A 56,516-nucleotide genomic window follows, 5' to 3' on the forward strand; every position below is an offset into this window, starting at 1 on the left:
CACGTCATTTAGCCAATGTCGATGCCGTACTGGCCATGTATCATGATCAAGGCTTGGCAGTGTTAAAATACGCGGGCTTTGGCAAGGCCGCTAATATTACGCTGGGCCTGCCCCTGGTGCGTACCTCAGTAGATCATGGCACAGCGCTTACCCTCGCGGGCAAAGGCGTTGCCGATCCCGGCAGCCTACAGGTGGCCCTATCATTGGCGCGACGGCTCGCCGATCAGCGTACCACCTCGCTTCGTTAAACCTGCGCGTGCCAACGATGGATTAGTTCAGGCCTTTTGCCCAACGACCGACCCCCAAGGAATCGTGTTAGATGTCTCACGCGCCCCAGCAACATCGCGCTCGCAAACGTTTTGGTCAGAATTTTCTCCGTGACCTCGGGATTATTTCGCGCATCGTGCGTGCCATTGGCCCGCGTGAAGGCGACCGCCTGATTGAAATTGGCCCTGGCCAAGGTGCGCTCACCGAGCCGCTGTTAGAAGCCGCCGGTGCGCTGGAGGTTGTCGAGCTTGACCGTGACTTGATTCCCGGCCTGCGCGTGCAGTTTTTTAACTATCCCGATTTTGTTATCCATGAAGGCGACGCGCTTAAATTTGATTTTACCAAGCTGAGGGGCGAGGGGCCTGCGCTACGCGTAGTGGGCAATCTGCCCTACAATATCTCAACGCCGCTGATTGTACATTTGCTGACCATGGGCGATGCCATCGCCGATATGCATTTTATGCTGCAAAAAGAAGTCGTGGAGCGGTTGGCGGCCGAGCCAGGCGGCCCTGACTGGGGGCGCTTATCGGTGATGGCGCAGTATTACTGCCAAGTTGAGCAGCTGTTTATTGTCCCGCCTGAGGCCTTTGTACCACGTCCTAATGTGGATTCGGCCATCGTGCGCCTCACGCCCCACGCAGTATTGCCGCATACCGCGGATGACCCTGCGCTGCTTTTTGATCTGGTTAAGCTAGCCTTTGGTCAGCGACGCAAAACCCTGCGCAATAACCTAAAAGGGCGAGTCAGTGCTGAGATTTTACAAGATCTGGGCATTGACCCGGTGCGTCGTCCACAAACGCTGACGGTGGCCGAGTTCGTGACGATTGCCAACCGTGTGGCGGCAGATGAAGGGAGCAAAACACTGTGAGCGAGCTTGCGATTGACGTCACGGTGACACCCGAGTATCGCACCGAGGAATCCAGCGAGGCAGAGTCGCGTTATGTGTTCAGTTATACCATCAACGTGCGCAATAACAGCCCGCATAGCGTTCAACTGATGGCTCGCTACTGGAAAATCACTCAGGGCGGGGGTGAGTATCAGGAAGTGCGCGGCAAGGGTGTGGTGGGGCAACAGCCGTTGATCGGCCCAGGCCAGCAGTTTCGCTACACCAGTCGTGCCATGTTGCAAACGCCGGTAGGTGTCATGGAGGGGGTTTATACCTTGCTCGATACGTCGACCCAGCGGGTCTTTGAAGTGGCGATCCCGCCGTTCAGATTGGCAGTACCGCATCAGCTCCACTAGGCCGGTTGCCTTAGACGCCCTTCGTCAGTTTGCTTTCTAAATGGTCGCAGAGGCGCAGCGCCAATTGCACCAGTGTTAACGTCGGGTTGGCGTGACCAGCACTCGCGAAAACACTGGAGCCCGCCACGTAAACGTTTTCCTGGGCAAAGAGTCGACAGTCGGGGTTAACGATACCTTCCTCGGCTTCAAGGCTCATCCGCGTGCCGCCCATATGATGACGTCCGGCGAGTTCGCCCTCGGTGGGCAGTTGCACCGGCGTCTCAGCTAGCCATTCAGCCATCTGTAGCCTTCCCACATCGTGATCGCGTAGATACTCTCCCAACAGTTGCAGGCTTTCACGAATAGTGCGGCGATCCAGATCTGACTGCCGCCATACCAGCCGACTGCGTGGAACGCCAAGCTCGTCCAGTTCATCGCTCAGCTCAATGCGGTTTTCATGGCGCGGTTCCTGCTCCCAGGCGGCCCTTAGCATGGCGCCATGCATCACGCGCCCCTGGGCTTGCCAGGTGCGCATTCTACCCGCTAGCGTCGGTGCTTGGCCCGCGAGTTCGTCAATCAGCTGTTGGGTAACCTCGGTGTTCATGCGGTGTAGCCGCAGGCCGCAGTTAAGTATTTTCCGTGAGCTAATGGAAGGCGCCGTGGGCGAGAGAAAAACAGTATGGTCTTTGTCTAAGCCCAGCGCGGCGGGTTCAAAGAGCAGCGCCTTGCCCACCGTGGCGTGGGGATGTTCCATCCAGTAGCGCCCCAGTGAGTCAGCTTGAGGAATCAGTTGCCCTTGTGTCTGTTGGTTGCACCACAGCAGCAAGCGTGAGTTTTCGATGCCGCCACAGGCGACTACAAAGTAGCGTGCGCGAACTTGACGAGAGTCGCCTTGGTAGTTTTTGAAAGTAGCGGTAGTCACTTTGCCATCTTGCGTTTCTAGCCCGACCAAGTTGGCCGTCAGGCAGCATTCAAGGCTAGTCGACTCGCTGAGCGTGGCGGCGTATTTCTCCTTCAAGCGCGTAGGAGGGCCAAGTGAAAAATGGGTGCGCTTGAGTCCTGCCCCCTCAATTCGTTGGTCTGGCGGCACAGGCTCCAGGCTAAGCAGGCGCATGGCAGCGTTTAAATAAGGGCTGAGAACGGCGTGATTTATGGGCCAGCCTGTCTCGCTGGCTGCTTGCTTGGCGGTGAAGTCATAATCATCCAGGGGGCGACAGATGCCGCCCCAATGGTTGGTCGATCCGCCGAGGTGACGCAGCCGGGTGGTCTCCAGTGGATGGTACGCATCGCCGACAATGTCCCCCCGGTAGTTTTCCTGGGAGCGTTCGCTGTAGCTGGCGTCGCCTCCCTCGCAGAGCAGAATGTGATGCCCCCGCTTGGCCAGAGTAACCGCCATGGCTATCCCGGCGGCGCCGCCACCGATAATGCAGACATCCACCGCATCGCTGATGGTCTCGAAAGCGCTATACATTAGCGATCACTGGCGCGTAGCAGCCAGCCGTCAACCTTTACAGTAGTCAATGGTGGGGAAACCCGGTTGGCAGCGGCCTGGCTGGCAGGGATCAGCGTTGCGCCAGGCAACAGCGCGCCGATGCCAGCGAGGCCCGCGACTCGCATTAGCTCGCGTCGGGTGTGATCAATGGGCATGTCGGTAGCGTTGTCCTTAACGGTAGCATGAGACGATAGGTGACTCTGGCGGTTAAGCGATGATTAAACCGCGTTACCCACTGTCTTTATAGTGGTTCAGGTTGGTCGTTAGCACCAGTTATATTGCGACGTCACGACCTGTCGGGAATGTTTAACGGCAGGCGCAGGCAGGCGTTGAGATGCTAGTATCAGCCACACGTATTTTTTTATAAGGCCCCCGCATGAGTATCTATGCGATCGGTGATTTGCACGGCTGTCATGCCGAATTTGTGGCACTGTTGGAGAAGCTCAGTTTCGACCCCAAGCGCGATACGCTTTGGCTGGTCGGCGATTTGGTCAATCGCGGGCCTGATTCGCTCGCTTGCCTGCGCGAAGTCGAACGCCTGGGCAGTGCCGTTCGCTGCGTATTGGGTAACCACGATTTTCATTTGCTGGTGGCCGCGCGGGGCGGGGGTAAGCTCAAAAGAAACGACAGCCTGCAGGCGGTGCTTGAGGCTCCCGATTGCGAACGGCTGCTCGACTGGCTGCAGGGCCAGCCGTTGGCGGTGAGAGACGGCAATCAGTTGATGACCCATGCGGGGCTGCTGCCCCAGTGGGGGCTTGATCAGGTGGAAGTGCTGGCGAGAGAGGTGCAGGTCGCATTAGCCGGGGAGCATTCGGGCCACTTTTTGAGCCAGCTGTATGGTAATCATCCCGACTGCTGGGACAATACGCTTGACGGTTTAGAGCGCCTACGCTGCGTGGTCAACGTACTAACCCGCATGCGCTTTATCGACGCCGAAGGACGTCTGGATTTTACCGCCAATCAGGGCCTGGATAGCGCGCCCGTGGGGTTTGCGCCCTGGTTCCAGTTCCCGCGTGACGATGACCCTCATCTGCTATTCGGCCACTGGGCGGCCCTCGCGGGGGATACACCCGATGCCCGCGTACGTGTCGATGCCCTGGATACCGGTTGTGCTTGGGGAGGCGAGCTGACCGCACTTAATCTGGCGACCGGCGAGCGGACTCGCGTGCCCAGCCGCGCGTCAGCAGGAGTGGCGTCATGACATCACCGTGTAACGACCCACGTCTTGTCGGGCTCAACGTCTACCGGGTAGGTGGCGCCGTCCGCGACCGGCTTTTGGGGTGGCCGGTTTACGATAACGACTGGGTGGTCGTGGGCGCTACCCCCGATGCTATGCTTGAGCGAGGATTCAAGCCGGTCGGGCGTGACTTTCCCGTGTTTCTCCATCCCGATAGCGCCGAGGAGTACGCCCTGGCGCGTACCGAGCGAAAAGCGGGGCATGGCTATGCTGGCTTTCAGGTGGTCGCCAGCGCCGATGTGACGCTAGAAGAGGACCTGCTGCGCCGCGATCTGACCATTAACGCCATTGCGGAAGCGGCTGACGGTACGCTGGTTGACCCTTTTAACGGCCAGCAGGATATTGAACAGCGCAAACTGCGCCATGTATCGCAAGCGTTTAGCGAAGATCCACTCCGAGTATTACGCACGGCCCGCTTTCTGGCGCGTTACAAGACGCTAGGTTTTACTATCGCCCCGGAAACGTTGGCGCTGATGGGCGATGTCAGCCGCAGCGGCGAGTTAGCCTATTTGGCTGCTGAGCGAGTGTGGTTAGAAACCGAAAAAGCCTTGGGCGAAGCGCAGCCGGCAAGCTATTTCATTACGCTTGACCAGTGCGATGCGCTTTCCACCTGGTGGCCAGAGCTTGTCGACGGTGTCTTCAGTGACTGCCTCGACGCCATGGCGCTTGGGGGGAATAGCGATGCGTTATCCAGCGCTGATTGGCGCTATGGACTTTTGGTCTCGCCATTAAGTGAGACCCAGCGTGAGTCATTGGCCCAGCGGCTACGTTTGCCAAATGCGGTGGCGCGGCTAGCGCGCCATGTGGCACTGACCCGTCATTTGTTGGGGGAGGGGCTGAGTGCATCAGCGGTATCGCACTGGCTGGAGCGCTTGGATGCTTGGCGTAAGCCCGCCCAGGTAAACGACCAATTGGTGCTGGTGGCGGTGTTGGCCCCGCCGTATGTTAGGGTCTTGAAGGCGGCATGGCAGGCCGCGCAGCAGGTAAGCCCCAAGGCGCTTATGGAAGAAGGCTACCAGGGAGCCGCACTAGGTACCGCACTTAAAGAGCGCCGCTACCAAGCCATCGTAGAGACGCTTAACTAAACAGTGACCAGTTATCGGGCGAGTGCTTGGCGTGGCAGCGGGTCTGCCTGGGATATCCACACACCGCGCCATTCAAAGTCAATGGCCCATAGGCGCTGACTACCCAGAGAGAACTCCGCCCAAAGCGTTGCGTAGGGTGTGCGACAGTGCGGATGGCAGCTGGCCGGCAATAGTTCGGCCAGCGGCTGTAAAACAAAAGCGTTGTGGGAAATTTCGGCGCGTGGCAGAGCGATACCGTCAACGTTGCCGCACATGTCACCTACGGTCAGTAGGTCAATATCCAGCGCGCGTGCGCTGTATTTTGCCATGTCTGGCGTTCTGCCATGTTCGGCCTCCAGCTGTTTGGCCCAGGCCTGAAGTTCACCGGGTGTCCAGTCGCTCTGAAAGGCCACCACTAAGTTGAAAAAATTACGCCGGTCTTTGAAGCCAACGGGTTCGCTCTCAAACACCCGGGAAATTTTAAGCGAGCCGAAGGTGTCGGCCAGCGCATCAAGGCATAAGCGTATATGCCGGGCAGGCTCAATATTGCTGCCCAGGCTAACGGTTACTAAGCTCATGGCAGTGGCTCTCCAGTTGCCTCTAGGGTGCCCCGGGTGATTTCAAGGCCAACGCTGGCCGCCTTTGGCACGGCGCCCGGCTTGCGCACGATAAGGCGCAGCCAACTGATGGGAAAGTCATTGCGCAGACAGGTAGCAAGCCGCTCGGCGAAGGTTTCTACTAGAGCAAACTGGTGAGTGTCGGCAAACTGCTGAATACGCTGACAAATGGCGGCGTAGTCTAGCGTCAGGCGAAGTTCGTCTGTGGCCGCCGCCGAGCGAATATCCGTGGCCAGCGTTAGGTCTAAACGCAGTGACTGCTGAATAGTGCGCTCCCAGTCGTAGACACCTATAACAGTGTCGACCTCAAGCGCTTCGATGAAAATGCGGTCCATGGGCCTTCCCCAATACAACGAGCGAGCGATTGTACGTGAGCAAAACGCTTAGCAACAGTCGGTTGGGTAGCCAAAATGAGCATAATGGCATGATATGGATAGTGATGGGGTATGTCAGTGGTAGCTGGTTAGCGGCACTTAGCGTCTGCCGCTTGGCGGGGGTGCCCGACCCCCGCCAGCACGGCTCACACAACCCCGGGTTTTCCAACGTGCTGCGCTTGTATGGCGCACGCCTAGCGGCGGCAACGCTGCTGCTGGATGCATTGAAAGGCATGCCAGCGGTGCTCGCTGTAAAGCTATTGGGCTTACCCGTATGGCTTCAGGGGCTGGTTGGGCTGGCCGTGCTATTGGGTCACAGCTTTCCGCTATGGCATGGGTTTCGGGGCGGGAAGGCGGTGGCCAGTGCGTTCGGCGTGCTGTTAGTGTTGGTGCCTGAGGTGGCGCTTATCAGCGCTCTGATCTGGGCGCTGCTCGCGTGGCGGCTGAGAACGGCAGCCCTAGCCTCGCTTTGGAGTGCGCTGGCGGCCCCGCTGGTATGTGGCTGGTTAGCACCATCATATATATGGGTGGTAGGCGGGTTCAGCCTGTTGGTGCTGGCCCGCCATGCCCTCAATATTGGTCGCCTTAAGCGCGGTGAAGAGCCGCCTTTTTAACAGACTAGGCGGCAGGCGGTGCGAGGTTGGCCAGCGGCCAGCGGGGCGTCGCTTGCATGATGCCGCTCGTGTCTTGTTCGCCCGCTGCCAGCCGCTGTGCGCCCACGTAAGCAATCATCGCACCGTTATCGGTGCAAAAGCGTCCGCGGGGATAATAGGCCTTTGCCTGACGCTTGTCGCAGGCAAGGGTTAGGCGCTCGCGCAACCGATGATTGGCGCTTACGCCGCCCGCTACGATTAGCCGCTTAAGTCCGGTTTGATCCAGCGCCCGGCGACACTTAATAACTAGCGTATCTACCACGGCATCCTCGAACGCGCGGGCGACGTCGGCGCGGGCTTGCTCATCCAGCTCGCCTGCTGTTTCCAGCTGTCGAATCGCGGTGAGGGTATGGGTTTTTAAGCCAGAAAAGCTGAAATCCAACCCTGGGCGGTCGGTCATCGGGCGGGGGAAGCGAAAACGATCTGTATTACCTTGCTCGGCCAGCGCGGCGACATGGGGACCGCCGGGATAGGCCAGGCCCAGCATCTTGGCCGCTTTATCAAAGGCCTCCCCGGCGGCGTCGTCCACTGATTCACCGAGTAGTTGGTAGTCACCCAGGCCATTTACTTCTACTAACTGGGTGTGCCCCCCAGAGACCAGCAGCGCGACAAACGGAAAATCAGGTGCCTCGTCTTCAAGCATGGGGGCCAATAAATGGCCTTCCATGTGATGAACGCCAAGCACCGGAATGCCGAGGGCCCGTGCCATTCCGTGGGCAGTGCTCGCGCCGACCATGAGCGCGCCGACCAGCCCAGGCCCAGCGGTGTAGGCGATACCATCAAGGTCGAGGCGCGTCAGGTTGGCCTCACTCAAAACCTGCTCAATGAGCGGCAGCAGCTTGCGTGTATGATCTCTTGAAGCCAATTCAGGCACTACGCCGCCATAGTCGGTGTGCATGGCAATTTGGCTGTAAAGTGCATCGGCCAGCAGCCCTTGGCCGCCGCTTAGTGACGTATCGTAAATCGCCACGCCGGTTTCATCGCAGGACGTTTCAATGCCCAGTACGCGCATAGGACAATAACTCTGTCAAAAAATAGTCGTCGTAGTTTAGCATTCTCGTCGCAGGGTGGGCGCAAGCATTTGCAAAGCGTGCCAAGCAAGACTAGACTACTGTGCGCTGTAAACTGGGTCGTGCACCTTATAGGCAATCATGCATTAACGGTGCGCGTACTATCCGAACTCAAGACTCCTTAAGGTAGGTGAGTGCTTAATGCCTTCTGTAAAAGTACGTGATAACGAGCCGTTTGACGTCGCCCTGCGTCGCTTCAAGCGTTCTTGCGAAAAAGCCGGCGTTCTCTCTGAAGTACGTCGTCGCGAGCATTACGAGAAGCCGACTGCTGAGCGTAAACGCAAAGCGGCAGCTGCCGTAAAACGTCACGCCAAGAAGATTCAGCGTGAGCAAAAGCGTTTCGAACGGCTCTATTGATCCGTACCGGAATACGCTAGCTAACGCCTAGCGTGTTCCAAGAGGGATGCCAAGCGGCCGCCACTTAGGTGGCCGTTTGTTTTGCGTTTTACCCAAGCGTGTCTAAGGTGATCGGGTGTGTGCCTGATGACATTAGATTCGCCAATTAGTCCCTTTGGGCGAGGATGCCTGCTTCCATGGCTGGCCAAATTCCACAGCGTTTTATCGACGACCTGCTCGGCCGCGTTGATGTGGTGGAAGTGGTTGGTGAGCGCGTGCAGCTAAAAAAAGCTGGCCGTAACTTTTCAGGGCTTTGCCCTTTCCATCAAGAGAAAACGCCGTCGTTTACGGTGAGCGCCGACAAGCAGTTCTATCACTGTTTTGGCTGTGGGGCGCACGGCAACGCGCTGCGTTTTTTGATGGAGTACGACAAGCTGCCGTTTCCCGAGGCGGTCGAGCAGTTGGCCGGTAGGCTAGGGATTGAAGTGCCCCGGGAAGGTGCCGACGACCCCCGCGCTCAGCAGCGTGAGAAGAAGCGCAAAGAGGGTGTCAACCTGCTTGAACTGGCCGCCAGCTTTTATCGCGAACGGCTGAAAATGCAGGAAGGGCGCGGTGCCCAGCAGTATTTGCACGAACGTGGCCTTTCAAGTGATGTCATCAATGCCTACGGCATTGGCTACGCGCCAGGGGGCTGGGAGGCGCTCAAACAGCATCTGAGCGAGCGTGGCATTAGCGAACCCGTTCAGGTTGAGTACGGGCTGCTGATCCACCGTGAGGACACAGGGCGTACTTACGATCGCTTCCGCGACCGGGTGATGTTCCCCATTCGCGATCTGCGCGGACGCACGATTGCTTTCGGCGGGCGGGTAATGGGTGACGATCAGCCCAAATACCTTAACTCCCCCGAAACGCCGGTGTTTCATAAAGGGCGCGAGCTTTACGGCCTTTATGAAGCTCGCCAGGCGTCCAATCGGCTTGAGCAGTTGGTAATGGTCGAGGGGTATATGGATGTCGTGGCGCTAGCGCAATACGGTATTCATAATGCCGTGGCCACCCTGGGTACCGCGACCACAGAAGATCACTTGAGTCGTCTGTTTCGTCTGGTGAGTCGTGTGGTTTTCTGTTTTGACGGTGACCGTGCAGGTAGACAGGCGGCAAGCCGAGCGTTTGAAACCGCGCTGCCGATGATGATTGATGGCCGAGAGGCGCGCTTTTTGTTTCTGCCGGAAGGCGATGACCCGGATACCCTGGTGCGCCGTGAAGGGGCTGAGGCGTTCCAGGACCGCGTCACCTGTGCGATGCCGTTGTCTGAGTTTCTTTTCGAACAGGCGGCGCAAGGGCGCGATTTGAATACCGTCGAAGGCCGCGAACGGTTTGCCAGCCAAGTGCTTGAAGCATTGAACAAAGTGCCCGAAGGCATGCTCAAATCGTTAATGCTTGAGGCGTTAGCCAAGCGTAGCGGTTTGGCTCAAGAACAGTTGAAAGGACTGCTTGAAAAGCGAGTCGCGGCGACCGCACGTCAGCATCAGTCGAACGTAGCGCCTGCTGAGTCGTCTAGCGCTGCTGGTCGGCCCAAGGAGGAGCGGGCAACTGCTAGGCGGCCAGCACGTGAACAAGCACTGACGCCGGTAGGGCGGATTATACAGCTGCTAATTCACGAGCCTGGCTTAGTAGCGAGCCTGCCTGAGAGCGATGCGTGGTTGCCGGGTGGCGATGTGCCTGAAAGCGATGAAGTACGGCTGTGCCGTGAGTTGCTGGCGCTCTTACGGGCCGGTCGTTATCGTAGTCCCCAGGTGATTTTGGCGCACTTTCAAGGCAGTGCCGAAGGCGCTCAGCTTGCTGCTTTTGCCCAGCGGGAATTGTTGATTCCAAAGTCGGCGCGGGAAACGGAGCTATCAGGATTGGTGGCGCACCTGAGCCACGTTCAGCGTCAGCAATCGCCGCGTGAGGAATATAACGCCTTGCTGGCGCAAGAGCGTGATGGGCAAAAACTTGATAAGGAACAGCGCCAGCGCCTGGCGAGTTTGGTAATGGAACTATCGCAGCGGCAGCACTAACGTAATAGGTGGCGGGTTGAAAAAACGCCGTGCCGCCTCAAGGTAAGAGCCATAAGCTAAAAAGTGGCTAACCAATCAACCTAACACACCTGAATGACAGCGCAAATACACAAACTGGAAAAACTCGGGCCGATCGCGCTATACTGTTCGGCTTGTTAGGTTTGTACATCAGCGCTTAAGGTGCTTCATTCTTCTTCGTCGAGATAGGGTTTCTATGGCTGGAAATGCGCAGCAGCAGTCACGTCTGAAGGAGTTGATCGCGCGCGGCAAGGAACAGGGCTACCTGACCTATGCCGAGGTCAACGACCATCTACCCGAGGATATCGCCGACCCGGATCAAGTGGAAGACATCATTGGCATGATCAACGACATGGGTATCAGTGTCGTTGAGGAAGCGCCAGATGAAGACACTTTGATGATGTCGGATCACTCCACGGACGAGTCCGCTGCGGAAGAGGCCGTTGCGGCCCTTGCCGCCGTGGAAAGCGACGTCGGTCGCACTACCGACCCCGTGCGCATGTACATGCGTGAGATGGGCACGGTTGAACTCTTGACCCGTGAAGGCGAAATTGAAATCGCCAAGCGGATCGAAGAGGGCACACGCGAAGTCATGTCGGCGCTGGCCTATTTGCCCGGTGCCGTGGCCTCTATTTTGGACGCCTACGACGCGACCCAGGACGAGGAAGCCCCAGGCCGACTGTCCGACCTCTTCTCTGGGTTTATTGACCCTGATGAGGGCATTCCTGGCGTGGCTGAAGCTGAAGTGCCTGAACCAGAGCCTGAATCTGAGGCGGATGACGACGTTGAAGGCGACGACGACGAGGACGATGATTCCACCGCCAGCGAAGGTGGTCCGGATCCTGAAGAGGCGCGTGCGCGTTTTGAGCAGATCCGTGAGCAGAATGCGTCTGTAGAAGCTGCCTTTGCCAAGCATGGTCGTGGCAGTGCAGAGGTGAAAGCAGAGCAAGCGCGTTTGGCAGTGCTGTTTTCGCCCATCAAGCTGGTGCCCAAGCATTTTGAGCGTCTAGTCGGTCAAGTGCGCATCAGCGTTGAGCAGGTGCGTGCCCAAGAAAAAGCGGTCATGCAGCTGTGCGTGAAAAAAGCCAAGGTGCCGCGCAAAACGTTCATTAAGTCGTTTCCGGGCAGCGAATCAAACCCCAAGTGGCTTGATGCGTTCCAGTCCGAGCAGCCTAAGTACGCGGATCGTTTAGAGCCGTTGCGCGCCGACATCGCCCGCTCTCAGCGCAAGATTGCGTTTGAAGAAGACATGGTGCAGCTCAGGGTTGCCGACCTCAAAGAAGTCAATCGCAAGCTGTCGATCGGTGAAGCGAAAGCCCGCCGCGCTAAGAAAGAAATGGTGGAAGCTAACCTGCGCTTGGTGATTTCGATTGCCAAGAAGTACACCAATCGCGGCCTGCAGTTCCTGGATCTGATTCAGGAAGGCAACATTGGCTTGATGAAAGCAGTCGACAAGTTCGAGTATCGCCGTGGCTATAAATTCTCCACCTACGCCACTTGGTGGATTCGTCAGGCGATCACCCGGTCGATTGCCGACCAGGCGCGCACCATTCGTATCCCGGTACACATGATCGAGACGATCAATAAGCTCAACCGTGTATCCCGCCAGATGCTTCAGGAAATGGGTCGCGAGCCGACGCCTGAAGAGCTGGGTGAGCGACTGGAAATGCCGGAAGATAAAGTTCGCAAAGTGCTCAAAATCGCCAAAGAGCCGATCTCCATGGAGACGCCAATCGGTGACGATGATGACTCGCACCTGGGCGACTTTATTGAAGACGGCACCATGTTGCTGCCAATCGATATGGCCACCGGTGAAGGGCTTATCGAAGCGACGCGTAACGTGCTGGGCGGCTTGACGGCGCGTGAAGCCAAAGTGCTACGTATGCGATTTGGTATCGATATGAATACCGACCATACGTTGGAAGAGGTGGGTAAGCAGTTTGACGTAACGCGCGAGCGAATCCGTCAGATTGAAGCCAAAGCGCTGCGTAAGCTGCGCCACCCCAGCCGCTCCGAACCGCTGCGTTCGTTCCTCGACGAGTAACGACAGTCGTTTTCAGCGTCAGCAAAAAGCCCGCCGTTCATAGAACGGCGGGCTTTTTTTATGGGGATTAACCAAGCGCGCTAAGGTCGTTCGAGGCGCGCCTTATGTACGCGGCGGGCGAGCAGCATCAGCTCAATCATGGCGATAAGGATCAGGGAATAGCCCAGCAGTTCGACCACTTCCTCGGCAACATCTTTAAACTCCCGCACAAAATGTTCCTGAAGAACCGCTTTCCAGAAATCCTGACGGCCGTAGAGACGCGAAAAAATATAAGTGGTCAATACCCCGGCGGTAAACAAACCAAAAGAAAACGAGTTGCTGTAATGTACGAACTCGTCCAGAAAGCGGCGCCGATGCATGACGACCCAGATCAACGAGGGCACCACGATGATCGAGACAATGATTTGCCAGGTACCGTCAGCGATGTACTGGTCAAGAAAGGCATCCTGTTCGCGAACCAGTGACGAGCCGATAAACGCCAGCAGCAGTAGCGTCACCGTGGGCCACACCTTGAGGACATGGCGTACGTACAGCAGCAGGCCGCAGCTTACGGCAAGCGTGAGGGTTTGGGTCAGCTCGGTAAAACCAAGCTCACTGAAGCGCACCTCGGGAAGGTAGAGCGCTTCGAGGTAGGCTCCCTGGGCAATCGCACCAATCCCCAGCACGTATAGAATGGCCTTGATCAATGTAGTGCGGAACCCAAGCGGCCAAGCACGGGGGGCATCAGACATATAGCATCCTTGTATCGTATAGCGTCAGGTAAGGCGCGCGTTAGCAAACATTCGATTATGAACGTTCATTGTATCGCCACCTTTCTATGATCGCACGCCGATAGTGTTTGCGTGCAAGCGATCAAGTCAGCGCAGATGGCCGGTTAGCGCCATTGAGTGTCAGGTAGCACCTTGCCAATATGTGCGACAAGGTAATCTACCAGCTGGCGTATTTTGGGCGATAGGTGGCGGTGGCGAGGGTAGACGGCCCAAACGCCGGTGTCGTGATGTTGGAAGGGTTCGAGCACCGCCACCAGTTCGCCACTGGCAATATAAGGTGCCACATAATAGTCCGGCAGTTGGGCAAGGCCCAGGCCTTTTAGCGTGGCGTCGAGTAAAGCAGGCCCCGAGTTAGCCTGCCAGCAGCCGGCAATCTTCACTTCACGCTGCTGTCCATTGACCTCAAACAACCAGTTGGGGCGCGAGCCCACCAAGCAGCGATGTTGACTCAGTTCGCTTAGCGTATGCGGGCGTGTCGCCTGGCGAAAGTAGGCTTGGGAGCCAACAATGTACTCGCGTCGCTTGCAAAGCCGTCGCGCGATCAAGCTTGAATCCCGGAGCACCCCCATGCGAATCGCAATATCAAACCCTTCGTCAATCAGCTCAACCGGGCGATTGGTAAAATGCATGTGAACATCGAGCTGCGGATGCAGGCACTGAAAGTCGTTGACCAGCGGGGCGATGTAGCGCTCGCCGAAGGTCGTCGCTGAGGTAAGCTTCAAGACGCCATGGGGTTTCGCCTGCTGCTCACTGAGTGCCTGTTCGGCATCGCGCAGGCCGTCAAACAGGTGTCGGCAGTGGTCGACATAAATAGCCCCGGCATCGGTCAGGCGGATTTGTCGAGTGGTACGATATAGCAATTGTACGCCCAACTGGTTTTCCAGCTGGCTGATCAGTCGGCTAATGTGGGAGGTCGACACCTTTAGGTGGCGCGCTGCCCCAGAAAAGCTCTCAAGGCGCACCACTTCGATAAAGGCTTCGATTCGGTCCCAGCGCTGCATATTGCTTCCCGAGTGAAGAGAATTGTTGCACAGTGGCAATAATCTTATGAGTGTATCCCGCTTTATCCCTGTCGCCTAGCTGACCTACACTGTCATTAACCTGAGCGTTGTGTACTAGCTTTGTAAAGCGAGTGGCTACCTATCGTGGACAAGCTCGATCCATCGGGCGTGCCCGTTTTTCAATCCAGGAGGTGATGCGTGTCTCAGCATTTATGGATTCCAAGCGTAGGCCAGGCAGCGCTGCTGCTGACTATTGGGGTGTCGCTTAGTACCGCAGCGGCCCCAGATCAACGGCCTGAACAGGTATCGGGTTGGTTCCGGATGATGGTCGATGACCATGAAGTCACGGCGCTATACGACGGCTATACCGCGATTGAAACCCAGCTGTTAAAGGGGAAGGGACAAGACGATATTCGTGAGCATCTGAATGCGCTGTTCATTGACACCGAAGACGGCGTGCAAACTGCCGTTAACGCCTTTTTGATTAATACCGGTGAAAACCTCGTCCTGGTGGATGCTGGTTCGGCGGCCTGTTTTGGTCCGACACTTGGGCATGTCGAAGATAATCTGCGTGCATCCGGCTACCAGCCAGAAGACGTTGATACCATTCTGATGACCCACCTTCACCCTGACCATGTTTGCGGGTTAACCAACGATGGTGAGGCTGTGTATCCCAACGCCGAGCTGCGGGCCAGCCAGCAGGACGCCGATTTCTGGCTGAGTGCGTCGCGTGCGGAAGAAGCCGATGAAGGCCAGCGAGCCTTTTTCGAAATGGCTCAGGACGCCGTCGCCCCTTATCTGGAAGATGATCGCTTTACCCCCTTCGAGCCGGGAGACGAGATGCTGATGGGCATTGTGGCTCAGGATACTCACGGACATACGCCGGGTCATACCAGCTTTATGTTGAGCGGTGACGATGACGCCATGTTGGTATGGGGCGATGTGGTTCATAGTTACGGCATTCAGTTCGACGACCCCACGGTAGCCATCGAGTTTGATTCTGACCCGGCGCAGGCGATTGAAGCGCGCCAAGCCGTACTCGAAGAGGCGGTCACCGACAAGTATTGGGTCGCTGGCGCACATATGCCGTTCCCGGGTATCGGTCATATTATCGAGGACGGTGACGGTTATCAGTGGCTACCCATTGAGTATCATCCGCTCACGTCAGACAAAGAGTAAATCATACGCCCGCGCTGAAACGCGCGGAAATAGGTTGTAAAGGAGGAATGGAATGAAGTCACGTGCTGCGGTAGCACTGGAAGCAGGCAAGCCCTTAGAGCTGGTCGAGATTGATGTGGAAGGCCCCAAGGCCGGCGAGGTGCTGGTTAAAATGGCGGCGACCAGCGTCTGCCATACGGATGCCTATACACTCTCCGGCGCGGACCCGGAAGGAAATTTTCCCGCCGTGCTGGGTCATGAAGGGGCCGGGGTGGTTCAAGAAATTGGTGAGGGTGTTACCAGCCTGAAACCCGGCGACCATGTGATTCCGCTTTATACCGCCGAATGTGGTCAGTGCAAATTTTGCCTATCGGGTAAAACCAACCTGTGCGGCAGCGTTCGCGCTACCCAGGGAAAAGGCGTGATGCCGGATGGTACGTCGCGCTTTTCACTTGACGGTAAGATGCTCCATCACTACATGGGCACCTCCACGTTTAGCGAATATACTGTACTGCCGGAAGTCTCCCTGGCGGTGGTTTCCAAGGAAGCGCCGATGGACAAGATCTGCCTGCTGGGCTGTGGGGTGACCACCGGTATTGGCGCAGTGCTCAATACCGCCAAGGTGGAACCCGGCTCGACGATCGCCGTCTTCGGTCTGGGCGCGATTGGCCTGGCGGTTATTCAGGGGGCGGCCATGGCCAAGGCGTCGAAGATCATCGCGATCGACGTCAACCCCGACAAATTCGAGCTGGCCAAGCAGTTCGGCGCCACGGATTTCGTCAACCCCAAAGACTACAGCGATCCGATTCAGCAAGTGATCGTCGATATGACCGACGGCGGGGTGGATTACTCGTTTGAGTGTATCGGCAACGTCAATGTCATGCGTTCCGCCCTGGAGTGCTGCCACAAAGGCTGGGGTGAGTCGATCATCATTGGTGTCGCCGGTGCCGGTGAAGAAATCTCCACGCGGCCGTTCCAGCTGGTCACCGGCCGGGTCTGGAAAGGGTCGGCGTTTGGTGGCGTAAAAGGTCGTACTGAACTGCCGGGTTACGTTGAGCGTTATATGAACGGTGAGCTCAATATCGACGACTTTATTACCCACGATATGCCGTTTGAGAAGATCAACGAGGCCTTCGACCTGCTGCACGCAGGCAAGAGTATTCGTACCGTACTGCATTACTGAGTATGATAGTGCGCACAATAAAGGGCGCGGCGGGGGTTCCCGCCGCGCTTGCTGCTTTAAAGGAGCTTGCCCATGAGCATGAGTGAAACCCTCGAGCTCGTCTCGGCCAACCGTAGTTTCGGCGGCTGGCATAAACGCTACCGGCACTACTCCCGTGCGCTGGACTGCGACATGGTGTTTGCGGTTTATTTACCGCCCCAGGCCGAAGAGGAACGCGTGCCGCTATTATGGTGGCTGTCGGGGCTTACCTGCACCGATGAAAACTTTATGCAGAAAGCCGGTGCGCATCGTTTGGCTGCGGAGTTGGGTATCGCCATTGTGTGCCCTGACACCAGTCCACGAGGTACTGATCTGCCCGGCGAGCATGACAGCTATGACCTTGGCTCTGGCGCGGGCTTTTACGTCAACGCCACCCAGGACTCATGGAAGCCGCACTACCGTATGTATGACTATGTGATCGAGGAACTGCCGTCGGTGGTCCGCCAGCATTTCCCGGTGAACGGTCGCGAATCGATCAGCGGTCACTCGATGGGCGGTCACGGCGCACTGATTTTGGCGCTGCGCCATCCGGGGCGCTTTAGCTCCGTATCGGCTTTTGCCCCGATTGTTAACCCCATGAATTGTCCGTGGGGACAGAAGGCGTTTTCCAGCTATTTAGGTGACGACCCAGCAAAATGGCGTCAATACGATGCCTGTGAGCTGGTGGCCAACGGCGCTTCGCGCCAACGGTTGTTTATCGACCAGGGGGAAGCCGACCAATTCCTTGAGGAGCAGCTTAAGCCTGAGCGATTGGAGGAGGTGTGTGAAGAGCACGATCACCCGCTCACCCTTAGGCGGCAACCAGGCTATGACCATAGCTACTTCTTTATTGCGTCCTTTATCGATGATCACCTGCGTTACCACGCTGATCACTTGTTAAAGCGATAAGGTGGCGTCCATGTTGAAGCGCACGCTGCGTCGTTCGGCAGGCCTGCTATGGTGGTGGGTCTGGCGTGGTGTGTTTCTGTTTGTGGTGGTGTCGGTGAGCCTGGTGATGCTATTTCGCGTGGTGCCGCCACCAGGTTCTATGGTCATGGTGGAGCGTAAAATCCAGAGTTGGGTGAACAGTGAACCGATACAGCTGCAGCGGGAGTGGCGGAGTTGGTCACAACTTTCCGATTCGGCGAAGGTGGCGGTCATGGCCGCTGAAGACCAACGCTTTCCTCACCACCACGGCTTTGATATCGCCGAGCTACGCCGTGCCTTGCAAGCCAGCCGTGAAGGAGGGCGCTTGCGGGGGGCCAGTACTATCAGCCAACAAACGGCCAAAAATGTTTTCCTATGGACGGGCAGAAGCTGGGTGCGCAAAGGGCTTGAAGCGTGGTTTACGGTGCTTATCGAGCTGATTTGGGGTAAGCAGAGAATACTAGAGGTCTATCTGAACGTGGCCGAGTGGGATACCGGCGTGTTTGGGCTAGAGGCGGCCGCTCAGCACTATTTTGGCGTGTCAGCCAGTGGACTCACTGAGCGTCAGGCCAGTTTGCTTGCAGCGATTTTACCCAGTCCGTTAACGCGTAGCGCCGCGCTGCCTGACCCTCAGGTAGAGCAGCGTAGCCAATGGGTGCGCCAGCAGATGCGAAACTTAGGCGGGCCTGAGTATTTGCAGCACGTCGCCCCCGATCCTTAACGGTGGCGTTCAACGGGAGACAGAGGCATCGCCGCCATTCAGATTAATCAAAGCATGCAGCGTCGATAGCCGGTAGTGCTTCAAGCTGGGGGCGGGCAAAGTAGTAGCCTTGCTGAACCGGTATGCCCAGCGTCAGCAAGCAGCGTGATTCCTCACGAGTCTCCACGCCTTCAGCAACCAGCTGAGTGCCCAGCGTCTGTGCCAGGGCGACTAAACTGCGTAGGATCGCCTGGCGCCGTTTATCGCTATCGCACTCCATAACGATTTCTCGATCAATCTTCAGGGTATCCGGGCGCAGATCGGTGAGCAGATCCAGATTGGCATAGCCGTTACCGAAGTCGTCAAGCGATGTGGTAAAGCCCATCGCCCGATAACTTTCGATAATGTTACGCATGTGCTGCCGATCATTGACCCGCTCTGTCTCAGTGATCTCAAAATTCAGCCGCTCGGTAGGCCAACCAACCCGTTGTGAGGCTTCCAGCGTGGCTTGAATACACGCTTCCGGTTCGTAGACCGCGTTAGGCAAAAAGTTGATCGACAGGCGTGCTTGCATGTCGAGTGCGCTGGCCAGTTCAATGGCCTTTATTCGGCACTCTTGATCAAACCGATAGAGTAAATCATCGGTAACCTGGCCCAGTATCGACCCTGCCGACTCTCCGTTGGGACCACGAACCAGCGCTTCGTAATAAATGACCTGCCGAGCTGTGACATCGACAATGGGTTGAAAGGCCATGGTAAAGGCAAAGGGGACCGGGTTATCGCAACGGTTACAGCGGCCATTCACGCGGGCGCAATGTTGTTCAGACGTTTCCATACAAAGCCCTAGGGAATTCAATTTAATTATGTGGGTGACGCTTTAGCAGCGGGTTTGCGTACCGTTAACACTACACCAACAATGGCAATAAGCATCCCTCCAAGCCCTATCCAGGAAAGTCGCTCATCGAATAGCCACCATGCCTGTAGCGCAGTGACGGGGGGCACCAAGTAAAAAAGGCTCGCAACCCGCGATGCTTCACCTCGTTTGATTAACGCCATCAATAGCAAAATAGCGGCTATCGACAGAATCAGCACTAACCAGCTGAGCGTCAAGACAAACGTGAGCGACCAAGTAACCTCACGGGTTTCAAACAGCAATGCTCCGATGCCTAAGATCCCGCCCGCTGCAAGGTATTGAATAACGGCTCCCGAAAGCAGTGGCATACGCGTGCAAAAGCGTTTTTGGTAAAGCGTGCCCAGCGAAATGCCCATTAAAGCGGCCAGCACGCTCAACAAAGCGCCCAGGCCGAAGCCACTGAATAACGACTGCCCCAGCTCCAACTGGCTGCCCAGCACGGCACTAATGCCGAGCAAACCCAGGCCTAATCCTAGCCATTGCTGCTTAGCCAGGCGCTCGCCCAGCAGTGGGCCAGCACAGGCTGCCGTGAGCAGGGGTTGTAAGCCCACTAGTAATGAGGCCAGGCCCGCGGGCATACCGAGGGCGATGCCATAAAAGACGCCACCTAAGTAGGTGCCATGTACAAGCAAGCCTGAAATAGCGATGTGCGTCCATAACGCAGGTGATGAAGGCCAGGAAATTTTTAGCATCCATACCAGTGGCGTTAACAGCATCACCGTCAGCGCAAAGCGGATAAATAAAAAGGTGAAGGGTTCCGCGTAGGGAAGGCCAAATTTGGCGCCAATAAACCCCGTGCTCCAAAGCAATACAAATAGTACTGGCATAGCCATTAATCCGAGTGATGCGGCGTCTCGTTGACGCATAAATGGCGGGACTATATTCATAGATCTCTCAATAGGGCTCGAAGGCTGTTTACGTAATGTTCATTTTGTTACAAACTTTTACGCGAAAAATTGAACCTCGTAGATTCACCCGCGTCACAGTAAGCACATTCATAACGCGTTAATGAGGTTTCTTTCTATGCAACGTATGACTGCTCTGTTCTCTGCCGCACTGCTCGCTACTGGCCTAATGACGGCCACTGCACACGCCCAGCAAGATCAAGAATCCACTGAGGATTCTATGTCTACGCAGCAAGAATCGGCGCCAGCTCAAGACTTCTCTGATGAAGAACTCGAGCAATTCGCTGAAGCTTCACAGGAAATCGCGACTATCTCGCAAGATTATACCGAGCGTCTTCAAGAAGCTGACGACGAGTCAGCCCAAGAGGAAGTTCGCACTGAAGCCAACGACCGCATGATCGAAGTGGTTGAAGATAGCGGCCTAGATGTTGATACCTTCAACGAGATTGGTCAAACCATTCAGCAAGATCCTGAAATGATGGAGCGTGTTCAGGAAATGGCTGAATCGTAAGCAGTCATTAAACGTTGCACTTGTTTGTAACGTCGCTGTATGACACCGCTTCGTAGCGGTTCCCAAAGCCCGGCGCAACAGCGCTGGGCTTTTTTTTCGCTAGACTTTACGCCTCCTAGGCTTCGCGCCACAATCTAACCATTATGTCCGCAACAGGGACAGGCGTTGGACGGTCGATTATTGCGGCGTGAGGAGAGAGCATGGACATCGAGCTATTAGAAATACGCCAGCATATGGGGCAGTTTCCGCCCTTCGATGGGCTGTCAGACGAATTGCTGGACGAAATCGCCAGTCGGGTCGAAGTCAGCTACTTCAAAACCGGTACGGAAATTCTCACGCTCAACGACACAATGACCGACCTGTGCTATATCCGCAGCGGTGCGGTCGAGGTGTACCGGCGTCAGGGGGAGCTCTACAACCGGTTGGGTGAGGGCGATATCTTTGGCCACTTCAACCTGTTGCGCAACCAGAAAGTGCGTTTCCCTGCCCGGGCCATCGAAGACACTCTGCTTTATTTCATTCCCTTGGATGTCTTCCAAAAGCTGTGCGAAGAAGACGACCACTTTGCCGATTTCGTCGAGCTGGAACGACCGCGCCTGGAAACCGCCGCCGAGCAGCAAAAGAAAGCCAACGACATGATGGTCACCCGGATTCGCAAGCTGGTGACGCGCTATCCGGTGATGGTGGAAGAGTCCACTACGGTGCAGCAAGCGGCGCAGCAGGTCAGCCAGTCGCAGGCGTCGGCGGTATTGGTGCTCAAGGAGGGCAGCACCCATCCCCGCTACAGCTTTCAGGACAGCGAAGGGCACACCTGGCAGGTATGCGGCATCTTAACCGACAGCGATTTTCGTACCCGGATAGTGGCGGAAGGGCTCTCGCCGCAAACCCCGGTGGGAGACGTCGTATCGCCACGGCTGATCACAATCCAGTCGGACGCCTCCATTTATGAGGCGATGCTCACCATGCTGCGCAACAATGTTCACCATCTACCGGTGCTTTACCGTCAGCGGCCGATGGGAGTGGTGCACCTCTCCGATATTATCCGCTACGAAACCCACAGCGGACTTTACCTGGTGAGCAACATTTTTCACCAGTCGAACGTCGAGGGCCTGGCGCGTCTGGCACCGGATGTGAGCGCCGCCTTTGTCCGCATGGTTCAGGAAGGCGCCAACTCGCACATGGTGGGCAGTGCGCTGTCGACCATTGGGCGCAGCTTTACCCGTCGCCTGCTGGAGCTCGCCGAGGAATCGCTTGGCCCGCCGCCGGTTGATTATTGTTTCATGGTCAACGGGTCGATGGCGCGCAACGAGCAGAGCATCGTCACTGACCAGGACAACGCGCTGATACTCTCGGATGACTTTATTCCCGAGGAACACGACGCTTACTTCAAGGCGCTGGCAACCTTTGTCAGCGATGGCCTGGATGCCTGCGGCTATACCTATTGCAAAGGCGACGTCATGGCCACCAACACCCAGTGGCGGCAGCCGCTGAGCGTGTGGAAAAGCTATTTTACCGACTGGATTGCCAACCCGACTCCGGAAAGACTGCTGCATAGCTCGATCTTCTTTGATCTGGATAGTCTCTACGGCGAAGACCTGTTTGTGGAAGCGCTTCAGGACCTGATTGCCGAACAGGCACCCAAGTCGCCGCTCTTCCTGGCGGCCATGGCCCGTAATGCCCTGAATCGTACGCCGCCGCTGGGGTTTTTCCGCACCTTCGTGATGGAAAAGGATGGCAAGCATAATAATTCTATCAACCTGAAGCGTCGCGGCACGGCGCCTATGGTCGATTTGGTCCGGGTACATGCGTTGGCCTGCGGTTCCAAGGCGCAGAACACCTTTCAGCGGCTGGACGCGATTGCCAATACCCAGCTATTGGCGACCGGTATGAGCGACAAGCTGAGCTATGCTTTCGAGTTCATGTGCATGTCGCGGTTGCGCCACCAAATGATTGACCTTCAGGAAGAGCGCCAGCCTGACAATAATATCGAACCGGAGAACGTCGCTGATAGTGAAAGACACACACTCAAGGATGCTTTTCAGGTGCTTAACAATGCGCAAAAATTCCTGAAGTTCCGCTATCCGGTGCCGGCTAACCGAGCGGGACGCTAATATGACGTTTATTCGCCCGCGTCGAAAAATCAGCCAGGCCGACTGGGTGGCGTACATGCATAAGCGTGAGCCGTTGGCCAAGGACCCGGCCATTCAGCGCTTCTTTGCCACGCCGATGCCCAGCCTTGATACGCCAATTAGCGACGTGCCTATGGTCGCTCTGGATATGGAAACCACCGGGCTCGATGAGCGTCGCCATGCCATTGTTAGTATCGGATTGGTGCCGTTTTCGTTAGATCGCATTAAGCTGGCTGAGCGGCGCTATTGGGTAGTGAAGCCGCCGCGCCCTCTGGATGAAGCTTCCATTACCTTCCATCACATCACCCACTCTGAGATTGCCCACGCTCCGGATATCGAAGACATTCTCGACCCCTTGTTAGCGGCATTGGCAGGGCGGATTGTGGTCGTCCACTTCCGCCATATTGAGCGTCCTTTTTTGGATGCGGCTATTAAAGCGCGCCGCGGAGAGGGGGTTATGTTTCCGATGATCGACACAATGTCGCTTGAGGCGCGCCTGCACCGTCAGAAACTTTGGGCACGGTTTCGCCGCTGGTTAGGGCGCCCGCCGGTGTCCATCCGGCTTGATGCCAGCCGGCGTCGCTATGGACTGCCGAGCTATCAAGGCCACCACGCGCTGGTCGACGCCCTGGCAACGGCCGAGTTGCTCCAGGCGCAGATCGCCACCCACTACGAGCCCACGACGCCATTGGGGGCGCTGTGGAGCTGATCTGATCAACGTCCAGGCATAAAAAAACGGGCAGCCAGGTGGCTGCCCGTTTTTACTGCCATCAACGATGGTTAGACCGCTTTTGGCTCGCTCATCAAGCCCTTGATGATGGCATAGCAGGCCACCAACAGGATGAACGTGAACGGGAAGCCGGTCGAGACGGCCATGGTTTGCAGGGCAGTAAGGCCACCCCCCAACAGCAGCGCAATGGCGAGAGCGCCTTCGATAATCGCCCAGAACAAACGCTGTGGCTTCGGCGCGTCGACTTTACCGCCAGCGGTAATTGAATCGATCACCAGCGAACCCGAGTCAGAAGACGTCACGAAGAACACGATGACCAGCACAATGGCAAGGAATGAGGTGATCTGCGATAGCGGCAACTGTTCGAGCATCATGAACAACTGCAGGTCGAGACCCGCATCGCGGACGGACTCAATACCCTGGCTAACGTACTGATCAATTGCCGTGCCACCAAAGGTGGTCATCCACAGTACCGATACCGTCGAGGGCACCAGCATGACAGAGATGAGAAATTCGCGTACGGTGCGGCCGCGCGAAACGCGGGCGATAAACATGCCGACGTACGGCGACCAGGAAATCCACCAGGCCCAGTAGAAGGCCGTCCAGCCTTGGCTGAAGTTGGCGTCTTCGCGGCCAAATGGGTTGGAAAGTGCCGGTAAATGCGTGGCGTAGTTGACCAGATTCTCGAAGAAGCCGGTCGCGATCAACATGGTCGGGCCCACGGCAATGACAAAGAACAACAGTAATGCCGCAAGGGCAATGTTGATTTTGGACAGTAGCTGAACGCCTTTATCGACACCTGCCATGACGGAGCAAATCGCAATCATCGTGATGCCAATGATCAGTAGAATCATGGTCACGTCGGTTTCCGGCGCGCCGAAAAGGTAGCTCAAACCGGCGGCCGCCTGCGTCGCGCCCAGACCCAGCGACGTGGTCAGGCCAAACAGCGTGGCAAACACGGCCAGGATATCGATCACGTGGCCGGGCCAACCCCACACACGCTCACCCAGGATGGGATAAAACACCGAGCGCATGGAAAGGGGGAGTCCCTTGTTAAAGGCGAATAGCGCCAATGACAATGCCACTACGGAATAAATGGCCCAAGGGTGCAAGCCCCAGTGAAAGATGGTTGCGGCCATGCCAAGCGTTGCTGCCCCGGCCTCGTCGCCTTCAGCACCGGCCAGCGGCGCCCAACTGTCGCCGTCCAGGGAAGTGCCAAAATGGGTCAGCGGTTCATTCACGCCATAGAACATCAGGCCAATGCCCATGCCTGCCGCGAACAGCATCGAGAACCAGCCCATATACGTAAAGTCGGGTTTGGCGTCAGCCCCACCGATACGGATTTTACCCAATGGAGAGAAAATCAGGCCGATACACAGAATGACGAAAATGTTGGCTGCCAGAATAAAAAACCAGGCAAGATTGCCGGTTAGAAAGCCAAAGACGGCGTCATAAACTGGCGCAATGGTGTCTTGCAGGGCCAGCGTGAGGATCACGAAGAGCAGTATGACGACGGAGGAAATCGTGAAAACCTTGCCATGCAGGTCGAGGTTCACGCCCATCGTTGTGGTGGTGATGTTGTCCTGGCCGATAACGTAATCGGTATCGATCAGGTTGGCAGGCCCCTCTGGGGCGGGAATACCTTCCGAGGGGGCCTTGTCATCTGGCGATTGGTCTTGCGGTTTGTTATCCACAAAGTTGCTCCCTTAACAATTAGAACGGTATGCCGATTTACTGGGTCACACGAAGGAGGAAGACAGACGCGTCAGTGTGCGTGGCTACCTTGCCACCATGAGAGGGCATCACAATGTCCAGGTGGCGTGGTAAATGCGTCGCCATTATGACCAGGTCTGCACCAATTTCATCGATAGCCTTGACTAGCAAGTCGTCAACATTGGCAATCGGGTCGGTCGAGCTATAGACCTTTATGCTGACCGGCTGACCATGCACCTGATGGCGCTCCTGGGCAAAAGCGTCGAGCTTTTGCTCATATTCCTGCGGGGTGCGAGCGACGCTGGTGGGGGTATTGGCCGTAACGCTGACATAGGTGATCTGTGCGTCATATTGTTTGGCCATGTCCGCCACAATGCTTAACGCAGGTTCAAGCGTATCCAGATGGGCAAGGTCTACGGGTACCATAATGTTATTAAACACGGCAGACTCCTTACTGTACTTTTGAAATGATCAACATTATCAAAATATATGCCGGTCATCGCTATGGTTCAGACGAGATAGATACAAGTGAGCTGGCGCGTCAATACGCACCAGCTCATGACGATCTCCAGGAATGATAATCAGCCCTCGAGCCACTCCTCGACCACGTCCTGGTTATCTTCGACCCACTGTTTAGCATTTTCATAAGGGTCGCTGTCTTCTTCCTGGTTCATGAGCATGACTTCGCCCATTTGCTCAGGCGTCCACTCAAACGCATCAAGAATGGCATAGGCTTCTGCCATGTCATCTTCCAGGCCATCACGGACGACGGTGTGAATTTGCTCCGCGCCACCGTATACGTTCTCGGGGTCTTCCAAATACTTCAGATCCCAACGCGAGAACATCCAATGGGGGGTCCAGCCAGTAACGACGACATCCTCATCGTTTTCCATAGCGTTGCTAAGTGCCGCGACCATGGTAGCGTCGCTACCGCTGCGTAGCTGTAGTTCAAGATCATAGGTATCCATGACCTCTTCAGTGAGGGACATCAGGCCCGCACCAGGATCAATACCGATAATCTCGTCGTTAAAGTCGTCGGCGTTGTCGTTAAGATCGGCGATGGAATCAATATCGCTATCTTCAGGAACCACGAGGCCCAGCTTGGTGCCGTCAAGGTTGGGGCCAAGGTCTTCAACGTTGTCGCCGACACTTTCCATGTAATCTTCATGGGTGGTTGGTAGCCAAGCGGCTACGATGGCGTCGGTATCGCCGGTGGAAAGGGCCTGAAACATGGCGGCGGCAGACAGTGAGGTCATGTCGACCTCGTAGCCCGCTTGCTCAAGCACAGCGCGAACGACGTTAGTGGATGCGACTTCAGACGACCACTCGACATAAGCCAAGTTAACGGTGCCTTTGTCGTCGGCCTGAACCATGCCGCCAGCGGCAAGGCCAGCGCTGGAAGCGAGTGCCAACGAGGCGAGACGGATGCGGTGATTCAACATACTAGTTTTCATTCACTTGCTCCCTTGGGTAGAGAGGCAGCAATGGCTACCTCAAACAATATCGTGCTTTCTTTGTGTCACTCACAGCATGGGCATGTATCCCATGCTGTGCAAGTGTTAACCACCTTGTGACGCCATGTTGTATAAGGTCGGTAAAGGCTTTTAACGGCGTGATTTGCTTAGCGATTGAGTCAAGCGGTCAAGCACCATGGCCAGGATAACAACCGCAATACCGGCTTCAAAGCCGTCGCCCGGACGCAGGCGTTGAATGGCACGCCAAACTTCGCTGCCCAGCCCATCGGCACCGATCATGGCGGCAATAACGACCATGGAAAGCGCCAGCATAATCGTTTGGTTAATCCCTGCCATAACGGTGGGAAGCGATAGCGGTAACTGCACTTTGATAAGTTTCTGGCCGCGGGTCGCCCCGTAGGCGTCGGCCGCTTCAATCAGCTCAACGGGTACTTGACGTATCCCTAGCGTGGTAAAGCGAATTGCCGGCGGCATAGAGAAAATCACCGTAGCAAAAATTGCCGATACCGAGCCAATACCGAAGAACGGGATAGCTGGAATCAAGTACACAAACGCGGGCATGGTCTGCATAAAGTCCAGTACCGGCATAATGACACGGTACAAACGCTCGGACAGCGCGGCCGCAATGCCCACCGGAATGGCAATGACCACGGCCACCAGAGTGGCAATCACCACCAGCGTGAGGGTTTCGATCATGGGGTCCCAGAGCCCCAGGTTCCAAATCACTGCGAAACCTGCCGCGGCGCCGATGGCCAATCGCGGAGACGCCGCCTTCCAGCACAGTAATGCGACAAGCGCCAACAGCGCCCATTCAGGAAGCCATAAAAGCCCAGTGTTGAGGCCTTCGATACCCGTTTGGGTAACTCGCGAAATGGCACGTGTGATTAATGAATATTCGCTGGTTAGCCAGGTAAGGCTGCTTTCAATCCAATAACCTAACGGAATGCTTGGAATGTCCATTATTTATCTCCTGCCCGCGCTAGTTCGTCGAGTACCGCCCCTTTTACCACTACGCCGAGCAACCGCTGCTGATCATCGACCACGGCGATAGGAAAGCTTTTTTCGCTAAACATGGAGAACAGACTCTGTAGCGGTTCCTCAGGAGAGACTTTGCGGAAGTCTTGGGTTAAGTAATCGGTAATGGTATCGGCGCCCGCTGCGACGGCGCGGCTCGCTTCCTCTGCTTCCAGAAGCCCTAGAAGGTTACGGTCACGGTCGGTCACGTAAATGGAGTCAACGCTGTTGTCACGCATGCGGTGGAGCGCGGTGCGCGGACCATCACTTTCGCGAGCAGTGGTGCGCACTGGGCGCATGGCGCTCTCAGCGGTCAAAATACGCGAGCGATCAACCCCTTCGATAAAGCGACGCACATAGTCATCGGCGGGCTGGGTCAAGATCTGTTCGGGGGTGCCAATTTGCACCACCTCACCGTCTTTTAACAGCACAATGCGATCACCGATGTTAAGCGCTTCGTCCAAATCGTGGGTGATAAAGACGGTGGTTTTTTGCATTCTGGACTGCAATTGCAAGAGTTCTTGCTGCATGTCTTTACGAATCAAAGGATCCAGCGCCGAGAAAGCCTCATCCATTAATAGCACGCTTGAATCGTTAGCCAGTGCCCGGGCTAAGCCAACCCGCTGCTGCATACCGCCGGAAAGCTGATTGGGGTAGGCATCTTCCCAGCCATCCAGCCCAACCTGGGTCAGTGATTCCCGTGCCGTTTTGTCCCGCTCGGCTGGGTCGATACCGCGGATTTCCAAACCGAACTGAGCGTTTTGCAGCACCGTTTTATGTGGGAAAAGGGCAAAATTCTGGAATACCATCGAAAAATGCCGACGACGACACTCGAGTAGTTCTTTAGTGCTCAACGTTGGGATGTGTTCGTCATCAATGACGATATCCCCTTCGCTAGTGTCGATTAACCGGTTCAGGCAGCGAATCAAGGTGGATTTACCCGACCCCGATAACCCCATAATGACCAGCAATTCGCCTTCGTAGACATCAAAGGAGACGTTGGAAAGCCCTAGCGTTTGGCCTGTTTTTTCAAGAATTTCAGAGCGATTCAAGCCCTGGTCACGAAGCTCAAGCGCGTTTTTGGGCTGTTTGCCAAAGACCTTGCTTACGCCTCGCACCTGAATTTTGACGTTGCGTGTCTCGTCCATCGGCGATGCCTTTTGTTAGCTGAGCGGTAAGGGTGCTGCCTGTTCGGGCACAAAAAAGCTGCCCGTAAGGCCAGCGAACACCGTCACTCATAAGAAGAAAGAGGAGATGAGGTGCTAAAAGGATTATAAATTATTATACATAAGTGGCCTAGGTGTGTCACAACGCCTCGCTTACGGCGGCAGCATAGCGCCTCATGTGTCATTTTTTACCCACTGCTCGACAGCAGCAATGCTCTTTTAATCGCTTTATTTTATTTTTAAGTTTTTGATTAAAAAGATATTTTATATTTATGAAAAGTGTTGGCATGTTGTATGTATGCTTATTGCCGATAACCTTTGCAATTTGCGCCCATTTTGCAGTAGCAAGCTGATCATAGATGTTGGATAGCAAATTAAACGCAGTGCCAACGGCTTAGCGCCAAGGGTTGTCTAAAAATCAGCTAGTAAGGTTGCGATGTGTGAACTTGTTGCCCAATGGCACGTCACAGGGTGGCAAAGACTTAAATGGAAAATGGAGTGAGCGTGTGAAGTCATCACATCGTTTGAGCAGTCACACAAGCACTTGGGCGGCTTTGTTATTGAGTGGTTTGTTGTTAGTAGGCTGTGGTCAGGAAGAAGAAGCTGATGGTACGGCAGTGCCAGAGGAAAGCAGTCAAGAACAGCAAGATGGTGAAGTTGCTGAAGAAGCGACACAAGATGATCAATATGTATCTGAGCAAGAATCGGCCAGCGATGAGCCAGGTATGGAAGGTGATTCAACGTCTGACGAGTCAGCTCAGGAAGAGGAGCCATTGGCAGGTGATACCACTGAAGACCCTGGTTTTGGTGACGGTACGGATCCCATGCCAGGTGATGGTGAAGATGCAAGCGATCTAGCAAACAGCGGCAATGATGACGAGTCGCAAGATGCTGAAAGCGATGAAGATGAAGAGGAAAATTCCGGCGAGTAAGACATGCAAGTAATGGTGTAGTAGAGATTTCCAGTGTCCCTACGATGGTAAACCGCTTCAGCTGTTTGTTCCCTGCGGCTGCTCCCACGGTTTATCATCCCTTCAGCCCCCGCGCCCGCGGGGGCTTTTTTTTGTGATTGGAGTCGCCCTGCGCCTAGGGTTCTTCGTTATCCTCCAGACGACGGTAAAGGGTACGTCGGGCAATGCCCAACACTTCGGCAGTGCGGCGTTTGTTGCCACCTGTGGCTTCCAAGACTTTGCGGATATAGCGCTTTTCAACTTCTTCCAAGCTCGGCCAGGGAGTGGCTGCGGCGGCCGGCATCTGAGTGGTAGGCAGCACTTCGCCGGTAAGTGTTGCGGTCGTTTGGGCCGACTCCTGGGTGAGTTGTTCGCGCAGCCGTTCAGGCAAGTGCTGATGGCGTAACGTGCCATCCTCGCTGAGTGTGACAGCGCGCATGATGGCGTTTTCAAGCTCGCGTACGTTGCCTGGGTAGGGGTAGTGCATCAGGCAGTGAAGCGCATCAGGTTCAATTTGCTCGATTTGTTTGTGTTGCGCGTCAGCGTGCTTGTCGATCAGGCTGAACACCAGATGCTCGATGTCGGGCCCGCGGTCGCGCAACGGGGGGATACGCAGCGAAAAGGTTTCCAGGCGGTAGAACAAGTCGCTCCTGAAGTTGGCCTGCTCGATTTCCTTTTCCAGATGACGGTGCGTGGCTGCGATAATCCGCACATCGACGGGTTCCTCGCGTTCACCGCCCACCGGGCGCACGGTTTTTTCCTGCAGCGCGCGCAGCAACTTGGCCTGGAGATTGATCGGCATCTCACCAATCTCGTCGAGAAACAGGCTCCCGCCCTGGGCGCTGTGAAAGAGGCCCTGTCGGGCGTCGTTAGCACCGGTGAAGGCCCCTTTAACATGCCCGAAAAACTCACTTTCCATTAGATCGGCGGGAATGCTGGCGCAGTTCACCGCGACAAAAGGGGCATCGTGACGCAAGCTTTCCTGGTGAATAGCCCGCGCCAGGAGTTCTTTACCGGTACCGCTTTCGCCCAGTAGTAATATCGGCGCATCACTTTTCGCCAGCCGTGAGGCATCATGAAAAAGTGCCTGCATCGCGTCGCTTTTACCGACAATACCGTGAAAATGACCGGCCTCTACGGCGTGCGAAACCGCCAAGCGTTGGCGCTCCAACACTCGAAATACCGACTCGCGGACGGCGTCAAGATCCAATGGCTTGGTTAAGAAATCGTCTGCCCCGAGCTTCAGTGCCTCAACGGCTTGGTCAATGGTGCCGAAGGCGGTAATCACAATAATGCCCAGCTCACTCCCTTCATGGCGTAGCTGTTGGAGTAGCTGGATGCCGCTGATGCCGGGTAAGCGCACATCGGTAATAATGAGAGAGACCGCCGTATGGCTGAGTAGGGCGATCGCATCCTCTGCGCTGGAAACCCCGTGGGTAGTGTATCCAGCGTCTTGCAATTCCTCTTCTAACAACTCACGTATCGCGTGGTCGTCTTCCACTACCAACAAAGGTAAAAAATGCTCCGGGTGCTTCACAAACATGGTCCTCATGCAGGTGTGGTGTCATAAAGCGGCAGCGTAATTTCAAAACCTGCACCGCCTAAGGGACTGTCGAAAACGCCGATTGTGCCGCCGTGATCATTGATAATTCGATGTACCATAGAGAGTCCTAACCCGCTGCCCTGGCCGACAGGTTTGGTGGTGAAGAAAGGGTCAAATACCTGCTGGTGATGTGATGCTGGTATGCCAGGGCCGTCATCCTCAACCCAGACATGGAGTTCGTGTTGCATCTGTTCAGCTCGAACGCGAATAAGGCGAACGCCGTCCGCCTGAGCTGCATTACGTAGTAAATTGGTCAACACTTGAACAATTTGTTGCCCGTTGGCGAGTAGTGTTGGCGTGGGGCTGGGTAGGGTGGTTTCTAGATGTACCCCACGTGGCTCAAGCTCCTCTTCTACTAGAGCGCTGGCACTGTGTATCAGTTCGTCAAAGGGTTGCTGGTCTTTTTCCACGTTATGTTGGCGGCCCAGTTCCATCAACTGGCGAACAATCTCGACGATGCGTTCAACCTCACCGCGAATGCGGCCTAGCCTAGATCGCTCGTCATCGCCAATCACGTCGCGACGCGCCAGCCGCTGGGCCTGGCCGTTGATCACGGTCAGCGGCGCACCGATTTCATGAGCGACCCCAGCGGCCAGTACGCCAAGCTCGGCAAGTTTTTTAGATTTGCGCAGGCGCTTTTCAAGCTCGATTTCACGCTGTTGACGATCTTCTATATCGTGGTCTTTCTCGGCCATGGCATCCAGCATGCCGTTAAGGCCTGAGGCCAGTCGCCGGTATTCTGCAGGCCCTTCAATATTGGCCCGCTGACCGCGGTCCCCTTCCTCTACGCGCTGCATTACCAATAACAAGCGATTCAATGGCCGTTCGATATAGTACCGAAACCCCCACCAAATACTCAAAACAATCCCGGCCGCGCCTACGACAAACACCAGTACGGCGACAATGCTGAGAAAGCCGGTATAGTTTTCGATGCCGGTGTTTAAGCGGTTAACTTGTAGTATACCGCTTACCTCGCCATCTGGTGTGCGCAACGGTTTGAGGGCGGAATAGTAAGTCCAGCCTTCAAATTGCCGGTAGTCGCTGTGCAGCTCGTCACCCTCAATCGCCTGTTGAATCTCCTCACGACTGAACAACTCGCGGCCCAGTCCGAGGCCATAAATTTCACGGCCGTTGGTGTCGAAAACATAGGCACCATAAATGCGGTGAAAGGAAAACGCCGCTTCAAGCGCTTCCTCAAGTGAGGCGTCGTTTTCCCGAGAAACGGCGTAGCCAAGCGTGGTGCTCAGCGCATGCGTAATCATGTCGACTTCGTTTTGCAGCTTGGAGCGAACGTTATCCTCCAGCGACTTAATGGCCACCAAACTAAACACCACCAAAATAACGAATAGCGGGACGATGACCGTCAGAATAATTAAATTTCGTAAACGCATGCGTTAACCGGGGTTATGAAACATCAATAAGCGAACTGCCCGCTACTCGGCGGGACGTAAGCGATAAAGGGCACCATCGGCGGCGTCGGTCAGCAAGTATATGGCCTCGTCAGGCCCCTGACGCACATCGCGCAAGCGGCCGAGTTCGCCGTCGAGAATGACTTCTTGGGCGGCCACTTGGTTATCTTCAAGCGCTAGCCTGACCAGCTGCTCGCTGCCCAGTCCGCCGGCCAGCAGTTGGCCCTGCCACTCGCCAAAAGCGCTGCTGGTGACTTCCGCAAGCCCCGAGGGCGCAAAGCGCCCCTCAAAGACGTGCACCGGGTCGACCATGCCGGACTTGGACGTCTCGCCAATCGGCTCGTTGGTCGCGTAGTCGTTCCCCCGGCTGACCTCGGGCCAGCCGTAATTATCGCCCGCCGTCAGCCGGTTCAGTTCATCGCCTGTGCGCGGGCCATGCTCGGTCGCCCACGGGTCACCGTTTTGTCTAACCACCAAGCCTTGGATATTGCGATTGCCCTGGGTGTAAATTTCATCCAGCGTGTCGGGTTCGTCAACAAAAGGGTTGTCGTCAGGCGCGCCACCGGTATCGGTCAGGAGCAGGGTAGACCCCGCGTGATCATCATCGGCTTGGGCGCGGGGTGGCTCGTTGCCACGATCGCCAATGCTCATCAGCAGAGTGTCGTCGGGCAGCCAGGCAATCCGTGAGCCGTAGTGACGACCGGGTGATGAGGCGCGATCCTGTTCAAATAGGTGTTCGACGTCACCCAGTTCGTCGCCCTGCCATTTCACCCGCGATAGCGCTGAGCGGCTGTTATCGCCATCGGGCTTGCTCCAGGTGAAGTAGATCCAGTCGTGTTCGCCGTCGCCAAACTCAGGGTGCAGGGCGATATCCAGCAGCCCGCCCTGGCCACGTTGGCTTACTTCGGGTAATCCGTCCAGTGCGCGAGGTTCGCCGCCATCAGCCTCTATGATGCTCAGTTGTCCTGGCCGTTCACTGACCAAAAAGCGACCGTCAGGTAGAAACGTCACCGACCAGGGATGCTCCAGGCCGCCGGCAATTTTCTCGATAGAAAAGGCCACTTGATCGCTCTCGATACGTTCCTCTACGATCTCTGCAGCGCTGACAGAGGCACTACTGCTCAGTAAACCGAAGAGGGCGGCGGTCAACCAGCGCTGACGCAACGCAGGGGTAGATAAGCGACGCATGGGGGCTCTCCCAAGAAAGTGACGATCTTTAGGCACGTCAAGCAGAGACGCTTTCTGACGCGAGAGGTTCCTTATTTTATGTTATCAACTCATGGCATCAGCCAAGCGAGCAGTATCGGCAAATAAATCAGCGCCAGCAGCGTCGAGCAAAACACCAGGCTGGCCACATAGGCCGGTTCGCGCTGGGCCCGCTGGGCAAACAAGTAGTTAAACACTGCTACCGGCATGCTCATCTGCAATACTAAAATCCCCTGGGCCAGCGGGGGGAGCCCTATTAAATCGGCAATCAGCCAGGCCGCACCTGCCGCAAGCGGAATACGCACCAAGCAAAAGCCAAGGCCCGAGCGCAGGCTTTTGACCTGAATGCTAGCCAAGGATACTCCCAAGGTGATCAACATGAGCGGTACGGTAAAGCCGGACATCAAATCCACGCTGTTGGCCAACCAAAGCGGCAGCTCGGTCTCGGTGAGCAACAGTGCCATGGCAATGGCGATCGCGTAGACCGTTGGCGTTTTGGCCAGTGACTTGAGCGGATTCCCCCTACTGGCCAGCATGGTGCCGACCGTAAATTGAAACAGCGATACCGTGACCATCACGGTAATGCCGTACACAAAACCGGCACTACCAAAGGCGTAAAGCACGACCGGCAACCCCATGTTGCCGGTGTTGGGGTACATCATCGGAGATAACAACACGCGCCAGTCGCGGCGTAACAGCTTGGCGACAAAAAACGTCGCTCCGGCCATGCAGGTAATCACCAGCGCGGTTGCTAGCATAGTGCGGCCAAAGGTACTGGCATCGATTTCCGCCCCGGCGAGTGAGGCAAGCACCAGTGAGGGTGTGCCGATATTGAAGACCAGCCGGGTCACAAAATCGACAGGATAGGGATGGCCCAGTCGCACCCAGGTAAATCCCAAGCCAGCGCCCGCCAATACGGGCGCCATTACCGCAAAGAGTTCAGCCAACATGGGCGCGTCCTTGGCAATGAGTGGCCGACTATTGTGAATAGGTAGCGGACTAACTGGCAAGTCGCGGAAAGAAAACCTAAGCCGCGGCACCGTTATGCTGCCACTGGTGGGGCATTTGCTGGCGTAAAAATGCCAGCAGCGCCTTCACGCGCCGTGGCTGGTAACCGTAAGCATAGAGCAACGTGATGGGTAACGGCGCTGGCTGCCAGTTGGGTAGACAGGGAGTAAGTTCGCCGGGGTGATGCGCTTCGCGTTTGTCGGCAAGCCAATGAGGCAGCAAGCCGATACCTTTGCCACGGGCGATAGCATCCAGGTGAAGTGCAGTTAGATCCACCCTTAAACGCGAGCGTGGGGGGTAAAAGTGGTAAGTACCCTGGCTTTCGTGGTGCAGCAGTAAACCATTCTGGGTCGTGCCCAACAGGTCGATCCAAGGGTGGCCGGCAAGATCACGAGGATGCTCAAGCAGCGGTTGCTGGCTGAGGTAAGTCGGGCTGGCATAGAGGCCTCGGGTCAGCATGCCGAGCGGCTCCTGATGAAGGCCGCTTTCCGGTATCTGCCCCAGGCACACATGAACACAGTGACTATTGAGCGAGCTGGGCGGCGTTTCCCGCGTGCGCAACGTTAGCTCAATCTTAGGGTAGCGTGCCATGAAGGTATCCATGATCTGGCCCATCCACCCCCTGGCAAGGGCACAGTGAACTTCGAGCGTTACCGTCCCGCTTATATCTTCACGCAGCTCTGCCAGCGCCTCATGGCTGCGTTCCGCCAGCGCCAGGATATCCTGGCAGTAGCGATGGAATAAAAGCCCCGCCTCGGTAGGCAACAGGCGGTTGGCTTGGCGCCGCAGCAGCGGCTGTTCCAGGCGCGCTTCCAAATGGCTGATACGCCTACTTAGGGTTGATTTGGCTAACCCCAGCTTGCGCGCACTGAGCGTGAGGCTGCCGGTCTCCATCACCTCCGCAAAGGCTTTGAGTTCGTCGAAATCATGCATGGTGGATACCGCAATGCTGGAAACAGCGGCATTATGCCAGGGATTTAGTTGAATGAAAATTATTGTGATTTGCTATTGCGGAGGGACGCGTTAACAAACTGAGGGTTAACCGGTCAGCGCCTGCCAAATCAAATGGAAGGCCAGCAATGTCAACACCCAGTTTAAAAGACTGGCAAAGTGACGTTCCGGCATATGTTTTAAAGGATGTCCTTATCAGTAGACTAAATACGAAAGGAGATAAGCCATTAAGTAAGTTTTCCAACGAATTAACTCCTTGTCATTACCAGCACGCACCCGTTGCCAAGGCACAATAACCTAGCAGACATTGCCTTGTGGTCGCCACGGTGGCTATCTCAAGATCAAAAAAGCCCCGGCAATCGCCAGGGCTGAAGAAGAACATCAAAACAGTAGCGAGCTTAAACCGATTAGAACTCGTAGCGTGCCGAGAGCCACAGGCGACGGCCTTCTTCGCTATTGGCATAAACGTTGCCATAGCCAGCCCCATCGCCGTAGTAGCGATAGTCGACGAAGTCCTTGTCGAACAGGTTGTAGATGGTGGCGCTCAGGTTCAGGTTATCCGAGACGGCGTAATTACCGCCGAGGTTGAACAGCGAGTAGGCTTTAAAATCGCCCAGGTCATCGAAAAGCGGTACGGGCGGACCGGGAGGCGCGGTGCGCGAGCGGTAACGCTCGCTACGGTACTCTGCGGAGAGCCAGGCATCCAGCTTGTCGGTGGCCTGCCAGCGCAGCGTGGCATTTACCGAGTGTTCGGGCGTATCGGTGAGCGGTTCGCCTTTATTGTCGCCGCTTTTTTGTTCGCTATCCGTGTAGGTGTAGTTGGCGTTTAAGCGCCAGTCCGGGTTGAACTGGTAGGCGGTTGAAAGCTCGACGCCTTGGGTGATCGCCTCGTCGACGTTGACTTGCTGGCTGTAAACGCCGTCAGGAATCAAGGGGTCATTGGTCACCTGCCTGTCGTTACCGCTGGCGATTTTATCGTCAAACTGGTTATGGAACAGCGTCGCGCTGGCAGTGAAGCCCTGCTGATTATCGTAATGCGCACCGATTTCACTGCTGGTGCTGGTTTCTGGCTCGAGATCGGGGTTGCCGATGGTAAGGATGGTGCCCTGGCCCGTTACGCCGTTGATACCGTCGTGTAAGTCGTTAAGCGATGGTGTTTTGTAGCCGCGGCTCACGCCACCTTTTAGCGTCCAGTTGGGAGTGGTGTTCCAGACTAGATAGCCACGTGGGCTGAACTGGCTGCCAAAGGCATCGTGGTGGTCGTAACGCCCGCCGAGCGTAAGCGCCAGATCGTCGCGCAGCATCCATTCGTCTTCGGCAAACAGGGCGGTAGTGGTTTGCTCGAATGTCTCGCCCGCTAAACCGTCGTCCAACTCCGAATCCATCCATTGGCCACCTATGGTGGTCATATGATCGCCCAGCGGCATGGTGAATTTGCTATCGAGCACCGTGTTGGTGGTTTCTAATTCGCGCGGGTCACCGCCAACGATTCCAGGAAAACCTGCGTATGCTTCACCCGCCGTACCGGGGATGGTGCGGCCGGTGGTTTCGGTGGTGTTGCGCATCAGGCTGGACTCCAGGGTGCCTGAGGCAAAGCGTCCGGTATGGCCAATAGCAACTTGCTCACGCTCAAAACGTAGCTCGTCGGCATAACCGTTAGCGACACCGGGGTCAGGCTCACAGCTGCGCGTGCGACCATCCAAGGTGCCTAACTGGCATTCGTCGTTGTTGTAGCGCTGGCGGTTGACTTCACCGTCGAGCCACAGGTCGTGATCATCAGTCGGCGTCCAGGTCAGCTTGCCGCCCAGGTTATAGGTATCGCCTTCCACCGGGCTGGGGCCGCGTTGGCTGACCTCGATAGGGTCGCCATTTTCATCGTTGTATTCTAAATTAGATGCGTCGCGCTCATAGAAGCGTCCGCGCAGCTGTAAACCTAGGGTGTCTTCCACCAGTGGACCGCTGGTATAAAGATTAATCTCACGGCGATCGCCAAAGTCGCGGTCTTGGTTGAAGGTATTCTCAACGCCAACCGAGCCGGTCCATTCGCGGTCGACCTTGCGGGTAATGATGTTAATTACCCCGCCCATGGCGTCAGAGCCATAAAGTGTCGACATTGGCCCACGAATCACCTCAATGCGCTCAATGCTGGAAGTTGGAGGAAAGAAGCTGGTGGAGGTTTCGCCAAAGCCATTGGGCGTTACGCTACCGGCGGTATTTTGGCGGCGGCCATCAATCAAAATCAGCGTGTAGTCGCTGGGCATGCCGCGCATGCTGATGTTCCGACCGCCGGTTTTACCCACCTGGCCGCCCACGTCCACGCCTTCAACGTCGCGCAGGGCATCGGCAACACTGGTGATGCGTTTGCGCTCCAGTTCCTCGCGAGACACCACCGAAATACTGGCCGGCGCATCGACCATCGTCTGTTCAAACCCGCTGGCCGACACCACGATGTTATCCAGTTGGTCGCTTTGTTGTGCGTAAACCGCCGTGGACGATACGGCGAGCGCGATGGCGCTGACCAAAACGGTGCGAGTAAAGCGTGGCATGGGCACCCCCTGGTAAAGCAATTAGATTATTAATGATATTCATTGTCAAATGAGATGGAGAGTCTAAAAACAAAAGTTCCCAAATGCGAGGCAATTGATTGGAACATGACGTTGCGTAAGCTGGAACGATGTGGGTAGAGCGAGCGATGCAGTTGAGCGTTGCGTTGCGTTGCGTCGAACGCAGTATTCGCCGTAATATTGATGCAAGTGCTTTTGATAATCGTTATTATTCTGCGCTACTTCAACAGCGAGGACACCTTATGCGGGCCACATCATTGTGCAATGGCATTGTGGGACTACTACTGAGTGTCTGTTTGGTCAGTGCCGCTCAGGCGCGTACGCTCGATACTGCCTTCGGCGAAGTGGATGTAACGGGTACGCCGGAGCGAGTGGTCACGCTGTACGAGGGGGCGCTGGATGCCTCATTGGCCGCGGGTATCACGCCGCTAGGGGCGGTCACCACGCGTGGTGGCGACAACGTTGCCGAGTACGTGGAAGCGCATTTGGGCGATGAGCGGCCCGCTATCATGGGAGTGGTACGCGAAATCAACACCGAAGCGGTGCTTGAGCAGCGCCCGGACTTGATCCTCGCGCCTGTTCAGCTTGCTGAAGAGCAATATCAGCTGTTATCACGCATTGCGCCCACGGTGGTGCCGCCGAGTCAGCCGCTGGCGCCGGATAACTGGAAGGATGAAGCACGGCTTTACGGTAAAGCATTGAACCGTGAGGAGGCCATTGACGACGCCATCAACGCCGTTGAGGAGCGTGCCGCGGCGCTGGCAAGCGACCTGGAAAACGCCGGTGTGGGCGGAAATGCGTTTGTGGTGCGCTGGATGCCGGGCGGGCCGATGGTGATGTCGAAAAACCTGTTTACCGCCGGTCTGCTGGCCGACGTCGGCCTGACCGTCGAAGACGCGGGGCTGGTGGGCGAGCGCGGCGTGCATAGCGATGTGCTAAGCCTTGAAAACCTTGCCCAGGTGGATGGTGACTGGCTGTTCCTGGCCACGCTCAATGAAGACGGCCAGGAAGCGCTTGAGTCCGCCAAGCAAAGCAGCGCCTTTACCCGGCTGGAGGTGGTCCAGCGCGAGCAGGTGGTGCCGGTGAACGGTCAGCTGTGGACCAGCGCCAACGGCCCGCTGGCGGCGCAGGCGATTCTTGACGATGTAGAAGCCGCTTTGTTGCCGTGATGTCGTTAAACGTTGGTCGTCAACGAACGCATATGACGCTACTTTTCACCGCCCTCGTGGCGGTGAGTCTCGTTAGCCTGCTGATTGGCGCAGGCGACGTCGGCCCGCTGCGTGCGCTGGCGGTGCTTGCCGGCAGTCAGGATGACGATGCGAGTTTCGTGGTATGGGAACTGCGCGCGCCGCGTACCTTGATTGGCATTATCGTGGGCATGGCCCTGGGAGTGGCGGGGGCGCTGCTCCAGGCCGTCTCGCGTAACCCGCTCGCCGAACCCGGCTTGTTGGGGGTCAGCGCTGGCGCGGCCTTTGCCGTGGCATTAACCTTGGTCATGGGGGCCAGCGCGGCCACGCTGCGTATTTCGGTGGCCCAGTTGGGAGCGCTGGTCGGCTGCCTATGTGTGCTTAGCGTCACCCGCGTGCACGGTGTGGGCAGCGATCCGGTGCGGCTGGTATTGGCGGGAGCGGCGTTTTCCGGGCTGCTTGGCTCGCTGACGTCCCTCATGCTGCTGTTTGATCAGCGCGCGGCGGATGAAATCCGTTTCTGGGTCATCGGCAGTCTCGCCGGACGACGCCTTGATGATGTGGTCGCCATGTTGCCCAGCATGCTGGTGGCCGCCGTGTTGGTGGTTGTTACGGCCCGCCCGCTGGCGGCGCTGGCGCTAGGCGAACGGGCCGCGTCAGGGCTGGGACATCATCCAGGGCTGATCCGTTGGTTGGTCGTCGCCTGCGTGGCGGTACTGGTGGGCGCTGCCACCGCGATTGCCGGTCCTATTGCGTTTGTCGGCCTGGTCGTGCCGTTTGCCGCTCGAGCGATCGCCGGGCCGGACATTCGCCGCACGCTGTGGTTCTGCCTGCCGATCGGCCCCTTGATGGTGCTCGCCGCAGATATCATTGCGCGTGTGTTAGTGGCGCCTTCAGAGCTGCCAATTGGCGTGTTGACCGCCCTATGCGGTGCTCCGGTACTGGTCGCGGTGGTGCGCGCCCGGCGGCTACCCTCCTTATAATCTCTGGCGTTGCATGCCCATGAAATCGAACGCAACTGATCTTTCTTCGCCGGCCTTGTTAACCCAGCACCCTGCGGCTGAGGTAGCGGCACCGTCAGGCTATTGGCGGGTGGCGTGGCGCTCTCCACGTGGCAATGCCTGCAGTGTGCTGATTGAGCGCCGCGGACTGACCGTCAATACGGGGTTGTGGGTCGCGCTGCTCGTCGCCTGCGTGCTTTACCTGGGGCTTGGGAGTATGACGCTGGCGCCGAGCACGGTTGTCCCGGCGCTCTTTGGCCGGGGCGAGATGATCAACGTGTTTACCGTGCAGGAGCTGCGCCTGCCCCGGCTGTTAGCGGCCTGTTTAACCGGGGCTGCCTTTGCGCTTGCCGGGGTGCTGATGCAAACCCTGGCACGCAACCGACTGGCCACCCCAGGGATTATCGGTATCGATAATGGCGCCACGGCGTTTGCCGTGGCCTCGGTGGTGGGGATGGGCATTTCCCTGGCCCCGTCGGCCATGGCGCTGGCGGGGGCTGCTACCGCAGCCGCATTGACCTTTGGCCTCGTGGCGGGTGGTGGCACGCAGGGCTATCGCTTTATCGTGGCGGGGATTGGCGTCGGCGCGGTATTCGGTGCCGTCACCCAATTGATGTTGGCACGGGTGGCGATTGATACCGCCAATGCGGCCTACCCCTGGACCGTCGGGTCGCTCAACGCCCGCCCAGGCGACGCCGTCTTTTGGCTAGCGGGCGGTCTTATCGTCGGCGTGGTCGCTGCGGGGGTCGTCGCGCGTCCGCTATCGCTGATGCGCTTTAAAGATGCAACGGCCTGTGGGCTGGGCGTTAACGTTAAAGCGCGACGCTTCCAGGTATTGTTGCTCTCGGTGGTGTTGACGGCGCTGGCGGTTGCGGTGGCAGGGCCAGTGGGTATGGTCGGGCTGATCGGCCCTGAAATTGCCCGCTCCCTTGCAAGCTCGCGCCAGGTACCGTTAGTGGCGTCGCTATTGTCAGGCGCGCTGGTGATGGTGCTGGCGGACCTCGCCGGGCGCACTTTGCTGGCCCCGATTGAAATCCCTGTCGGTATTGTCACCGCCGTCATCGGCGGTCCCTGGTTATTATGGATACTAATGCGCCCGCAACGGAGTTACGCATGACGCATGCTGAGCCATCCCCCACGCTTGCCACCGAATCGCTTGCCCTGAGTTATGGCCCTCGGCGCGTCATTGAGTCGCTGGACGTCAGCCTGCCGAGTGGCCAGGTCACCGCGATTGTGGGCCCCAACGGCTGTGGCAAGTCCACGCTACTGTCGGGCCTAGCGCGTCTGCACAAACCGGAAAGTGGGGCAGTACTGTTGAATGGTGCGGATATCCAACACCTGCCCGCCCGTAAGCTCGCCACTCAACTGGCGCTGTTGCCGCAAGAGGCCGTGGCGCCGGAAGGGCTGACGGTCAGCGAGCTGATTCGCTTTGGCCGCCAGCCTCACCAGGGCTGGCTGCGCCAATGGTCGGCGGAGGACCAGCGTGTGGTCGAGTACGCACTTGTCGCCGCCGGGCTTGAATCCTTGGCCGAGCGTCCGCTGGAAGCGCTTTCCGGCGGGCAGCGCCAACGGGCGTGGATTGCCATGACCATCGCCCAGCAAACACCGCTGTTACTGCTCGACGAGCCGACCTCGGCGTTGGACCTGGGTCATCAGATCGAAGTGTTTGAGCTGGTACGCCACCTTGCCTGCCAAGGCCGCACCGTGGTGATGGTGCTGCATGATTTAGCCAGCGCCTGCCGCTACGCGGATCATCTCATCGCCATGTGCGAAGGGCAGGTTGTCGCCCAAGGGGCGCCTGCAAAGGTCGTTACCCCAGCGCTGGTGCGCGAGCTGTATCAGGTAGATTGCACGCTGATTATCGACCCAGATACCGGCAGTCCCTTATTGGCCAACGTGCGCCGTGCCGGTTCTTAAGCCTTGTGCCCAAACCAAGCCCCTAAGCCGACGTTTGGTAAATAGGAAAGTGGTACGATAGGCCACATCATTCGACCCATAACCACTCAGTAAGGAATGCTCGTGGCTTCTTTTACGCCCCGTTCTCAGGCCCGCTCTCAGAATCAGAGCTTTCAGGCCTTGATGCGCCTTCTGCGCTATGCCAAAGGCTATCGGCGGCGGATTATCGCCGCGACCGTTTGCTCGATCATCAACAAGCTGTTCGATATCGCCCCCGAAATTCTCATCGGCGTGGCGATCGACGTGGTGGTCAATCAGGAACAAAGCTTTGTGGCGCGGTTGGGCTTCGACGCTCCTCAAGAGCAGATCACCATCCTCGCCGTGTTGACGTTCTTTATCTGGGCGGGGGAGTCGCTGTTTGAGTACCTGTTCCAGATTTTATGGCGCAACCTGGCCCAACGGCTTCAGGCGGATATGCGTCAGGACACCTACGAGCATGCCCAGCGGCTGGATATGGCGTTTTTTGAGTCGAAAAGCTCCGGCCAGCTTGTTGCCACGATGAATGATGACGTTAACCAGCTTGAGCGTTTCCTCGACGGTGGTGCTAACTCGCTGATTCAGGTGGGCGTCACGGTAGTTGCCGTCGGTGCAGTCTTCTTCGTGCTCTCGCCGCTGATCGCGCTGCTGGCGTTTACGCCCATTCCGCTGATCATCTGGGGCGCGTTTTACTTCCAGCGCAAAGCCGGGCCGCTTTACAGCGACGTGCGCGAAAAGGTTGGCGATTTGGCCAGCCGCCTTTCCAATAACTTAAGCGGTATCGCCACGATTAAAAGCTTTACCAGCGAAGACCGCGAGGCCGAGCGCCTGCGCGATGCCAGCGAAGCCTACGTGGATGCCAATCGCCGGGCGATCAAGGTGAGCTCGGCGTTTATCCCGGTTATTCGTATGGCGATTCTGGCGGGCTTTTTGGCCACCTTTACCGTGGGGGGCATGATGGCGCTCAACGGCACCTTGAACGTGGGCGCTTACGGCGTGCTGGTGTTTTTGACCCAGCGCCTGCTGTGGCCGTTGACCGGCTTGGCTCAGGTGATTGACCTATTTGAGCGCGCCATGGCCAGCACCAAACGCATTCTCGATCTGCTGGAAGAGCCCATTACGGTTAAAGACGACAGCACCACGTCGCTGGTTCAGCCCATTAAAGGTGAGGTGCGCTTCGAGTCGGTAAGCTTCCACTACACCGCCAGTGAAGTGGGCGTTGATGGGGTGGATTTACACGCGCCAGCTGGGCATACCCTGGCGCTGGTCGGTGCGACCGGTTCAGGTAAATCGACGCTGATCAAATTGCTGCTGCGTTTTTACGACCCCAAAAGCGGGCGGGTACTGATTGACGGGCAGCCGGTAACGGACGTGAGCATGCACTCGCTGCGCCAGGCGATTGGCCTGGTCAGCCAGGATGTGTACCTGTTTGAAGGCAGTATTCGCGACAATATTGCCTACGGCCGGCCGGATGCGGATGACGCCGCGATTATCGATGCCGCCAAAACCGCCGAGGCGTGGAGCTTTATTGAAACGCTGCCCCAAGGGCTGGAAACGCCGGTAGGGGAGCGGGGCGTGCGCCTTTCCGGCGGCCAGCGCCAACGGCTTTCACTGGCCCGGGCGCTGCTTAAAGACCCGCCGGTTTTGGTGCTGGATGAAGCCACCAGCGCGGTGGATAACGAAACCGAAGCCGCCATTCAGCGCTCGCTCAAGCGCATTGCCCACGGCCGCACGGTGATCATGATTGCTCACCGGCTTTCGACCATTGTGCACGCCGATGAGATCGTGGTGATCGAAAAAGGCCAAGTGGCCGAACGCGGCACTCACTCAAGCTTGCTCGCCGCTAATGGCCATTACGCGGCCCAATGGCGCGTGCAAACCGGCGAGGCGCTGGCGGGCGATGCTGAAGCCGTTAGCGGTTAACGAGCCGTGCATCCAGCGTGATCGGCACGTGCTCGTCTATCTCGTTATAACCTAGCATCGAGAGCACGCTGCGCAGCGTGGCGTTGGCCATCAACGCGCGGCCATCCAGCGCCATGGGCTCGGCGTGGGTCACGCGCACTTCGTTCAAGCCCTCACGGGTGAAGCGAAGCGGGACAGTCTCTTCCTGGTTGACCATATCGCTTTGTAGCCGGAAGGTCAGCGTCTCGACCAGCGATTCGCCAATATCCAACTCGTCTAACCGCTCGGGTGGCATTTGCGCCACCAGCGTGACCAACGTGGTGTTGGCCAGCATCTCGGCCCAGGTGGGCAGTTCGCCCATCCGGGTTAGCATATCCGTTTGGCTGAGCTTGAGTGGCAGACGCAGCGTTCCATCGGCGGAAATATCGCCCTGCAGGTCGCGAACCTGATGGTGATGGGTTTGCGGCTCATCGCCATCCAACTGGGTAATCGATGCTTGAACGTTCGAGCGGTCAGGGTCCAACTGCCAATCTGCCTGCGCCGGTAGCGCCAACAGCAGCGAAAAAAGCGCCATCAATGCTTTCAAAGCGTATCTCCTTATAAGGGCCTTTCTCAAAAGGGCTTCCCTCAAGACCCGCTAACCCTTAAAAAGTGCCGCGGTAATGGCAAGATAGCCTAACTAGGGGCTGGCCTCGCTCCACCACATTCGCTATGATATGCACGCTTTTCGGGCCTATAGCTCAGTTGGTTAGAGCAGGGGACTCATAATCCCTTGGTCGTAGGTTCAAGTCCTACTGGGCCCACCATTCTATGTGCTAATTCTTAAAGCAGGGGATTATGAGCCCCTTGGTCTGTATTTCCCTGCTGCTCGTTTGATCCCCATCTTACTTCCTTTATTTTCGCTTGCGCTTCCTGGCTGTTACCGCACAGGTTGGCGTGTATGATATTCGCCAATTAACGAATATTTACTTAGCGTGGGGAAGTACCTTGAACACGGAAAGTCACTCCCAGTTAGCGGCCTTTATCTGGTCGGTCGCTGACCTTCTGCGCGGCGATTTCAAGCAATCGCAGTATGGGCGCATCATTCTGCCGTTTACCCTGCTGCGCCGCTTGGAGTGTGTTCTCGCGCCCACCAAAGCCGAGGTATTGCAGGCTGCCGAGCAGCACCAAAACAAGCCGGAAGCGGTGCGTGAGAAGCTGTTGTTGCGCGCGGCGGACCAGCCGTTCTTCAATGCCTCGCCGCTATCCCTGGGCACGCTCTCCGATACCCAAACAAGCGACGACCTGATGAGCTATGTGCAGTCGTTCAGCCAGAGCGCGCGGGAGATTTTCGAGCATTTCGAGTTCGAAAGCTTCGTTCAGCAGCTCAGCGCCAATGATCTGCTCTACAAAGTAGTGCTGCAGTTCGCGGCGATAGATCTAAGCCCACAGCGCGTTAGCAATCACGGTATGGGCGGCATTTTCGAGGAGTTGATCCGCAAGTTTGCCGAAAGCTCCAACGAAACCGCCGGGGAGCACTTTACGCCCCGCGATATCGTTCATCTAACGACGTCTCTGGTGCTTACCGGGCAAGAAGCCAAGCTCAAGCCCAACAGCATCGTCACCGTGTATGATCCGACAGCCGGCACCGGCGGGTTTCTTTCTGAGAGCGACGAGTACATTCAGCAGGTCAGCCAGAACGTGACAGTCTCGCTGCACGGCCAGGAGCTTAATCCTGAGTCTTACGCCATCTGTAAGGGCGACATGCTGGTAAAAGGGCAGGAGGTTGAACGGATCAAGCTGGGCAACACGCTATCTGGCGACCAGCTGGCGGGCGAGCGCTTTGACTATATGCTCTCCAATCCACCGTTTGGCGTTGAGTGGAAAAAAGTACAAAAGCAGGTGACTGACGAACATAGGCATCGCGGCTACGATGGCCGCTTTGGCCCCGGTTTGCCAAGAGTTTCTGATGGCTCGCTCCTTTTTCTGATGCATCTGGTGGCCAAGATGCGCACCCGGCAAGACGGGGGCTCGCGCATTGGCATCATCCTCAACGGCTCGCCGCTGTTTACCGGCGGCGCAGGCAGTGGAGAGTCCGAAATTCGCCGCTACCTGCTGCAGCATGACCTGGTAGAAGCCATCGTCGGCCTGCCCACGGATATGTTCTACAACACCGGTATTGCCACCTATATATGGGTGCTCTCCAACAACAAGCCTGCCGAGCGCAAGGGCAAGGTGCAGCTGATTAACTCCACCGGCTGTGCCAGCAAGATGCGCAAGTCGCTGGGCAGCAAGCGCCAGTACATCACCGATCGAGATATTGACGCTATCGTGCGGCTCTACGGCGCCTTTGAAGATAGCGACAATAGTAAAATTTTCCCTATTGAAACCTTTGGATACCGGCGGATTACCGTCGAGCGGCCGCTGCGCCTGAACTTCGAAGCCAGCGAAGAACGCCTAGTAAAGCTGGACGACGAAAAAGCCATTCAGAAATTGGATGACGGCGAGCAAGCCGCGCTCAAGGCCGCCTGCAAACAGCTTGGTGAACAGCGCTACACCAACCGCAAAGCGTTTACCAAAGCGCTTAACGCGGCGCTAAAGGCTGAAGGCTTAAAAGTTGGCGCGCCCGTACAGAAGGCCATTCTCAATGCCCTCTCCGAGCGTGATGCGGACGCCGATATAAGCCTGGACAAAAACGGACAACCTGAGCCAGACACTGGCCTACGCGATAACGAGAACGTGCCCTACAACGAATCGGTGTTTGACTACTTCGAGCGCGAGGTCAAACCCCACGTACCCGACGCCTGGATCGATGAAAACAAGCGCGACGAACTGGATGGCCGCATTGGCATTGTCGGCTTCGAGATACCCTTTAACCGCCACTTCTATCAGTTCACGCCGCCGCGCCCGCTGGAGGAAATCGACGCCGACCTCAAAGCCTGTACTGATCGTATCAAGCAGATGATCGAGGAGCTGTCGGCATGAGCTACCCAGCCTATCCCGAGTACAAGGACTCCGGCGTTGAGTGGCTGGGGGAAGTGCCAGCGCATTGGGAAGTTACAGCTTTGAAGCGTGGCCACGACGTTGTTTTAGGAAAAATGCTACAGCCAGAGCCCAAAAAGGAAAGTGATCAACTTCTTCCATATTTGCGTGCTGCTAATATACAACCCACGGGAGTTGACTTTAAAGATGTAAGAAAAATGTGGTTCAGCCCATCCGAAGCGCGTCAGTTAGCTCTTGAGTATGGAGATTTATTAATCAGCGAAGGAGGCGATGTTGGTCGTCCAGCACTATGGAGGAATGGCCCTGGTTATCACATTCAAAATTCAATAAATAGGGTAAGGTCAAATGCGAATAATTGCTCGTCTTTCCTTTTCTATTGGATGCTCGCTATTAAGCAAAAGGGCTACGTTGACGTGCTCTGTAATAAGTCGACTATTGCTCACTTTACTGCAGAAAAAGTAGCGTCAGTGCCTACACCTTTTCCCCCAGGCTCAGAGCAAACTCAAATCGCCAACTTCCTCTACCACGAAACCACCCGCATCGACGCCTTAGTGGAAGAACAGCAGTGCCTGATCGAGCTGCTCAAGGAAAAACGCCAGGCGGTGATTTCCCATGCTGTTACCAAAGGGCTCGATCCCAGTGTCCCAATGAAAGACTCCGGAGTGGAGTGGCTGGGGGAAGTGCCGGCTCATTGGGATGTTGGTCCACTTCGTTGGTATGCAACGATTCAAGGAGGCATCGCTAAGGGCAAGAGTTATGACGCTGAAACACTAACAGTTGAGCTTCCCTATCTTCGTGTAGCGAATGTTCAAGACGGTTATGTTGCTCTATCAACGGTTAAAACAGTAGAAGTTGCTGTTTCTGAGGTAGACCGCTATCGCCTTCAAGAAGGTGATGTATTGATGAATGAAGGTGGAGATAACGACAAACTTGGCCGTGGTACTGTTTGGAATGGAGAGATTACTGATTGCCTTCACCAAAATCATGTTTTTGCCATTCGGCCGAACCAGTATTTATTGCCTCACTGGCTCTCCATGTTCACTCGCTCCAATGCGGCTCGCGCTTACTTTTACCTTTATTCCAAGCAAAGCACGAATTTGGCATCAATATCTTCAAGTAGCGTAATGTCTTGTCAATTGCCGCTCCCTCCAGTTGAAGAGCAACGGAAAGTGCTTGATTTCCTTGCTATTGAGGCTGCTCGTTTAGATGATCTGATGCAAGAGGGTATAAATACTATTAATTTACTCCAAGAACGCCGCTCCGCCCTAATCTCTGCCGCCGTCACTGGCAAAATCGACGTACGTGGCTGGCAGCCGTCAGCGAGGTCGGTGGTGGCTGCTGGAGAGGCCAATCAAACGGAGCTGGTATGACCCTGCCAAATGAATTCCAAGCGCCCGTCTGCTGGATAGTGGCCGGCCCCAACGGGGCGGGCAAAACGACCTTTGCCTTCAACTATCTGCCGCAAGTCGCCCAATGTACACGCTTTATCAATGCTGACTTGATTGCCGCCGGCCTTTCCCCGTTTGCACCCGAACGGGATCTTGTCGCGGCCAGCCGTATCTTCCTGCGCGAGATCAAAGAAGCGATTGATGAGCGAGAAGACTTTGCCTTTGAAACTACGCTCTCGGGGCGTGGTTACTCACGGCTAGTTGAGCGCCTGCTAGCCGAAGGCTGGAAAGTTGAGCTAGTGTATTTGGCGCTACCCTCTGTTGAGATGTCACGCCTGCGCGTTGCTGAGCGTGTGTCTCACGGCGGCCACAATATTGCGCTCAAAGATATTCAGCGACGTTTCCCGCGCAGCCTGAATAATTTGTTGACGCTTTACGCGCCATTGGTCAGCCGTGCGCGTTGCTTCATGAATGACCAAGACCAGCCAGAGCCGGTTTTCGAGCAGCATGGCAATCACCGTCAAGTGTTTAATACTTCACTGTTTGACGCGCTTTCCCAGGAGGCAAAATCATGACCCAACTTTCACCCGATACCCAGGAAATGCTCAACAGCCTTCGCACAGCCGTGGCCGAAACCTTAGAGCGCAAGCGCCGCCTGGGCCAATACGCGGTGTTTTGGCAGGAAGGTAAGCCCGTTCTCATTGGTGAGGACGCGCCGCACAATCCTGACGACACAGCCTCCGAGGATAATCAGCAGGCCAAGACTCGTCATTGATCAATGCTGAGATTCCAAGCAGTGTGTGTAGCCAATTCGCAAAATGGCGAAAGCGGCTAGCACTAACGGAGTTGATATGACACAGGGACGCAGCATTCGGCTGTTTCTAGTGGATGGCACGCCTACTGGCCTGCTTACCGCTGAAATTATGAACTGGACAGGGCATGTGCTTACAGGTCCGCGCAGCAGGCTCAGCGAGTTAGTTCAGCGCCCCGAATGTGGGAGAACCGGAATATACTTCTTAGTCGGCACGGATCCAGAGGGAGATTTACGCCCTTTGGTATATATCGGTGAAAGCGATGATGTTGCTACGCGGCTTAAACAGCACAATCGACCGGAGGATAAGGGAGGCAAGGATTTTTGGGAGAAGGTGTGTCTTATAACGAGTAAAGACCAGAACCTGACCAAGGCTCATGTGAAATACCTGGAGAGCTTGCTGATACAGAAAGCGGGTGCTGTTGGGCGTTGTAAGCTAGCCAACGGTACGTCACATGAGTACGTGGGACTTCCAGAATCTGATCGTGCTGATATGGCCTTTTTTGTCGAGCAGGTTCGCACGGTACTTCCCGTTCTTGGTCTGGATTTTTTACGCAGCACTACAAAAATCTCATCAAGTCCTGGCCTTGAGCGTCAAGCACCCACAGAGCGAGAGCCAAACCAAAGCGTTTCAGTAAGCCCTAGGCTGAAGATGGAAGTTAAAAGACAAAATATTGTCGCCTACGCTCAAGAGGTTGAAGGTGAATTTGTCGTTCTAGAGGGTTCTCTCGCCAGGGGAGAATGGATAGACCTTAAGCACAACTACCGGCATCTCTACAAGCAGCTTTGCGATGAAGGTGTGCTGATGGACGATGGTAATGGATTCAAGACGTTCACGCGTGACTATGGCTTCACGAGCCCCAGCTCGGCCGCCGCCGCTGTCGCAGGGCGGGCCGCTAACGGTCGTGTTGATTGGAAGGTTGAGGCCACGGGGCAGACCTATGCTGATTGGCAAGATCAGCAGGTCAATGCTGCGGCATCAATGCCAAATGAGGGCGATGATGGATAAGCCCCAGCAGCACCGCGATGCCGAGATTCAGCGAGCGATTGACCATTACCTCCAGGCGCGCCAAGCCATTTTGGCATTAGGGAGCGCAGTACCTGAGCGTATTGGCGGTAACGACAACATTATTGGCCGTATAGGTGAGTTTATTGGGCTCCGCTTTTTAGAAGCGCTTGGCCAACAGCCCTCAATGATGTCAGGTAGCTAAAACCCCGGTTTTGATCTGGAAGAGGACGGCCAACGAACCCAGGTTAAAGCCATTACCCAAGAAAACCGTCGCGGCCGAAGTGTGCGTCTCACCCCCGGTTGGACTCAGTTTTTGCTCATGGAACTAGGCGAGCATTATACGCCGGAACGGATTGGTGTACTTACATTGGCACAGCAGGAGCAAGCATTGGAGGATAGCTTTGCTAAAACCGCCACACCGATTGTTAGTTTAACGATGCTAGGACCTAAGGGACTCATCAGCCGCTATGGGCGGGTTTATAGCCGTGATGAGCTTAATGCGCTAGGTGTCTGAAACCAAATAAGAAACCCCGCTATATAGCGGGGTTCCGAGTCGTCACGATGATTAGCGATTGATCATCGTGCCGGGGCTGGTCTCTTTAACAAAATACTCACCTTCCATCGCTTCCAGCAATGACAATGAGTTGCGCGCCATGACAAGTCCCATCTTCGCGTGTTGGCGAATAAAAACCGTTTCGCCCGGCGATACGTCTACGTCAACGGATGCCCAGTTCTCTGCTTTAGAATAAATGGTGTGTTGACCGGGCTCTACGGGAAAGTAAATGTGCTCACTGCCGCGTGTATGACCGACTTCGGATGAGTCTTCTTGGTCATTCAAGAAAACATTAAAGCGAACCAACGTGCCTGTCATCTCTGGGCGAACCACATAGACCATGCCTTCATCAGCATTAGGCTGTTGCGGTAACTTAAAGCCCTGAAGTTCATTCTGTAAATTCTCTGAAGAGGGCGCTTTGGCAGCACAGCCAGTGATAAGCGCCAGCGCAACAAACGCCAATAGCAGTTTCCCGATCCCTTTAAACGTCATGTTCCCTACCATTTTTTACTCCATAAGCGAGTTTCCACCCGCTGTCATATTTCAATCAATTGCCATAAGGGCGTTACGATGACTGCCGTTTCTTGTTATCCGAAGTTAACCGAAGCGAAGCCAAGCGTATATTAACCAAAATTTAGTTATTGTCACTGACGAAAAGGTGGCAGATGATCATAAAATTAAAAATCAACGCCTTAGGGGAAAGGGTAGTAGAACCCGTTTTTCCATTCTGTTCGGCTTCGTTGTAGTCTGTGCACATTGATTAAACTTCGGGTGCTTATCGTGGCGGACAGCAGGGAAGGCCGGTTCCAGCAGGACATCATTGACGCCATGGCCGCTGATGGCTGGCGGGTGGGCACGGCCACTGGCTACGACCGCACATCAGCGCTCTACACTGAAGATCTGTTGGGCTATGTGCAGGATGCCTGGCCCGAGCGCTGGGAGAAGTTCTGCAAGGCCAACCCGCAAGCATCCGAGCAAGTGTTCATCCAAAAGGTGGTCCGCGAGCTTGAACGAGCGGGCACGCTTGAGGTGCTGCGCCATGGCTTCAAAGTGCCGGGAGTAACGTTTGACCTGTGCAGCTTCAAACCTGACCACGCCATGAACCCCGAAGCACTTGCCCGCTACCGCGCCAATCGCCTGCGCGTGGTGCCGGAGGTGTCTTATTCGCCGCATGCGCGAGAAAAAGGCCAGGGCAGCCAAAGCTATAACCCACGTTTGGATCTGGTGCTGTTCGTCAACGGCATCCCTACAGCCACCTTGGAGCTGAAAAGCGAGTTCAAGCAGTCGGTAGAAAACGCCAAGCGTCAGTATCGTAACGACCGCCCGCTGAAAGACCCGATCACCCGCAAGATCGAGCCGCTGCTGGCGTTCAAGCGCGGCGCGCTGGTGCATTTTGCCGTCAGCCAGGCCGAGGTGGCGATGGCTACCAAGCTGGCGGGTAAAGACACCTTCTTTCTGCCCTTTAACCAAGGTACTGAGGGTGGCGGCGCGGGCAACCCACTGCTGGAAGACGAGAACCACTATGCGACCACCTATTTGTGGGAGCGCGTGTTTTCACCGGATGCCTGGCTCAAGATTTTGGGGCGCTTCCTGCACCTTGAAAAGAAAACCAGTGAAGACTTTTACGGGCGTCGAAAAACAAAAGAAACGCTTATTTTTCCGCGTTACCATCAATGGGAAGTCGTCAATCAACTGGTGACCACAACTCATCAGGAACCTCCGGGCCAGCGCTACCTGGTGCAGCACAGCGCAGGCTCGGGTAAGTCCAACTCCATCGCCTGGCTGGCCCATCAGCTTGCCAACCTGTACGACGAAAGCGGCCAGCAAAAGCGCTTCAACTCAGTGATTGTGGTGACCGACCGCACGGTGCTTGATAGCCAGCTGCAAGACACCATTTACCAGTTCGAGCATGCCCATGGTGTGGTGTGTCCCATTACCCGCGATGTGGGTAACCAGAGCAAATCAGAGCAGTTGGCGGACGCGCTTGCCAATAATACGCGGATCATCATTGTCACGATCCAGACCTTTCCGGCGCTGTTTGATGCACTGGACAAGCGCCCTCAGCTTGCCGAGGGCCACTACGCGGTGATAGCGGATGAAGCACATTCTTCGCAGACCGGTAGTTCGGCCACCAAGCTCAAAGCGCTGCTGGCCGCCGCAGGTGAAATGGCGGGTGATGATGAAGACATCAGCGCGGAGATGATGCTGGATGCGGCAGTGGCCTCGCGCCGCCCAAGCGAAAGCATTAGTTACTATGCTTTCACGGCGACACCCAAAGCCAAAACGCTGGAGCTGTTTGGTCGCGTGGCCGACCCAGCTTTGCCGCCGAGCGCGGAAAACAAGCCCGAGCCTTTCCACCTCTATTCCATGCGTCAGGCAATCGAAGAAGGCTTTATCCTTGATGTGCTGCGCAATTACGTTACCTACGGTACCGCCTGGAAGCTCGCACACCCGGATGCAGAAGCGCAGGAGGTGGACGCCAAAAAGGCCTCGCGAACCTTGGCCAAGTGGGTGCGGTTACACCCTTACAACATTGCCCAGCGTGTAGAAGTCATTGTGGAGCATTATCGCGCCAACGTGCGTCATCTGCTGGATGGCCAAGCGAAAGCCATGGTGGTCACCGCTAGTCGCCAGGAAGCGGTGCGATACCAGCTCGCTATGCGGCAGTACGTGGAATCAAAAGGCTATACCGATGTGCACCCGCTGGTCGCCTTTTCGGGTACGGTGCTGCCTGATGAAGTGATCGTTGAAGAGGTGAGTGAATCAAGCAAGCTACTCAACCCAGGTTTGCGTGGGCGAGATTTGGCGGATGCTTTCGACACCGACGATTTCAATGTGATGATTGCCGCCAACAAGTACCAGACCGGTTTTGATCAACCCAAGCTGTGCGCAATGTATGTAGATAAAAAGCTACAGGGCGTGGATTGCGTGCAAACCCTCTCGCGGCTCAATCGGCTGTTCCCCGGCAAGCAGACGTTTATTCTCGACTTCTTCAACGAGCCGGAGGACATACTCGAGGCCTTTGCGCCCTATTATCGCAAGGCAACGCTGGCCGATGTCTCAGATCCGCAGGTGGTGTATGACATCAAGCGCACCCTGGACGCCAGTGGCATCTATCACTGGCCCGAGGTGGAGGCGTTCGCTACCGCTTTTTTCGACCCCAAAGCTCCATCATCACGCCTGAGTTACCACTGCAAGCCTGCTCAAGATCGTTTCAAAAAACGTTATGAAGTGATCCTAGAGCAGCAGGAAATATGGAAAGAGGAACGCCGCCAGGCCGAGCAGAATGGCGATGAAACAGGAAGTAAGCGTGCCGATCAGGAGTTGGAAGATGCAGGCAAAACCCGTGACGAGCTCGATCTCTTCCGCAAGAACCTGCAAAGCTTCGTGCGAACTTATGAGTTCCTCAGTCAAATCATTTCCTTTGATGACGCCGAGCTGGAGCAACTGTGTGTGTTTGCCAAGCATCTCCATCCGCTGCTTCGCATTGATAGGTTGTTGGAAGGTGATCCTCTCGACGTAAGTGAGCTATCGCTGGATAGCTACCGGTTAACCAAGCGCGCCGAGCAGCAGCTAAATCTAGGCGAAAAAGAAGGCGACTATGGACTGAAGCCGATTACAGAGGTTGGCTCTGGCAAACCTCACGATCCAGAAACCCAGCAGCTCAATGAGATTATCGAACGGCTTAACGACCTGTATGGCGCTGATATTAGCGATGAAGACAAGCTGCACTTCGCCAACGGGATAGCTGATCGCATCGAACGTGATGACGCCGTAATGGCCCAGATTAACCATCACGATGATCACCAGGTAATGCACGGCCTGTTTCCAAAACGCGTAACGGACGCCGTGATGGATGCCATGAACGACCATGAAAAGCTCACCATGCCGCTACTGGAGGATGAGGAAACCGGCAGGCAGTTCGCGCTGTTGATTCTTAAGTTGCTGGCAGGAAGGGCAGGGAATAATGAGTATCCAAACAACTGAGTTGTCGACTCTTGTGGCAGCAATGGTAATAGATACGTGACGGATACCGCGTGACAGACTTTTCGGTCATGAACGGTGCAGAACAAATAACGTCTGTTTGATGCTATTGAAGGCAGGTTTATATGATCAATGCCTGGAAAAATCTGGTGCAGAACGACACCTGAGCAGGTGATCCATATGTCATCCGGCAGGCGGGCGAACGAGACTCAGAGAGTCAGGACTACGCAGGTGAGAGCGTCATCATCTTCGCATACAACGCACGGTCTTCGTTGTAACACTCGCAGGCGGCGCCGATCAGGCCTGCGCGGTCGAGCACCTTGATTTCGCCGCGGTGGTACCCGATCAGCCCGCGCGTCTGCAGGGCGATCGCCGCCATGGTGATGCCGGCGCGTCTGACGCCGAGCATCATGGCGAGAAACTCATGGGTTAGTTTCAATTGGTCAGTGCGCGCGCGGTCCTGGGTCATCAGCAGCCAGCGGGCGAGGCGGGCCTCTATCTGATGAAAATGGATGCAGGCGGTTGAATGGGCCAGCTGCTTCATGACGACGTAAAGGTAGTGCTTCAGCCGCTGATGCAATACGGGGCTGCTCAGTAGAAGCGCTTGGAAGCTGGCGGCATTCATGCGAAGCGCCGAGCCCGCGCCTTGCACTAGGGCGAGCAAGGGTGCCTCGTCGATGCCTAGCACCAGGGAGCTTCCCAGCATGCCTTCTCGCCCCGTCATGGCGACTTCCAGGCGATTGTCAGGGTCAAGGATGACGATCAGTGAAATAAAGCTATCGAGTGGAAAATAAACGTGGCTGACGGCTTCTGTGGGCTGGACCAGTACTTCGCCAAACGTTAGCGCCACGGTTTCGCAGGCGCTCATAAAGGCATCCCGCTCGACCGTGGGTAGTTTAGCTAGCAGTTGATTGGCATCGGAAACGTGCAAAATAGACGTCATGTGCCTCTCCGGTTATATAACCTGGCAAGCGGCACAATGACGGTATTAATCATTTTGATGTCGGCTGCAGATCGAGACGCCGTCATCGATCTTCTGACGGTCCATCTTCATATTAACATTGGGTGAACCAAGCGTCGGCACGCTAGCGTACACAAATCGGTAAACGTTACTTCTGGTTAACTGGCTCTTTTCAGCCCTTTATATCACGGCATGTTGATTGAGCAGGCGGTCGTATTCGCGCTTAACTACCGAGTAACACTCGCAAACACGCGCTTCAAGCCCGGGCCTGTTGGTCACGGTAATCCGCCCACGATGATAAGAGATCAAGCCAGCCTTCTGAAGTTTGCCGGCTGATTCGGTTACCCCTTCG

54 protein-coding genes and 1 tRNA gene (2 of these 55 cut by a window edge) are annotated in these 56,516 nt (G+C 56.2%); 31 read left to right on the forward strand and 24 right to left on the reverse strand.

Going from position 1 to position 56,516, the window contains the following annotated elements:
• From pdxA to apaG, 3 genes are all read left to right on the forward strand, one after another.
• Nucleotides 1-248, forward strand: partial view of a 4-hydroxythreonine-4-phosphate dehydrogenase PdxA gene (gene pdxA, locus GA0071314_RS04385; protein WP_074395489.1) — the 3' portion only. 808 nt of this gene lie to the left of the window's left edge; the window shows 248 of its 1,056 coding nt (coding positions 809-1,056); its start codon lies off the left edge, out of view; the stop codon is at nucleotides 246-248.
• A gap of 71 nt (nucleotides 249-319) precedes the next feature.
• Nucleotides 320-1,135: a 16S rRNA (adenine(1518)-N(6)/adenine(1519)-N(6))-dimethyltransferase RsmA gene (gene rsmA / locus GA0071314_RS04390; RefSeq protein ID WP_074395490.1), complete on the forward strand. Its 816-nt coding sequence runs from the start codon at nucleotides 320-322 to the stop codon at nucleotides 1,133-1,135.
• The gene (gene apaG, locus GA0071314_RS04395) at nucleotides 1,132-1,509 is read left to right on the forward strand and encodes a Co2+/Mg2+ efflux protein ApaG (RefSeq protein ID WP_074395491.1); all 378 of its coding nucleotides are present in this window, start codon (nucleotides 1,132-1,134) and stop codon (nucleotides 1,507-1,509) included. Before rsmA ends, apaG begins: the two co-directional genes overlap by 4 nt.
• A gap of 10 nt (nucleotides 1,510-1,519) precedes the next feature.
• On the opposite strand, the gene GA0071314_RS04400 is transcribed toward apaG, so the two are convergent.
• A complete protein-coding gene (locus GA0071314_RS04400) occupies nucleotides 1,520-2,959 on the reverse strand; it encodes an FAD-dependent oxidoreductase (protein ID WP_074395492.1) in 1,440 nt (479 codons plus the stop codon).
• Nucleotides 2,959-3,135, reverse strand: coding sequence for a hypothetical protein (locus GA0071314_RS19615; RefSeq protein ID WP_172822086.1), 177 nt, complete (start codon nucleotides 3,133-3,135; stop codon nucleotides 2,959-2,961). The genes GA0071314_RS04400 and GA0071314_RS19615 overlap by 1 nt, the downstream gene beginning before the upstream one ends.
• Nucleotides 3,136-3,356: 221 nt before the next feature.
• On the opposite strand from GA0071314_RS19615, the gene GA0071314_RS04405 reads away from it, so the two are divergent.
• Entirely contained in the window at nucleotides 3,357-4,181 is an 825-nt protein-coding gene (locus tag GA0071314_RS04405) for a symmetrical bis(5'-nucleosyl)-tetraphosphatase (protein WP_074395493.1), read from the forward strand.
• Complete coding sequence (locus GA0071314_RS04410; RefSeq protein WP_074395494.1) at nucleotides 4,178-5,302, forward strand: polynucleotide adenylyltransferase; 1,125 nt, start codon at nucleotides 4,178-4,180, stop codon at nucleotides 5,300-5,302. The genes GA0071314_RS04405 and GA0071314_RS04410 overlap by 4 nt, the downstream gene beginning before the upstream one ends.
• Before the next feature lie 11 nt (nucleotides 5,303-5,313).
• On the opposite strand, the gene folK is transcribed toward GA0071314_RS04410, so the two are convergent.
• Complete coding sequence (folK, locus tag GA0071314_RS04415) at nucleotides 5,314-5,859, reverse strand: 2-amino-4-hydroxy-6-hydroxymethyldihydropteridine diphosphokinase (protein WP_074395495.1); 546 nt, start codon at nucleotides 5,857-5,859, stop codon at nucleotides 5,314-5,316.
• On the reverse strand, nucleotides 5,856-6,233 hold the full coding sequence (folB, locus tag GA0071314_RS04420) for a dihydroneopterin aldolase (protein WP_074395496.1): 378 nt from the start codon (nucleotides 6,231-6,233) through the stop codon (nucleotides 5,856-5,858). The genes folK and folB overlap by 4 nt, the downstream gene beginning before the upstream one ends.
• 89 nt (nucleotides 6,234-6,322) lie before the next feature.
• Between folB and plsY the strand changes: the two genes are divergently transcribed.
• Entirely contained in the window at nucleotides 6,323-6,886 is a 564-nt protein-coding gene (plsY, locus tag GA0071314_RS04425; RefSeq protein WP_074398427.1) for a glycerol-3-phosphate 1-O-acyltransferase PlsY, read from the forward strand.
• Nucleotides 6,887-6,890: 4 nt separating this feature from the next.
• Here the strand turns inward: plsY and tsaD are convergent, their stop codons facing one another.
• Nucleotides 6,891-7,937: a tRNA (adenosine(37)-N6)-threonylcarbamoyltransferase complex transferase subunit TsaD gene (tsaD, locus tag GA0071314_RS04430; protein ID WP_074395497.1), complete on the reverse strand. Its 1,047-nt coding sequence runs from the start codon at nucleotides 7,935-7,937 to the stop codon at nucleotides 6,891-6,893.
• Between the two features lie 199 nt (nucleotides 7,938-8,136).
• Here tsaD and rpsU point away from each other — a divergent pair, with 199 nt between their 5' ends.
• From rpsU to rpoD, 3 genes are all read left to right on the forward strand, one after another.
• On the forward strand, nucleotides 8,137-8,352 hold the full coding sequence (gene rpsU / locus GA0071314_RS04435; RefSeq protein ID WP_007113641.1) for a 30S ribosomal protein S21: 216 nt from the start codon (nucleotides 8,137-8,139) through the stop codon (nucleotides 8,350-8,352).
• 176 nt (nucleotides 8,353-8,528) lie between these two features.
• Nucleotides 8,529-10,388: a DNA primase gene (gene dnaG, locus GA0071314_RS04440; protein WP_074395498.1), complete on the forward strand. Its 1,860-nt coding sequence runs from the start codon at nucleotides 8,529-8,531 to the stop codon at nucleotides 10,386-10,388.
• A gap of 214 nt (nucleotides 10,389-10,602) precedes the next feature.
• Entirely contained in the window at nucleotides 10,603-12,450 is a 1,848-nt protein-coding gene (gene rpoD / locus GA0071314_RS04445; RefSeq protein ID WP_074395499.1) for an RNA polymerase sigma factor RpoD, read from the forward strand.
• 80 nt (nucleotides 12,451-12,530) lie between these two features.
• Here rpoD and GA0071314_RS04450 read toward each other — a convergent pair whose 3' ends face one another.
• Together GA0071314_RS04450 and GA0071314_RS04455 are read right to left on the reverse strand one after the other, a co-directional pair.
• Nucleotides 12,531-13,181, reverse strand: a complete 651-nt coding sequence (locus GA0071314_RS04450) for a hypothetical protein (RefSeq protein WP_074395500.1) — start codon at nucleotides 13,179-13,181, stop codon at nucleotides 12,531-12,533.
• Between the two features lie 143 nt (nucleotides 13,182-13,324).
• Entirely contained in the window at nucleotides 13,325-14,221 is an 897-nt protein-coding gene (locus tag GA0071314_RS04455) for a LysR family transcriptional regulator (protein ID WP_074395501.1), read from the reverse strand.
• Between the two features lie 198 nt (nucleotides 14,222-14,419).
• Between GA0071314_RS04455 and GA0071314_RS04460 the strand changes: the two genes are divergently transcribed.
• From GA0071314_RS04460 to mtgA, 4 genes are all read left to right on the forward strand, one after another.
• Entirely contained in the window at nucleotides 14,420-15,400 is a 981-nt protein-coding gene (locus tag GA0071314_RS04460) for an MBL fold metallo-hydrolase (protein ID WP_074395502.1), read from the forward strand.
• 52 nt (nucleotides 15,401-15,452) lie between these two features.
• A complete protein-coding gene (locus GA0071314_RS04465; protein ID WP_074395503.1) occupies nucleotides 15,453-16,562 on the forward strand; it encodes an S-(hydroxymethyl)glutathione dehydrogenase/class III alcohol dehydrogenase in 1,110 nt (369 codons plus the stop codon).
• A 72-nt stretch (nucleotides 16,563-16,634) separates the two neighbouring features.
• Nucleotides 16,635-17,489 carry an S-formylglutathione hydrolase gene (fghA, locus tag GA0071314_RS04470; protein ID WP_074395504.1) on the forward strand — a complete coding sequence of 285 codons (855 nt, stop codon included), beginning with the start codon at nucleotides 16,635-16,637 and terminating at the stop codon, nucleotides 17,487-17,489.
• Nucleotides 17,490-17,499: 10 nt separating this feature from the next.
• Entirely contained in the window at nucleotides 17,500-18,228 is a 729-nt protein-coding gene (gene mtgA, locus GA0071314_RS04475) for a monofunctional biosynthetic peptidoglycan transglycosylase (RefSeq protein ID WP_074395505.1), read from the forward strand.
• 43 nt (nucleotides 18,229-18,271) lie between these two features.
• Here mtgA and GA0071314_RS04480 read toward each other — a convergent pair whose 3' ends face one another.
• Together GA0071314_RS04480 and GA0071314_RS04485 are read right to left on the reverse strand one after the other, a co-directional pair.
• The gene (locus tag GA0071314_RS04480) at nucleotides 18,272-19,042 is read right to left on the reverse strand and encodes an EAL domain-containing protein (protein ID WP_441316755.1); all 771 of its coding nucleotides are present in this window, start codon (nucleotides 19,040-19,042) and stop codon (nucleotides 18,272-18,274) included.
• Nucleotides 19,043-19,068: 26 nt separating this feature from the next.
• Complete coding sequence (locus tag GA0071314_RS04485; protein ID WP_231896510.1) at nucleotides 19,069-19,947, reverse strand: DMT family transporter; 879 nt, start codon at nucleotides 19,945-19,947, stop codon at nucleotides 19,069-19,071.
• Nucleotides 19,948-20,143: 196 nt separating this feature from the next.
• Here GA0071314_RS04485 and GA0071314_RS04490 point away from each other — a divergent pair, with 196 nt between their 5' ends.
• From GA0071314_RS04490 to GA0071314_RS04500, 3 genes are all read left to right on the forward strand, one after another.
• Entirely contained in the window at nucleotides 20,144-20,536 is a 393-nt protein-coding gene (locus GA0071314_RS04490) for a DUF4168 domain-containing protein (RefSeq protein WP_074395506.1), read from the forward strand.
• Nucleotides 20,537-20,736: 200 nt separating this feature from the next.
• Complete coding sequence (locus GA0071314_RS04495; RefSeq protein WP_074395507.1) at nucleotides 20,737-22,647, forward strand: DUF294 nucleotidyltransferase-like domain-containing protein; 1,911 nt, start codon at nucleotides 20,737-20,739, stop codon at nucleotides 22,645-22,647.
• A gap of 1 nt (nucleotide 22,648) precedes the next feature.
• On the forward strand, nucleotides 22,649-23,374 hold the full coding sequence (locus GA0071314_RS04500) for a 3'-5' exonuclease (RefSeq protein WP_074395508.1): 726 nt from the start codon (nucleotides 22,649-22,651) through the stop codon (nucleotides 23,372-23,374).
• 71 nt (nucleotides 23,375-23,445) lie between these two features.
• On the opposite strand, the gene GA0071314_RS04505 is transcribed toward GA0071314_RS04500, so the two are convergent.
• The 5 genes from GA0071314_RS04505 to GA0071314_RS04525 form a co-directional block, all read right to left on the reverse strand.
• Nucleotides 23,446-25,089 carry a BCCT family transporter gene (locus tag GA0071314_RS04505; protein ID WP_074395509.1) on the reverse strand — a complete coding sequence of 548 codons (1,644 nt, stop codon included), beginning with the start codon at nucleotides 25,087-25,089 and terminating at the stop codon, nucleotides 23,446-23,448.
• A gap of 37 nt (nucleotides 25,090-25,126) precedes the next feature.
• Nucleotides 25,127-25,549 (reverse strand): universal stress protein, encoded by a 423-nt coding sequence (locus tag GA0071314_RS04510; RefSeq protein ID WP_074395510.1) that lies wholly within the window; start codon nucleotides 25,547-25,549, stop codon nucleotides 25,127-25,129.
• A 140-nt stretch (nucleotides 25,550-25,689) separates the two neighbouring features.
• Nucleotides 25,690-26,562, reverse strand: a complete 873-nt coding sequence (locus GA0071314_RS04515; RefSeq protein WP_074395511.1) for a glycine betaine ABC transporter substrate-binding protein — start codon at nucleotides 26,560-26,562, stop codon at nucleotides 25,690-25,692.
• 150 nt (nucleotides 26,563-26,712) lie between these two features.
• Complete coding sequence (locus tag GA0071314_RS04520; protein WP_074395512.1) at nucleotides 26,713-27,543, reverse strand: ABC transporter permease; 831 nt, start codon at nucleotides 27,541-27,543, stop codon at nucleotides 26,713-26,715.
• Complete coding sequence (locus GA0071314_RS04525) at nucleotides 27,543-28,745, reverse strand: quaternary amine ABC transporter ATP-binding protein (RefSeq protein WP_074395513.1); 1,203 nt, start codon at nucleotides 28,743-28,745, stop codon at nucleotides 27,543-27,545. Before GA0071314_RS04525 ends, GA0071314_RS04520 begins: the two co-directional genes overlap by 1 nt.
• A gap of 458 nt (nucleotides 28,746-29,203) precedes the next feature.
• On the opposite strand from GA0071314_RS04525, the gene GA0071314_RS04530 reads away from it, so the two are divergent.
• Entirely contained in the window at nucleotides 29,204-29,695 is a 492-nt protein-coding gene (locus tag GA0071314_RS04530; RefSeq protein ID WP_156524092.1) for a hypothetical protein, read from the forward strand.
• A gap of 154 nt (nucleotides 29,696-29,849) precedes the next feature.
• Here GA0071314_RS04530 and GA0071314_RS04535 read toward each other — a convergent pair whose 3' ends face one another.
• The 6 genes from GA0071314_RS04535 to GA0071314_RS04560 form a co-directional block, all read right to left on the reverse strand.
• The gene (locus GA0071314_RS04535) at nucleotides 29,850-31,265 is read right to left on the reverse strand and encodes a sigma-54-dependent transcriptional regulator (protein WP_096300558.1); all 1,416 of its coding nucleotides are present in this window, start codon (nucleotides 31,263-31,265) and stop codon (nucleotides 29,850-29,852) included.
• Nucleotides 31,262-32,707 carry a sensor histidine kinase gene (locus tag GA0071314_RS04540; RefSeq protein WP_074395515.1) on the reverse strand — a complete coding sequence of 482 codons (1,446 nt, stop codon included), beginning with the start codon at nucleotides 32,705-32,707 and terminating at the stop codon, nucleotides 31,262-31,264. The genes GA0071314_RS04535 and GA0071314_RS04540 overlap by 4 nt, the downstream gene beginning before the upstream one ends.
• A gap of 42 nt (nucleotides 32,708-32,749) precedes the next feature.
• Nucleotides 32,750-33,913, reverse strand: coding sequence for a PQQ-dependent sugar dehydrogenase (locus GA0071314_RS04545; protein ID WP_074395516.1), 1,164 nt, complete (start codon nucleotides 33,911-33,913; stop codon nucleotides 32,750-32,752).
• Between the two features lie 89 nt (nucleotides 33,914-34,002).
• Nucleotides 34,003-34,881: an AEC family transporter gene (locus GA0071314_RS04550; RefSeq protein WP_074395517.1), complete on the reverse strand. Its 879-nt coding sequence runs from the start codon at nucleotides 34,879-34,881 to the stop codon at nucleotides 34,003-34,005.
• A gap of 76 nt (nucleotides 34,882-34,957) precedes the next feature.
• The gene (locus tag GA0071314_RS04555) at nucleotides 34,958-35,872 is read right to left on the reverse strand and encodes a LysR family transcriptional regulator (protein WP_074395518.1); all 915 of its coding nucleotides are present in this window, start codon (nucleotides 35,870-35,872) and stop codon (nucleotides 34,958-34,960) included.
• 425 nt (nucleotides 35,873-36,297) lie between these two features.
• On the reverse strand, nucleotides 36,298-38,436 hold the full coding sequence (locus GA0071314_RS04560; protein ID WP_074395519.1) for a TonB-dependent receptor domain-containing protein: 2,139 nt from the start codon (nucleotides 38,434-38,436) through the stop codon (nucleotides 36,298-36,300).
• A 260-nt stretch (nucleotides 38,437-38,696) separates the two neighbouring features.
• Here GA0071314_RS04560 and GA0071314_RS04565 point away from each other — a divergent pair, with 260 nt between their 5' ends.
• The 5 genes from GA0071314_RS04565 (at nucleotide 38,697) to GA0071314_RS04585 (ending at nucleotide 44,497) form a co-directional block, all read left to right on the forward strand.
• The gene (locus GA0071314_RS04565; RefSeq protein ID WP_074398431.1) at nucleotides 38,697-39,623 is read left to right on the forward strand and encodes an ABC transporter substrate-binding protein; all 927 of its coding nucleotides are present in this window, start codon (nucleotides 38,697-38,699) and stop codon (nucleotides 39,621-39,623) included.
• A gap of 32 nt (nucleotides 39,624-39,655) precedes the next feature.
• Nucleotides 39,656-40,624 carry a FecCD family ABC transporter permease gene (locus GA0071314_RS04570; protein ID WP_074395520.1) on the forward strand — a complete coding sequence of 323 codons (969 nt, stop codon included), beginning with the start codon at nucleotides 39,656-39,658 and terminating at the stop codon, nucleotides 40,622-40,624.
• Nucleotides 40,625-40,643: 19 nt separating this feature from the next.
• On the forward strand, nucleotides 40,644-41,759 hold the full coding sequence (locus tag GA0071314_RS04575; protein ID WP_082934200.1) for a FecCD family ABC transporter permease: 1,116 nt from the start codon (nucleotides 40,644-40,646) through the stop codon (nucleotides 41,757-41,759).
• Nucleotides 41,756-42,559, forward strand: a complete 804-nt coding sequence (locus tag GA0071314_RS04580) for an ABC transporter ATP-binding protein (RefSeq protein WP_074395521.1) — start codon at nucleotides 41,756-41,758, stop codon at nucleotides 42,557-42,559. The genes GA0071314_RS04575 and GA0071314_RS04580 overlap by 4 nt, the downstream gene beginning before the upstream one ends.
• 162 nt (nucleotides 42,560-42,721) lie before the next feature.
• Complete coding sequence (locus GA0071314_RS04585; protein WP_197668839.1) at nucleotides 42,722-44,497, forward strand: ABC transporter ATP-binding protein; 1,776 nt, start codon at nucleotides 42,722-42,724, stop codon at nucleotides 44,495-44,497.
• Here the strand turns inward: GA0071314_RS04585 and GA0071314_RS04590 are convergent.
• Complete coding sequence (locus GA0071314_RS04590; RefSeq protein WP_074395523.1) at nucleotides 44,487-45,062, reverse strand: hypothetical protein; 576 nt, start codon at nucleotides 45,060-45,062, stop codon at nucleotides 44,487-44,489. The genes GA0071314_RS04585 and GA0071314_RS04590 overlap by 11 nt on opposite strands.
• Nucleotides 45,063-45,205: 143 nt before the next feature.
• Between GA0071314_RS04590 and GA0071314_RS04595 the strand changes: the two genes are divergently transcribed.
• From GA0071314_RS04595 to GA0071314_RS19730, 8 genes are all read left to right on the forward strand, one after another.
• Nucleotides 45,206-45,282, forward strand: a tRNA-Ile gene (locus tag GA0071314_RS04595).
• A gap of 181 nt (nucleotides 45,283-45,463) precedes the next feature.
• Complete coding sequence (locus GA0071314_RS04600; RefSeq protein ID WP_074395524.1) at nucleotides 45,464-47,440, forward strand: type I restriction-modification system subunit M; 1,977 nt, start codon at nucleotides 45,464-45,466, stop codon at nucleotides 47,438-47,440.
• Nucleotides 47,437-48,828, forward strand: coding sequence for a restriction endonuclease subunit S (locus GA0071314_RS04605; RefSeq protein ID WP_074395525.1), 1,392 nt, complete (start codon nucleotides 47,437-47,439; stop codon nucleotides 48,826-48,828). Before GA0071314_RS04600 ends, GA0071314_RS04605 begins: the two co-directional genes overlap by 4 nt.
• Nucleotides 48,825-49,421: a zeta toxin family protein gene (locus GA0071314_RS04610; RefSeq protein WP_074395526.1), complete on the forward strand. Its 597-nt coding sequence runs from the start codon at nucleotides 48,825-48,827 to the stop codon at nucleotides 49,419-49,421. The genes GA0071314_RS04605 and GA0071314_RS04610 overlap by 4 nt, the downstream gene beginning before the upstream one ends.
• Nucleotides 49,418-49,621 carry a hypothetical protein gene (locus GA0071314_RS04615; protein WP_074395527.1) on the forward strand — a complete coding sequence of 68 codons (204 nt, stop codon included), beginning with the start codon at nucleotides 49,418-49,420 and terminating at the stop codon, nucleotides 49,619-49,621. The genes GA0071314_RS04610 and GA0071314_RS04615 overlap by 4 nt, the downstream gene beginning before the upstream one ends.
• A 76-nt stretch (nucleotides 49,622-49,697) precedes the next feature.
• On the forward strand, nucleotides 49,698-50,666 hold the full coding sequence (locus GA0071314_RS04620) for a GIY-YIG nuclease family protein (RefSeq protein ID WP_074395528.1): 969 nt from the start codon (nucleotides 49,698-49,700) through the stop codon (nucleotides 50,664-50,666).
• Nucleotides 50,656-50,868, forward strand: coding sequence for a hypothetical protein (locus tag GA0071314_RS04625; RefSeq protein ID WP_156524094.1), 213 nt, complete (start codon nucleotides 50,656-50,658; stop codon nucleotides 50,866-50,868). The genes GA0071314_RS04620 and GA0071314_RS04625 overlap by 11 nt, the downstream gene beginning before the upstream one ends.
• 111 nt (nucleotides 50,869-50,979) lie before the next feature.
• Nucleotides 50,980-51,180: a hypothetical protein gene (locus tag GA0071314_RS19730; protein ID WP_231896511.1), complete on the forward strand. Its 201-nt coding sequence runs from the start codon at nucleotides 50,980-50,982 to the stop codon at nucleotides 51,178-51,180.
• Nucleotides 51,181-51,231: 51 nt separating this feature from the next.
• Here the strand turns inward: GA0071314_RS19730 and GA0071314_RS04635 are convergent, their stop codons facing one another.
• Nucleotides 51,232-51,711 carry a DUF2846 domain-containing protein gene (locus tag GA0071314_RS04635; RefSeq protein ID WP_074398433.1) on the reverse strand — a complete coding sequence of 160 codons (480 nt, stop codon included), beginning with the start codon at nucleotides 51,709-51,711 and terminating at the stop codon, nucleotides 51,232-51,234.
• Nucleotides 51,712-51,999: 288 nt separating this feature from the next.
• Here GA0071314_RS04635 and GA0071314_RS04640 point away from each other — a divergent pair, with 288 nt between their 5' ends.
• Nucleotides 52,000-55,206, forward strand: a complete 3,207-nt coding sequence (locus GA0071314_RS04640; protein ID WP_172822088.1) for a type I restriction endonuclease subunit R — start codon at nucleotides 52,000-52,002, stop codon at nucleotides 55,204-55,206.
• A 220-nt stretch (nucleotides 55,207-55,426) separates the two neighbouring features.
• Here GA0071314_RS04640 and GA0071314_RS04645 read toward each other — a convergent pair whose 3' ends face one another.
• Both GA0071314_RS04645 and GA0071314_RS04650 read right to left on the reverse strand, forming a co-directional pair.
• Nucleotides 55,427-56,146 (reverse strand): Crp/Fnr family transcriptional regulator, encoded by a 720-nt coding sequence (locus GA0071314_RS04645; RefSeq protein WP_074395531.1) that lies wholly within the window; start codon nucleotides 56,144-56,146, stop codon nucleotides 55,427-55,429.
• Between the two features lie 198 nt (nucleotides 56,147-56,344).
• Nucleotides 56,345-56,516 carry the final stretch of a Crp/Fnr family transcriptional regulator gene (locus tag GA0071314_RS04650; RefSeq protein ID WP_074395532.1) on the reverse strand. Its footprint extends 548 nt past the window's final position, so the window shows 172 of its 720 coding nt (coding positions 549-720); its start codon lies off the right edge, out of view; its stop codon occupies nucleotides 56,345-56,347.

The organism is Halomonas sp. HL-93 (assembly GCF_900086985.1).
GTDB lineage: Bacteria > Pseudomonadota > Gammaproteobacteria > Pseudomonadales > Halomonadaceae > Vreelandella.

Coding starts and splice junctions, on each gene's coding strand:
- rsmA (WP_074395490.1), top strand. CDS start 320: ATGTCTCACGCGCCCCAGCAACATCGCGCTCGCAAACGTTTTGGTCAG.
- GA0071314_RS04400 (WP_074395492.1), bottom strand. CDS start 2,959: ATGTATAGCGCTTTCGAGACCATCAGCGATGCGGTGGATGTCTGCATT.
- GA0071314_RS19615 (WP_172822086.1), bottom strand. CDS start 3,135: ATGCCCATTGATCACACCCGACGCGAGCTAATGCGAGTCGCGGGCCTC.
- GA0071314_RS04405 (WP_074395493.1), top strand. CDS start 3,357: ATGAGTATCTATGCGATCGGTGATTTGCACGGCTGTCATGCCGAATTT.
- GA0071314_RS04410 (WP_074395494.1), top strand. CDS start 4,178: ATGACATCACCGTGTAACGACCCACGTCTTGTCGGGCTCAACGTCTAC.
- folK (WP_074395495.1), bottom strand. CDS start 5,859: ATGAGCTTAGTAACCGTTAGCCTGGGCAGCAATATTGAGCCTGCCCGG.
- folB (WP_074395496.1), bottom strand. CDS start 6,233: ATGGACCGCATTTTCATCGAAGCGCTTGAGGTCGACACTGTTATAGGT.
- plsY (WP_074398427.1), top strand. CDS start 6,323: ATGATATGGATAGTGATGGGGTATGTCAGTGGTAGCTGGTTAGCGGCA.
- tsaD (WP_074395497.1), bottom strand. CDS start 7,937: ATGCGCGTACTGGGCATTGAAACGTCCTGCGATGAAACCGGCGTGGCG.
- rpsU (WP_007113641.1), top strand. CDS start 8,137: ATGCCTTCTGTAAAAGTACGTGATAACGAGCCGTTTGACGTCGCCCTG.
- dnaG (WP_074395498.1), top strand. CDS start 8,529: ATGGCTGGCCAAATTCCACAGCGTTTTATCGACGACCTGCTCGGCCGC.
- rpoD (WP_074395499.1), top strand. CDS start 10,603: ATGGCTGGAAATGCGCAGCAGCAGTCACGTCTGAAGGAGTTGATCGCG.
- GA0071314_RS04450 (WP_074395500.1), bottom strand. CDS start 13,181: ATGTCTGATGCCCCCCGTGCTTGGCCGCTTGGGTTCCGCACTACATTG.
- GA0071314_RS04455 (WP_074395501.1), bottom strand. CDS start 14,221: ATGCAGCGCTGGGACCGAATCGAAGCCTTTATCGAAGTGGTGCGCCTT.
- GA0071314_RS04465 (WP_074395503.1), top strand. CDS start 15,453: ATGAAGTCACGTGCTGCGGTAGCACTGGAAGCAGGCAAGCCCTTAGAG.
- fghA (WP_074395504.1), top strand. CDS start 16,635: ATGAGCATGAGTGAAACCCTCGAGCTCGTCTCGGCCAACCGTAGTTTC.
- mtgA (WP_074395505.1), top strand. CDS start 17,500: ATGTTGAAGCGCACGCTGCGTCGTTCGGCAGGCCTGCTATGGTGGTGG.
- GA0071314_RS04480 (WP_441316755.1), bottom strand. CDS start 19,042: ATGGAAACGTCTGAACAACATTGCGCCCGCGTGAATGGCCGCTGTAAC.
- GA0071314_RS04485 (WP_231896510.1), bottom strand. CDS start 19,947: ATGCCAGTACTATTTGTATTGCTTTGGAGCACGGGGTTTATTGGCGCC.
- GA0071314_RS04490 (WP_074395506.1), top strand. CDS start 20,144: ATGCAACGTATGACTGCTCTGTTCTCTGCCGCACTGCTCGCTACTGGC.
- GA0071314_RS04495 (WP_074395507.1), top strand. CDS start 20,737: ATGGACATCGAGCTATTAGAAATACGCCAGCATATGGGGCAGTTTCCG.
- GA0071314_RS04500 (WP_074395508.1), top strand. CDS start 22,649: ATGACGTTTATTCGCCCGCGTCGAAAAATCAGCCAGGCCGACTGGGTG.
- GA0071314_RS04515 (WP_074395511.1), bottom strand. CDS start 26,562: ATGAAAACTAGTATGTTGAATCACCGCATCCGTCTCGCCTCGTTGGCA.
- GA0071314_RS04520 (WP_074395512.1), bottom strand. CDS start 27,543: ATGGACATTCCAAGCATTCCGTTAGGTTATTGGATTGAAAGCAGCCTT.
- GA0071314_RS04525 (WP_074395513.1), bottom strand. CDS start 28,745: ATGGACGAGACACGCAACGTCAAAATTCAGGTGCGAGGCGTAAGCAAG.
- GA0071314_RS04535 (WP_096300558.1), bottom strand. CDS start 31,265: ATGAGGACCATGTTTGTGAAGCACCCGGAGCATTTTTTACCTTTGTTG.
- GA0071314_RS04540 (WP_074395515.1), bottom strand. CDS start 32,707: ATGCGTTTACGAAATTTAATTATTCTGACGGTCATCGTCCCGCTATTC.
- GA0071314_RS04545 (WP_074395516.1), bottom strand. CDS start 33,913: ATGCGTCGCTTATCTACCCCTGCGTTGCGTCAGCGCTGGTTGACCGCC.
- GA0071314_RS04550 (WP_074395517.1), bottom strand. CDS start 34,881: ATGTTGGCTGAACTCTTTGCGGTAATGGCGCCCGTATTGGCGGGCGCT.
- GA0071314_RS04555 (WP_074395518.1), bottom strand. CDS start 35,872: ATGCATGATTTCGACGAACTCAAAGCCTTTGCGGAGGTGATGGAGACC.
- GA0071314_RS04560 (WP_074395519.1), bottom strand. CDS start 38,436: ATGCCACGCTTTACTCGCACCGTTTTGGTCAGCGCCATCGCGCTCGCC.
- GA0071314_RS04565 (WP_074398431.1), top strand. CDS start 38,697: ATGCGGGCCACATCATTGTGCAATGGCATTGTGGGACTACTACTGAGT.
- GA0071314_RS04570 (WP_074395520.1), top strand. CDS start 39,656: ATGACGCTACTTTTCACCGCCCTCGTGGCGGTGAGTCTCGTTAGCCTG.
- GA0071314_RS04575 (WP_082934200.1), top strand. CDS start 40,644: ATGAAATCGAACGCAACTGATCTTTCTTCGCCGGCCTTGTTAACCCAG.
- GA0071314_RS04580 (WP_074395521.1), top strand. CDS start 41,756: ATGACGCATGCTGAGCCATCCCCCACGCTTGCCACCGAATCGCTTGCC.
- GA0071314_RS04585 (WP_197668839.1), top strand. CDS start 42,722: ATGCGCCTTCTGCGCTATGCCAAAGGCTATCGGCGGCGGATTATCGCC.
- GA0071314_RS04605 (WP_074395525.1), top strand. CDS start 47,437: ATGAGCTACCCAGCCTATCCCGAGTACAAGGACTCCGGCGTTGAGTGG.
- GA0071314_RS04610 (WP_074395526.1), top strand. CDS start 48,825: ATGACCCTGCCAAATGAATTCCAAGCGCCCGTCTGCTGGATAGTGGCC.
- GA0071314_RS04615 (WP_074395527.1), top strand. CDS start 49,418: ATGACCCAACTTTCACCCGATACCCAGGAAATGCTCAACAGCCTTCGC.
- GA0071314_RS04620 (WP_074395528.1), top strand. CDS start 49,698: ATGACACAGGGACGCAGCATTCGGCTGTTTCTAGTGGATGGCACGCCT.
- GA0071314_RS04625 (WP_156524094.1), top strand. CDS start 50,656: ATGATGGATAAGCCCCAGCAGCACCGCGATGCCGAGATTCAGCGAGCG.
- GA0071314_RS04635 (WP_074398433.1), bottom strand. CDS start 51,711: ATGACGTTTAAAGGGATCGGGAAACTGCTATTGGCGTTTGTTGCGCTG.
- GA0071314_RS04645 (WP_074395531.1), bottom strand. CDS start 56,146: ATGACGTCTATTTTGCACGTTTCCGATGCCAATCAACTGCTAGCTAAA.